Annotated in this window: 51 protein-coding genes and 1 pseudogene; 25 read left to right on the top strand and 27 right to left on the bottom strand. The window is 74.0% G+C overall.

Annotation, left to right across the window (positions count from 1 at the left end):
* Window positions 1-81: 81 nt before the first annotated feature.
* Window positions 82-504, bottom strand: coding sequence for a tautomerase family protein (locus tag ACWGKU_RS19925; RefSeq protein ID WP_359906373.1), 423 nt, complete (start codon window positions 502-504; stop codon window positions 82-84).
* 124 nt (window positions 505-628) lie between these two features.
* Window positions 629-1,336: an SDR family oxidoreductase gene (locus ACWGKU_RS19920; RefSeq protein ID WP_452178575.1), complete on the bottom strand. Its 708-nt coding sequence runs from the start codon at window positions 1,334-1,336 to the stop codon at window positions 629-631.
* Window positions 1,337-1,516: 180 nt separating this feature from the next.
* On the opposite strand from ACWGKU_RS19920, the gene ACWGKU_RS19915 reads away from it, so the two are divergent.
* Together ACWGKU_RS19915 and ACWGKU_RS19910 are read left to right on the top strand one after the other, a co-directional pair.
* Window positions 1,517-2,134, top strand: coding sequence for a helix-turn-helix domain-containing protein (locus ACWGKU_RS19915; RefSeq protein WP_452178576.1), 618 nt, complete (start codon window positions 1,517-1,519; stop codon window positions 2,132-2,134).
* A 51-nt stretch (window positions 2,135-2,185) separates the two neighbouring features.
* Window positions 2,186-2,905, top strand: a complete 720-nt coding sequence (locus ACWGKU_RS19910) for an HAD family hydrolase (RefSeq protein ID WP_452178577.1) — start codon at window positions 2,186-2,188, stop codon at window positions 2,903-2,905.
* A gap of 112 nt (window positions 2,906-3,017) precedes the next feature.
* On the opposite strand, the gene ACWGKU_RS19905 is transcribed toward ACWGKU_RS19910, so the two are convergent.
* Window positions 3,018-3,668 carry a GNAT family N-acetyltransferase gene (locus tag ACWGKU_RS19905; RefSeq protein WP_452178578.1) on the bottom strand — a complete coding sequence of 217 codons (651 nt, stop codon included), beginning with the start codon at window positions 3,666-3,668 and terminating at the stop codon, window positions 3,018-3,020.
* A gap of 141 nt (window positions 3,669-3,809) precedes the next feature.
* Between ACWGKU_RS19905 and ACWGKU_RS19900 the strand changes: the two genes are divergently transcribed.
* Both ACWGKU_RS19900 and ACWGKU_RS19895 read left to right on the top strand, forming a co-directional pair.
* The gene (locus ACWGKU_RS19900; protein WP_452178579.1) at window positions 3,810-5,051 is read left to right on the top strand and encodes an acyltransferase family protein; all 1,242 of its coding nucleotides are present in this window, start codon (window positions 3,810-3,812) and stop codon (window positions 5,049-5,051) included.
* Window positions 5,052-5,100: 49 nt separating this feature from the next.
* Window positions 5,101-5,475: a hypothetical protein gene (locus ACWGKU_RS19895; protein ID WP_452178580.1), complete on the top strand. Its 375-nt coding sequence runs from the start codon at window positions 5,101-5,103 to the stop codon at window positions 5,473-5,475.
* A gap of 83 nt (window positions 5,476-5,558) precedes the next feature.
* On the opposite strand, the gene ACWGKU_RS19890 is transcribed toward ACWGKU_RS19895, so the two are convergent.
* Window positions 5,559-6,386, bottom strand: a complete 828-nt coding sequence (locus ACWGKU_RS19890; RefSeq protein WP_452178581.1) for an alpha/beta fold hydrolase — start codon at window positions 6,384-6,386, stop codon at window positions 5,559-5,561.
* Between the two features lie 46 nt (window positions 6,387-6,432).
* Window positions 6,433-7,098: a DUF4097 family beta strand repeat-containing protein gene (locus ACWGKU_RS19885; RefSeq protein ID WP_452178582.1), complete on the bottom strand. Its 666-nt coding sequence runs from the start codon at window positions 7,096-7,098 to the stop codon at window positions 6,433-6,435.
* 333 nt (window positions 7,099-7,431) lie between these two features.
* Here ACWGKU_RS19885 and ACWGKU_RS19880 point away from each other — a divergent pair, with 333 nt between their 5' ends.
* The gene (locus ACWGKU_RS19880) at window positions 7,432-8,169 is read left to right on the top strand and encodes a helix-turn-helix domain-containing protein (protein ID WP_359906480.1); all 738 of its coding nucleotides are present in this window, start codon (window positions 7,432-7,434) and stop codon (window positions 8,167-8,169) included.
* 55 nt (window positions 8,170-8,224) lie between these two features.
* Here the strand turns inward: ACWGKU_RS19880 and ACWGKU_RS19875 are convergent, their stop codons facing one another.
* The 3 genes and pseudogenes from ACWGKU_RS19875 to ACWGKU_RS19865 all read right to left on the bottom strand — a co-directional run bounded on the left by ACWGKU_RS19875 (window position 8,225) and on the right by ACWGKU_RS19865 (window position 10,591).
* Complete coding sequence (locus tag ACWGKU_RS19875; RefSeq protein ID WP_452178583.1) at window positions 8,225-8,911, bottom strand: hypothetical protein; 687 nt, start codon at window positions 8,909-8,911, stop codon at window positions 8,225-8,227.
* Window positions 8,908-9,099, bottom strand: coding sequence for a hypothetical protein (locus ACWGKU_RS19870; protein WP_452178584.1), 192 nt, complete (start codon window positions 9,097-9,099; stop codon window positions 8,908-8,910). The genes ACWGKU_RS19875 and ACWGKU_RS19870 overlap by 4 nt, the downstream gene beginning before the upstream one ends.
* A gap of 553 nt (window positions 9,100-9,652) precedes the next feature.
* Window positions 9,653-10,591 (bottom strand): annotated as a pseudogene (locus tag ACWGKU_RS19865) (NADP-dependent oxidoreductase).
* A gap of 136 nt (window positions 10,592-10,727) precedes the next feature.
* Between ACWGKU_RS19865 and ACWGKU_RS19860 the strand changes: the two are divergent.
* Window positions 10,728-11,138 (top strand): winged helix-turn-helix transcriptional regulator, encoded by a 411-nt coding sequence (locus ACWGKU_RS19860; protein ID WP_452178585.1) that lies wholly within the window; start codon window positions 10,728-10,730, stop codon window positions 11,136-11,138.
* Window positions 11,139-11,335: 197 nt separating this feature from the next.
* The gene (locus ACWGKU_RS19855) at window positions 11,336-11,725 is read left to right on the top strand and encodes a hypothetical protein (protein WP_401055030.1); all 390 of its coding nucleotides are present in this window, start codon (window positions 11,336-11,338) and stop codon (window positions 11,723-11,725) included.
* Window positions 11,726-11,757: 32 nt separating this feature from the next.
* Here ACWGKU_RS19855 and ACWGKU_RS19850 read toward each other — a convergent pair whose 3' ends face one another.
* The 3 genes from ACWGKU_RS19850 to ACWGKU_RS19840 form a co-directional block, all read right to left on the bottom strand.
* A complete protein-coding gene (locus tag ACWGKU_RS19850; RefSeq protein WP_401055031.1) occupies window positions 11,758-12,360 on the bottom strand; it encodes an AAA family ATPase in 603 nt (200 codons plus the stop codon).
* Window positions 12,361-12,542: 182 nt separating this feature from the next.
* Entirely contained in the window at window positions 12,543-13,076 is a 534-nt protein-coding gene (locus tag ACWGKU_RS19845; protein WP_452178586.1) for a DUF6328 family protein, read from the bottom strand.
* Between the two features lie 11 nt (window positions 13,077-13,087).
* Window positions 13,088-13,744 (bottom strand): MarR family winged helix-turn-helix transcriptional regulator, encoded by a 657-nt coding sequence (locus ACWGKU_RS19840; RefSeq protein ID WP_452178587.1) that lies wholly within the window; start codon window positions 13,742-13,744, stop codon window positions 13,088-13,090.
* Between the two features lie 48 nt (window positions 13,745-13,792).
* On the opposite strand from ACWGKU_RS19840, the gene ACWGKU_RS19835 reads away from it, so the two are divergent.
* From ACWGKU_RS19835 to fusA, 3 genes are all read left to right on the top strand, one after another.
* Complete coding sequence (locus tag ACWGKU_RS19835; protein WP_452178588.1) at window positions 13,793-14,743, top strand: DMT family transporter; 951 nt, start codon at window positions 13,793-13,795, stop codon at window positions 14,741-14,743.
* Window positions 14,744-14,820: 77 nt separating this feature from the next.
* Window positions 14,821-15,339 (top strand): hemerythrin domain-containing protein, encoded by a 519-nt coding sequence (locus tag ACWGKU_RS19830; protein ID WP_401051150.1) that lies wholly within the window; start codon window positions 14,821-14,823, stop codon window positions 15,337-15,339.
* Window positions 15,340-15,723: 384 nt separating this feature from the next.
* On the top strand, window positions 15,724-17,820 hold the full coding sequence (gene fusA, locus ACWGKU_RS19825; RefSeq protein ID WP_452178589.1) for an elongation factor G: 2,097 nt from the start codon (window positions 15,724-15,726) through the stop codon (window positions 17,818-17,820).
* Window positions 17,821-17,904: 84 nt separating this feature from the next.
* On the opposite strand, the gene ACWGKU_RS19820 is transcribed toward fusA, so the two are convergent.
* A complete protein-coding gene (locus ACWGKU_RS19820) occupies window positions 17,905-18,765 on the bottom strand; it encodes an NAD-dependent epimerase/dehydratase family protein (RefSeq protein WP_452178590.1) in 861 nt (286 codons plus the stop codon).
* Window positions 18,766-19,000: 235 nt separating this feature from the next.
* Between ACWGKU_RS19820 and ACWGKU_RS19815 the strand changes: the two genes are divergently transcribed.
* The 3 genes from ACWGKU_RS19815 (at window position 19,001) to ypfJ (ending at window position 21,629) form a co-directional block, all read left to right on the top strand.
* Window positions 19,001-19,645: a class I SAM-dependent methyltransferase gene (locus ACWGKU_RS19815; RefSeq protein WP_401053939.1), complete on the top strand. Its 645-nt coding sequence runs from the start codon at window positions 19,001-19,003 to the stop codon at window positions 19,643-19,645.
* A 70-nt stretch (window positions 19,646-19,715) separates the two neighbouring features.
* The gene (locus ACWGKU_RS19810) at window positions 19,716-20,552 is read left to right on the top strand and encodes a helix-turn-helix transcriptional regulator (RefSeq protein WP_452178606.1); all 837 of its coding nucleotides are present in this window, start codon (window positions 19,716-19,718) and stop codon (window positions 20,550-20,552) included.
* Between the two features lie 171 nt (window positions 20,553-20,723).
* Window positions 20,724-21,629: a KPN_02809 family neutral zinc metallopeptidase gene (gene ypfJ, locus ACWGKU_RS19805; RefSeq protein WP_401053746.1), complete on the top strand. Its 906-nt coding sequence runs from the start codon at window positions 20,724-20,726 to the stop codon at window positions 21,627-21,629.
* 24 nt (window positions 21,630-21,653) lie between these two features.
* Here ypfJ and ACWGKU_RS19800 read toward each other — a convergent pair whose 3' ends face one another.
* A complete protein-coding gene (locus ACWGKU_RS19800; protein WP_401053747.1) occupies window positions 21,654-22,574 on the bottom strand; it encodes a LysR family transcriptional regulator in 921 nt (306 codons plus the stop codon).
* A gap of 140 nt (window positions 22,575-22,714) precedes the next feature.
* Here ACWGKU_RS19800 and ACWGKU_RS19795 point away from each other — a divergent pair, with 140 nt between their 5' ends.
* The 3 genes from ACWGKU_RS19795 (at window position 22,715) to ACWGKU_RS19785 (ending at window position 26,774) form a co-directional block, all read left to right on the top strand.
* The gene (locus ACWGKU_RS19795; RefSeq protein ID WP_452178591.1) at window positions 22,715-23,188 is read left to right on the top strand and encodes a hypothetical protein; all 474 of its coding nucleotides are present in this window, start codon (window positions 22,715-22,717) and stop codon (window positions 23,186-23,188) included.
* Complete coding sequence (locus ACWGKU_RS19790; protein WP_452178592.1) at window positions 23,181-24,818, top strand: multicopper oxidase family protein; 1,638 nt, start codon at window positions 23,181-23,183, stop codon at window positions 24,816-24,818. The genes ACWGKU_RS19795 and ACWGKU_RS19790 overlap by 8 nt, the downstream gene beginning before the upstream one ends.
* Window positions 24,819-25,136: 318 nt before the next feature.
* On the top strand, window positions 25,137-26,774 hold the full coding sequence (locus ACWGKU_RS19785) for an alkaline phosphatase D family protein (protein WP_401045395.1): 1,638 nt from the start codon (window positions 25,137-25,139) through the stop codon (window positions 26,772-26,774).
* A 62-nt stretch (window positions 26,775-26,836) separates the two neighbouring features.
* Here ACWGKU_RS19785 and ACWGKU_RS19780 read toward each other — a convergent pair whose 3' ends face one another.
* Together ACWGKU_RS19780 and ACWGKU_RS19775 are read right to left on the bottom strand one after the other, a co-directional pair.
* Complete coding sequence (locus ACWGKU_RS19780; RefSeq protein ID WP_452178593.1) at window positions 26,837-27,997, bottom strand: ATP-binding protein; 1,161 nt, start codon at window positions 27,995-27,997, stop codon at window positions 26,837-26,839.
* A 322-nt stretch (window positions 27,998-28,319) separates the two neighbouring features.
* Window positions 28,320-29,072 carry an Lsr2 family DNA-binding protein gene (locus tag ACWGKU_RS19775; RefSeq protein WP_452178594.1) on the bottom strand — a complete coding sequence of 251 codons (753 nt, stop codon included), beginning with the start codon at window positions 29,070-29,072 and terminating at the stop codon, window positions 28,320-28,322.
* Window positions 29,073-29,243: 171 nt separating this feature from the next.
* Between ACWGKU_RS19775 and ACWGKU_RS19770 the strand changes: the two genes are divergently transcribed.
* Window positions 29,244-30,056, top strand: a complete 813-nt coding sequence (locus ACWGKU_RS19770; protein WP_452178595.1) for an LppU/SCO3897 family protein — start codon at window positions 29,244-29,246, stop codon at window positions 30,054-30,056.
* A 170-nt stretch (window positions 30,057-30,226) separates the two neighbouring features.
* Here ACWGKU_RS19770 and ACWGKU_RS19765 read toward each other — a convergent pair whose 3' ends face one another.
* Together ACWGKU_RS19765 and ACWGKU_RS19760 are read right to left on the bottom strand one after the other, a co-directional pair.
* Window positions 30,227-30,478 carry a hypothetical protein gene (locus ACWGKU_RS19765; RefSeq protein ID WP_401045404.1) on the bottom strand — a complete coding sequence of 84 codons (252 nt, stop codon included), beginning with the start codon at window positions 30,476-30,478 and terminating at the stop codon, window positions 30,227-30,229.
* Window positions 30,479-30,683: 205 nt separating this feature from the next.
* Complete coding sequence (locus tag ACWGKU_RS19760; protein ID WP_452178596.1) at window positions 30,684-31,073, bottom strand: hypothetical protein; 390 nt, start codon at window positions 31,071-31,073, stop codon at window positions 30,684-30,686.
* A gap of 244 nt (window positions 31,074-31,317) precedes the next feature.
* Here ACWGKU_RS19760 and ACWGKU_RS19755 point away from each other — a divergent pair, with 244 nt between their 5' ends.
* Window positions 31,318-32,340 (top strand): ArsR/SmtB family transcription factor, encoded by a 1,023-nt coding sequence (locus ACWGKU_RS19755; RefSeq protein WP_452178597.1) that lies wholly within the window; start codon window positions 31,318-31,320, stop codon window positions 32,338-32,340.
* Between the two features lie 447 nt (window positions 32,341-32,787).
* Here ACWGKU_RS19755 and ACWGKU_RS19750 read toward each other — a convergent pair whose 3' ends face one another.
* Window positions 32,788-33,693 (bottom strand): hypothetical protein, encoded by a 906-nt coding sequence (locus ACWGKU_RS19750; protein ID WP_452178598.1) that lies wholly within the window; start codon window positions 33,691-33,693, stop codon window positions 32,788-32,790.
* 238 nt (window positions 33,694-33,931) lie between these two features.
* On the opposite strand from ACWGKU_RS19750, the gene ACWGKU_RS19745 reads away from it, so the two are divergent.
* The gene (locus tag ACWGKU_RS19745; protein ID WP_452178599.1) at window positions 33,932-34,978 is read left to right on the top strand and encodes a winged helix-turn-helix domain-containing protein; all 1,047 of its coding nucleotides are present in this window, start codon (window positions 33,932-33,934) and stop codon (window positions 34,976-34,978) included.
* 45 nt (window positions 34,979-35,023) lie between these two features.
* Here the strand turns inward: ACWGKU_RS19745 and ACWGKU_RS19740 are convergent, their stop codons facing one another.
* The 5 genes from ACWGKU_RS19740 to ACWGKU_RS19720 all read right to left on the bottom strand — a co-directional run bounded on the left by ACWGKU_RS19740 (window position 35,024) and on the right by ACWGKU_RS19720 (window position 39,815).
* Window positions 35,024-35,305, bottom strand: a complete 282-nt coding sequence (locus tag ACWGKU_RS19740; RefSeq protein WP_452178600.1) for a hypothetical protein — start codon at window positions 35,303-35,305, stop codon at window positions 35,024-35,026.
* 181 nt (window positions 35,306-35,486) lie between these two features.
* The gene (locus ACWGKU_RS19735) at window positions 35,487-35,834 is read right to left on the bottom strand and encodes a hypothetical protein (RefSeq protein WP_452178601.1); all 348 of its coding nucleotides are present in this window, start codon (window positions 35,832-35,834) and stop codon (window positions 35,487-35,489) included.
* A gap of 125 nt (window positions 35,835-35,959) precedes the next feature.
* Window positions 35,960-37,198 (bottom strand): cytochrome P450 family protein, encoded by a 1,239-nt coding sequence (locus ACWGKU_RS19730; protein ID WP_452178602.1) that lies wholly within the window; start codon window positions 37,196-37,198, stop codon window positions 35,960-35,962.
* A 247-nt stretch (window positions 37,199-37,445) separates the two neighbouring features.
* A complete protein-coding gene (locus ACWGKU_RS19725; protein ID WP_452178603.1) occupies window positions 37,446-38,318 on the bottom strand; it encodes an MFS transporter in 873 nt (290 codons plus the stop codon).
* 6 nt (window positions 38,319-38,324) lie between these two features.
* The gene (locus ACWGKU_RS19720) at window positions 38,325-39,815 is read right to left on the bottom strand and encodes an alpha/beta hydrolase family protein (RefSeq protein WP_452178604.1); all 1,491 of its coding nucleotides are present in this window, start codon (window positions 39,813-39,815) and stop codon (window positions 38,325-38,327) included.
* Between the two features lie 346 nt (window positions 39,816-40,161).
* Between ACWGKU_RS19720 and ACWGKU_RS19715 the strand changes: the two genes are divergently transcribed.
* The 3 genes from ACWGKU_RS19715 to ACWGKU_RS19705 all read left to right on the top strand — a co-directional run bounded on the left by ACWGKU_RS19715 (window position 40,162) and on the right by ACWGKU_RS19705 (window position 43,014).
* Window positions 40,162-41,469 carry a sensor histidine kinase gene (locus ACWGKU_RS19715; protein ID WP_452178605.1) on the top strand — a complete coding sequence of 436 codons (1,308 nt, stop codon included), beginning with the start codon at window positions 40,162-40,164 and terminating at the stop codon, window positions 41,467-41,469.
* Complete coding sequence (locus ACWGKU_RS19710) at window positions 41,466-42,128, top strand: response regulator (RefSeq protein ID WP_401053186.1); 663 nt, start codon at window positions 41,466-41,468, stop codon at window positions 42,126-42,128. The genes ACWGKU_RS19715 and ACWGKU_RS19710 overlap by 4 nt, the downstream gene beginning before the upstream one ends.
* 472 nt (window positions 42,129-42,600) lie before the next feature.
* Window positions 42,601-43,014, top strand: coding sequence for a hypothetical protein (locus ACWGKU_RS19705; protein ID WP_452180976.1), 414 nt, complete (start codon window positions 42,601-42,603; stop codon window positions 43,012-43,014).
* Between the two features lie 610 nt (window positions 43,015-43,624).
* Here ACWGKU_RS19705 and ACWGKU_RS19700 read toward each other — a convergent pair.
* From ACWGKU_RS19700 to ACWGKU_RS19690, 3 genes are all read right to left on the bottom strand, one after another.
* Window positions 43,625-43,858, bottom strand: a complete 234-nt coding sequence (locus tag ACWGKU_RS19700; protein ID WP_401055446.1) for a DUF397 domain-containing protein — start codon at window positions 43,856-43,858, stop codon at window positions 43,625-43,627.
* 359 nt (window positions 43,859-44,217) lie between these two features.
* Entirely contained in the window at window positions 44,218-44,427 is a 210-nt protein-coding gene (locus ACWGKU_RS19695; protein ID WP_401055449.1) for a DUF397 domain-containing protein, read from the bottom strand.
* Window positions 44,420-45,259, bottom strand: a complete 840-nt coding sequence (locus tag ACWGKU_RS19690; RefSeq protein ID WP_452180977.1) for a helix-turn-helix domain-containing protein — start codon at window positions 45,257-45,259, stop codon at window positions 44,420-44,422. Before ACWGKU_RS19690 ends, ACWGKU_RS19695 begins: the two co-directional genes overlap by 8 nt.
* A 332-nt stretch (window positions 45,260-45,591) precedes the next feature.
* Here ACWGKU_RS19690 and ACWGKU_RS19685 point away from each other — a divergent pair, with 332 nt between their 5' ends.
* The 3 genes from ACWGKU_RS19685 to ACWGKU_RS19675 all read left to right on the top strand — a co-directional run bounded on the left by ACWGKU_RS19685 (window position 45,592) and on the right by ACWGKU_RS19675 (window position 47,196).
* Window positions 45,592-46,080, top strand: a complete 489-nt coding sequence (locus ACWGKU_RS19685) for an NUDIX domain-containing protein (RefSeq protein ID WP_452180978.1) — start codon at window positions 45,592-45,594, stop codon at window positions 46,078-46,080.
* A gap of 100 nt (window positions 46,081-46,180) precedes the next feature.
* Window positions 46,181-46,621, top strand: a complete 441-nt coding sequence (locus ACWGKU_RS19680) for an ATP-binding protein (RefSeq protein WP_452180979.1) — start codon at window positions 46,181-46,183, stop codon at window positions 46,619-46,621.
* A gap of 14 nt (window positions 46,622-46,635) precedes the next feature.
* Entirely contained in the window at window positions 46,636-47,196 is a 561-nt protein-coding gene (locus tag ACWGKU_RS19675; RefSeq protein ID WP_452180980.1) for a hypothetical protein, read from the top strand.
* A gap of 881 nt (window positions 47,197-48,077) precedes the next feature.
* Here ACWGKU_RS19675 and ACWGKU_RS19670 read toward each other — a convergent pair.
* Window positions 48,078-48,446 (bottom strand): hypothetical protein, encoded by a 369-nt coding sequence (locus tag ACWGKU_RS19670; protein ID WP_401056106.1) that lies wholly within the window; start codon window positions 48,444-48,446, stop codon window positions 48,078-48,080.
* Between the last annotated feature and the right edge of the window lie 191 nt (window positions 48,447-48,637).

Below are 48,637 nucleotides of genomic sequence, written 5' to 3'. Positions count from 1 at the left end.
TCCGGGGGGGTGCGGGAGGCCCGTGCCGGTGGGCCTCCCGCTCCGCCGTACCGCCTCCGGCGGCGGTGAGGTGCAGTGGGGTCAGTAGGGCAGGGGCCGGTTCTCGCGGGCCCACGCGCGTTCGGCCTCGCTGCGGGGCGGGGGCGGGGCGATGCCGTCCGTCATCCACAGGTCCTGGGGCGTCTCGTCGATGTGGAACTCGCAGTACAGGCCGCGCTCGGCGGTGTGGGGTGCGAGGAGGGCGGCGAGGCTCTCACGGGTGTGCCGGCGCGCCTGCGGGTCCGCGTTGTGGCGGGCGATGTGCTCGACCACAATGCGCACCGCGCTGTCGGCCGGTTCGCCGCCGACGTGGAAGGAGTCGGCGGCGATCTCGTGGAAGAGGGTCATGACGTAGAACCTCGGCAGCCCGATACGGGTGTAGAACCCCGTGACGTCGCCGGCCAGTTGACGCTTCTGCTCGGGGGTGTAGGTGCCGGGAGGGTGGTAGACGTGCCACAGCGGCATGGGGTGTGCTCCTCGGTGTCGGTGTCGGTGTCGGTGTCGGCGTCGGTGCGTGCTGGTGTCGGTGTGCGTCGGTGCGTGTCGGCCCTGGCGTGTCGGCCCTGGTGCGCCGGTCCCGGCGCGGGGGTCAGCGGCCGATGCGCACGGTGAGGCCCTCCACCGGCCCGGACAGGGCGGCCTTGACGGCCCGGGTGGCGTCGTCGACGAGGACCTCGCTCTCGCCGCGCGCCAGGGCGTCCAGCACGATCCGGGCGACCTCGGCCGGCGGGACCTTCTCGACCGGGAGGGCCGCGACCATGTCGGTGTCCGCGAAGCCCAGGTGCACGCCGAGGACCTGGGTGTGCTGGGCGGCGAGCTCCAGGCGCAGGGAGTTGGTCAGCGACCACAGCGCCGCCTTGGACGCCCCGTAGGCCCCGGCGCCCGCGCCCCAGGACAGCAGCGAGTGGATGTCCACCAGCGCGCCGCCGCCGCGCGCGGCCAGCATCGGCGCGAACGCCCGGGCGACGCGCAGCGGGCCGAGGACGTTGGTCTCGAAGGTGGCCCGGACCTCCTCCAGGTCACCGGTCAGCAGCGGCCCCGGGTGCAGGACGCCGGCGTTGTTGAAGACGATGTCGACGTCGTCGGCGGTGGCGGCCGCGGCGGTCACCGAGGCGTCGTCGGTGACGTCCAGGGCGAGGACCTCCACCCGCGGGTCGCCGCCGGCGCCGGGGGCGGGGGTGCGGGCGGTGGCGTAGACCTTCCCCGCGCCGCGCGCCAGCAGCTCCGAGACGAACGCCCGGCCCAGGCCGCGCAGGCCCCCGGTCACCAGGACGGTGGAGCCTTCGATCACGGTCATGCGCATCTCCTCGCTCTTGGGGCGGCACCGGCCGTGACTGGCGGCGCCGCAGCGTTTAGATTATTACCATCATCTAAACGGGATGGGAAAGTGGACCCCGGGAACACCACCCGGGAGCACCGCCCGGGAGCACCGCCCGGGAACACCACCGCCGTCCGACACGAGGAAGGGAGCCGCGGCATGCCCCGCGTCTCACGCGCCGAGGCCGAACGCAGCCGCCGCCGCGTCATCGACCACACCGCCCGCCTGATCCGGGAGAAGGGCCCCGACCAGGTCAGCGTCCCCGAGGCGATGGCCGCCGCCGGACTCACCCACGGCGGCTTCTACCGGCACTTCGCCTCCAAGGACGACCTCCTCGCCCAGGCCCTCGCCGCCGCCTTCACCGAACGCCGCGAAGCCATGGAACGACTCGCCGACCGGCCCGGCGACCAGCCCGCCGACCGGCCCGGCGACGACCGCACCCCCCGCGCCGAGTTCCTCGACCGCTACCTGTCCGAACCCCACCGCGACCACCCCGGCCACGGCTGCACCGCCGCCGCACTGGCCGCCGACGCCGCCCGCACCGAACCCGGCTCCCCCCTGCGCACCGCCTACACCGCCGGACTGCACGAACTCGTCGACGCCCTGGCCGCACTGCCCGAAGGCGCCGGACGGCAGGAGACCCTCGCCGACCTGTCCACCATGGTCGGAGCGCTGCTGCTCGCCCGCGCCAGCGACGACACCGCACTGTCCGAGGAGTTCCTGACCGCCGCCCGCCGCCGCCTGGCCGGCGGGGACGGGGCGCCGCGGACCGCATAGGGTCCGTACGTGACCGGGCCGACCCGGACGGAACCAGCGGAAGGACGGACCGTGCCGATCAGAGGCGTGATCTTCGACGTCGACGACACCCTGTTCGACTACTCGGGCTCGGAACAGGCAGGCATCCTCGCCCACCTGCACCACCTCGACCTGCTGCACCGCGCCCCCGACCCGCAGAGCGCCGTGACGCTGTGGCGCGAGGTCATGCGGGAGCAGTACGCCCGCTTCCTGGCCGGCGAACTGACCTTCGCCGGGCAACAGCGCGAACGCGCCCGCCAGTTCCTCGCCCGCCTCGGCGAGGACACCACCACGATGCCCGACGAGACCGCCGCCGCCTGGTTCGCCGGCTACACCGCCCACCGCAACGCCGCCTGGACCGCCTTCCCCGACGCCGCCCCCACCCTCGCCGCCCTCGCCCCCACCCACCGCCTCGGGATCGTCTCCAACGCCCCGATCGACCAGCAGCGCCCCAAACTCCACGCCACCGGCCTGCTGCACCACTTCGACGACACCGCCCTCGTCGGCTCCGACCGGCCCGGCGAGGCCAAACCCGACCCCGCCATCTTCCGGACCGGCTGCGCCCGCCTCGGCCTGCCCCCGCACGAAGTCGCCTACGTCGGCGACAACTACGACCTCGACGCCCTCGGCGCCCGCAACGCCGGTCTGCACCCCTTCTGGCTCGACCGCACCGCCACCCGCACCGCCCCGGTCGACGACGGCATCCACGTCCTGCACACCCTCACCGCGCTGCCCGCCGCCCTCCACACCTGACCCGGGCCGCCCCCGCGCACGGGAAGTCGGCCGGGCCGACTTCCCACTCCCTGGGGCGTGTTGGCCGCCGGCCGTCCGCTGGTGGGGTGGGGAGGGCGCGCGGGGGCCGGGGTCAGTCGGTGAGGCCGAACATGGTGCGGCAGTCGGCGCTCAGGCCGGTGACGGAGACCGGGGTGCGGGCGTGTTCGGCCCAGGCCTCGGGGCTCAGGCGCAGGCGCTCGGAGACCACCACCCGCCCGTCCAGGACGTCCCGGTCGATGCCGTCGCCGCGGTAGCCGAGCCTGCGCGAGACGGCCAGGGAGGAGTGGTTGTCGGCGAAGGAGAGCGAGGTCGCCGAGCGCGCGCCCAGCTCCGCGAAGGCCAGGTGGAGCATCGCGGCCCGCATCTCGGTGCCCAGGCCCTTGCCCTGGTGCTCCAGGCCGAGCCAGGAACCGGAGACGATCTCGCGCCGCACGCCGAACTCCTCGGCGCGCATGTCCTGGATCCCCACCGGGCGCCCCTCGTGGAAGGCGACCAGGTCCAGCGCCCAGTGCTGCGCGCTCCAGCGGCCCAGCCGTGCCCAGTGCGACTGCATCACGTGCCGGGCGCGTTCGGCCAGCGGCAGCTCGCCCCACGGCGTCAGGAACGGACGGTCCTGGGGCAGGTGGACGCCGCGCGCGGCGACGTCCGCCACCTCGGCGAGTTCGTCCTCGGTGGGCAGGCGCAGCTCCAGGCGGGGCGAGGTCACGCGCAGCCCCCGCAGGGGCCAGTGGTCGGTGATCATCGAACCAGTGTGCCCAGCGGGCGCACGACCCGCACCACCATTTCCACCCGGCTCGCCACCCCCGCGCTCCGCCCCGCTTTACGCCTTCCGGGCGATACCGACAGTGACCCAGCTTGACGCACAGTCACCTAAGGTCATGTTATGAGTGCACGAAGTGATGCTCTGCTCGTCGGAGAACCGCCACCCCCGCACCGCCTGCCCACCCTCACCGCCCTGCGCTTCGCCGCCGCCCTCGCCGTCTTCCTCTTCCACGCCTTCCTCGTCACCGACCCGCTGCGCCCCCGGGCCCCGCTCGGCTTCTTCGCCGACCCCCGCCTCGCCGCCGCCCTCGCCCACGCCACCTCCAAGGCCGGCTACGCCGGGGTCTCGTTCTTCTTCGTCCTCAGCGGCTTCGTCCTGACCTGGTCCGCGCGGGAGGGTGAGCGCCCCGCCGCGTTCTGGCGCCGGCGCCTGGCCCGGATCTACCCCAGCCACCTGGCGATGTGGGCCGCCGCCGCCCTCCTGTTCGCCTGGGCGTGCCCGGTGCGGGTCTGGCTGCCCAACCTCCTGCTCGTGCACGCCTACTCGCCCGACCCGAACATCAACTCGGGTATGAACATGCCCAGTTGGTCGCTGTGCTGCGAGGTCCTGTTCTACCTGCTGTTCCCGCTCCTGCGCCGCGCCGTACGGTATCTGCCCGAACGCGCCCTGCGCCCGGCCCTGGCCGCCGTCCTGCTGGTGGCCGCGGCCGTCGCGGGGGCCGACGCCGCCCTGCTGCCGGCCCACCCCCGTATCCCCCAACTGCCGGTGTCGCTCGACCAGTTGTGGTTCGGCTACCTCTTCCCGCCGGCCCGGCTGCCGGAGTTCGTCCTGGGCATGCTGCTGGCCCGGGCCGTCGCCGCCGGTCTCGCCCCGCGCGTCCCCCTCGCCCCCGCCGCCCTCCTCGTCGCGCCCGCCTACGCGCTCACCCTCACCGTCCCCTCGCCCTACGACTTCGTCCTGCCGATGGCCCTGCCGATCGCCCTGGTCATCTGCGCCGCCGCCCACCACGACCTGTACCGCGGCGGCCCGCGACCCGGGCCGCGCCGCCTGGCCCAGTGGCTGGGCGGCGTCTCCTTCGGCTTCTACCTCTGCCAGGGCGTCGTCCTCTTCCACGGCCGCCCCCTCGTCCTCGGCGACCGCACCTACCCGACCCCGATCGCGGTCCTGCTGACGCTCGCCGCGTTCGCCGCGACCCTGGCCGCCGGAGCCCTCGTCCACACCCTGGTCGAACGCCCGGCGGTACGGCGCCTCGCCCGCCGCCGTGGCGCGGCGGGGGGAGACCTGGACAGGCTCCGCCCATGTCGAGCCGGCACCGATCGAGGGGATTCACCGCCGCCCAGCTCTCGATCATCGACGAACTGAGCATCCTCCCGTTTCCCGGGCGGGAGGTCCGGCCGGGGAAGGACCGTCGATGGGGTGGTCCCGGACACCATGTGGCAGTGCTCGGGAGAGCCGGGACTTCTGGGACGACCGCGGCGAAGAGATCGTCGAGGCGGCCGAACAGGAGCTGGAAGCCGATCTCCACGCACTGACGGCCGTTCTGGCCGACCGTTGGGGAGATCCGGCGACGGTCGAACTGTGGCCGGATCTCGGGTTCGACGACCCGGATCCCGAATCGGCGGCTCCGGAGCCGCTGGGCTTCCTGGGCAACGTCGCCGGCACCATGCGCGTGTGGTGGCTGCCGTCCGGCGGCCGTTGGTTCGCGCTGGCCATCGGCCAGGCCGATCCGGAGTTCCCGTTCGAGCTGCTGGCCGCCGTCGGTGAGGAGTCCTCGCTTCCGCGCTGAGCCGCGGCGCGCAGGGCCGCCGTTCCGGCGGGCCGCCAGGTGGCGGCAGGTGGCGGCCGGTGCCGGTGCGGGTGCGGGGGCCGTCAGTGGCCGGGGGCGGGGCGGTCGAGGGCGGCGACCTCGCGGACGGCGTCGGCGATGGCGCGGAAGTCCTTCTTCAGGATCGCGCCGTGGTTGCTGGGGACCTTCGCGCTGATCTCGATGTGCGGGTTGCGCTCGGTCACCGCGGGCAGGGCCGCGCGGATGATCTCCTGCTCCTCGCCCTTGCTGCCCAGGGACACCCCCGAGGCGACCACGTACCGGGTCGGGACGGTGACGGCGTCCAGCACCGGGCCCAGTGCGCCGGCGCTGCCGATCCTGCCGAGCTCGATGTTGCAGTCGGACATCTGCCGGTGGGTCATCCGCGGGGTCAGGCCGGTGGGGCGCATCAGCGCCATGAGCGGCGCCCACTGCCGGAACTGCCTGCGGATGCGCTGCTCCATCTCCTCGGTGAGCCAGTCGTAGGGCTGCGCGCCGTCGACCAGGACGGCGCCGATGGTGCGCCGCGGGTTGCGCGAGGCCTGGTGCGCGCCGAGGAACGCCCCGTAGGACCAGCCCACCAGCAGGGCCCGCTCGACGCCGCGGGCGGTGAGGACGGCGTCGATGTCCCGGACGGCGGCCTCGAAGGAGTAGTCCGCGGAGCGCTTCGACCGGCGGCCGCGGGCCCGCTCGTCGTAGGTGATGTGCCGGAACCGCGGGCCGAGTTCGGTGATGACGCGGCGCCAGTAGCTCTGGGTGGCGAACTGGCCGTTGAGGTAGAGCACGGGCAGGCCCGGGCCGCCGGTGTCGGTGACGGCGAGGGCGGTGTCGTCGACCGGCAGCATGCCGGTCCACGCGCTCGGACGGGTGGTGGGTGTCGCGTTGCCGGTCATGGTGTCCCCCTGGAACTGGATGGTGTCGGCCCGGGCGGGGCCGGGGTCAGAGGCTGCGGGCGGTGATGTCGCCGTGGGAGGTGGTGGCGCGGATGTCGAGCACGGTGGTGCCGTCGTTGCGCAGGGCGTTGGCGATGCGGCCGTGGCCGGTGCCGGCGTCCAGGGCGGCCGAGGCGCCGGCGGCGGCGCCGACGGTGATGCTCCCGGCCTGGGTGGTCAGCTCGACGGTGCCGCGCCGGGCCTCGGTGATCCGGATGTCGCCGCGGGTGGTGGCGATCCGGGCGGGCCCGGTGAGCCGGCCGACCTCGATGTCGCCGTCGACGGCGGTCAGGTCCAGGCTCGCGGCCTCGTCGACCTTGGTGGTGCGGTACGCGCCGTCGAAGGCGACGTCGCCGAGGCGGCCGACGACGCGCAGTTCGGCGGTGGCGGCCCTGCCCCGGACGGCGGAGCCGGCCGGCAGCTGGACGGTGACCTCCAGGGAGCCGGTGGGGCCCAGGAGCTGGTGGCCGGTCGCGGCGGTGGTGATCCGCAGGACGCCGTCGGCGAAGGCGACGTCGGTGCGCTCGGCGGCCTGGACGTCGCGGTTCTTGCCGGCCTCGGCGGGCCGGACCTCGACGGTGGTGTCGCCGCGCTCGGCGGCGATGAACCGGACGCGCCCGCCGGGGATGTCCAGGACGACGGTGATCGGGGCGGAGGTGTCGAACTTCTGCATGGTGCGCTCCTGGGTGGATGCGGGGGTGGGTGCGGGCTCGGGCCCGGTTCCGGGCCTGCCCCGTCGGTGTTTCCGACGTTGGAAACGCTACGTTGCTTTCAAGGTCTCGGCAACTAGTTCGTTGCGTCAAAACGGCGTTGCAGCAGGTGAATGAAGGGAAACTGTTGCAACAGATGTGTCGATGAATGCAACGGCGACCATTGCGACCATTGCAATGGGTGGAAGGTGAACGCTATGGTGGGGGCGACCGGTGACCCCACCGGTAAGCACGCCGCGAACCGTGCGGCGAACCGTGCCGCGAACCGTGCGGCGACGACCACCGAGGAGAACGCGATGCCCGGAGGCAGGCTCACCCAGCAGGAACGCCGACAGATCGCGCTGGGGCTGGCCGACAGCCTCCCCTACGCCGAGATCGCCCGGCGCCTGGAACGCCCCACCTCCACCGTCACCCGCGAGGTGATGCGCAACGGCGGCCCCCTCGCCTACCGCGCCGACCTCGCCCACCGCGCCACCGAACACCGCGCCCAGCGGCGCCGGCCCGCCACCCCCGGCGCACAGCAGTCCGGCCCGCAGCCCCACGGGCGCGACAGCGAGGCCGTGGCCGCCTACGAGGAACAGCTCACCACCGTCCTGATGGGCTCGGGCCTCAACCGGATGGGCGCCCGGGTGATCACCTGCCTGTCCACCACCGACGCGGGCAGCCTCACCGCCGCCGAACTCGCCCAGCGCCTGCAGGTCAGCCCGGCGTCCGTCTCCAAGGCGATCGCCTTCCTGGAGAGCCAGAGCCTGGTACGCCGCGAACGCGACGAACGCCGCCGCGACCGCTACATCGTCGACGACGAGCTCTACTACCAGGCCGTCATCGCCAGCGCCCGTGCCAACGACCGGGTCATCGAAGCCGCCCGCCAGGGCGTCACCGTCCTCGGCCCCGGGACCCCCGCCGCCGTCCGCCTGGAGAACATCGCCCGCTTCCTCGACTTCATCAGCGAGAGCATCGTGCGCGCCGCCGACCAGGCCCGCGAAGTCCTCCACACCAAGCCGGCCTCCACCGCGGGCAAGGAACCGGAGTAGGAAGCCGGAGTGGGAAGCCGGACCCGCCGACTTCCCGCTCCGGGGCCGTGAGGGGTCAGGCCGCCCGGCGCAGGGCGGCCTTCTCGATCGTCCGGATCCGCCGCCACGTGTACACCCACGCGTCGATGTCCCGCACCCCGCAGATCTGCAGGTAGTGCCGCACCTTCTCCATCTGCGGAAGCACCGAGGCGTTGAGCATGTCGGAGATCGTGCTGCGCCGCAGGACCTTGCCGTACGCCGTGTGCCGCTGCCGGTGCAGCCTCTCGCTGCGCTCCTCCAGCCGGCGCAGCGACGGCTCGCCGGCCCAGATCCTCACGTCCCCCAGGCCCGCGACGAACTCCTCCACGGTGGAGAACATCACCGGGTCGGGTTCCCCCGCGGCCGGGACCGGCACGCGCCAGTCGGGGGCGGGAAGCTCGTCGGGGACGTGCTGGGCGGCGGGGCGCTCGGCAGCGGTGCGCCGAGCGGCGGCACGGGCTTCCTCGGCCGCCGCTTCGCGGAGGAGCAGCAGGCGCTGCCGGGCGCGACTGCTCAGGTCCATGGCCTCCAGTAGCGCCTCCAGCATCTGTTCCGAGGGAAGAATCGCCCCTCGGAACAGGCTGCCCGTGGTGCTGACCGGCAGTCCGCTCTTCCGTGAGATCGAGCTCAGGGGCGGCTGACCCACCAGCAGGCGCTGTTCCGCCAGCTCGGCGAAGAGCCGCCTGCGGGCGGAAGGGCCCTCCGCGTGAGCCGGCGTGCTCATCGCCGCCCCCGGGCAGCCGTGCCGGAGGCCTCCACCGCCGCGGTGACGACGACGGTCACCAGCGCCTCGACGGCGTACCCAAGGACGATCAGGGCGATGACGCCGGCCAGGGCGACCGCGAGGAACGCCGCGGACAGCGCGGCGCGCCGGAGGTCGTGGCTCTCGGCGTACTGCGCGGGCGGCGGCATGCGCCGCACCGCGCATCGGAACTCGAACAGCACTGTGATCCCTCTCTGAACCCTCAACCCGGACGTGGGGATTGCCGTCCCCTGGGCCGCCCGGCGGGCGGCCGGGTCAGATCATGCGCGGGCCGTGAAGGCCCGCGCAAGTTCCTGCCGGTGGGCGCGACCGGCGTCAAAAGGAGACCTGGCGAGGGGATCTGACGGCTTCTCGGGACGGCTTCGGACACCGCCGCGCCGGCACCGGAGCCCGTGCGTCCGGGGCCGTCCGAAGCCGTCCGCGTACCTGCGGGCGCAGTCGCGGGATCGCGCCTGCTCAGGGCGATCGGGCGTCCGAAGCCGTCCGGGAGTGTCCGAAGTCGTCCGGCCCGCTTGGTCGGAGCCCCGCCGGCTGCCACAGTGCAACCCGAGAGCCCTTCCCCTCAACCCGGACGGTCTCCCCGGGCGGAGCGCTGTTGCCGCAGTCCCGCCGTGACGCGGATCACATCGAAGAAGGCCTGCCCCGTCAAGGGAGCAGGCCTTCTTTCCGTTCCCCGGGGGCAGCGGCTCAGGGGGCAGCGGGTCAGGGGGTGAGGACCAGGCGGCCGCGCAGGTGGCCCGCCTCCAGGCGGCGGTGGGCGTGGGCGGCGCGGGTCAGGGGGAGGGTGTCGGCGACCCGCAGGGTGAGGCGGCCGTCGGCGGCGAGGGCGCAGAGGCGGGCGAGGGCGGGGCCGTCGGCGGTGATCCACACGTTGGCGACCCGGATGCCGCGCAGGGCCGCCGGGGCGCTGCCGGCCGCGACCGCGACGAAGGCGCCGCGACCGCGCACCGCGCCCAGCGCCCGCACGCCCAGCAGGGCGGCGTCGATCGCGCCGTCGACCCCGCCGGGCACCGACTACCGTACGGCGGCGGCCGCATCGGGCGCCGTGCGCGGCACGAACCACTCGGCGCCCAGCCCGCGCACCAGCCGCTCGTCGCCCTCCCCGGCCAGTGCGACCACCCGCAGGCCGCGCAGGACGGCCAGTTCGACGGCGAAGCCGCCGACCGCGCCCGCGGCGCCGGTGACCAGGACGGTGGAGCCGGCCGGAAGGTCGAGCAGGTCCAGGGCCTGCAGCGCGGTCAGGCCGTTCAGCGGCAGCGTCGCGGCCTGCGCGAGGGTGGCGCCCGCCGGGGCGGGCGCCAGGGTGTCCGCGTCCAGGACGACCTGGTCGGCGTAGGTGCCGAGGTCGGTGTCCAGGCGGTCGCGCAGGCCCACCACCGGCTGCCCGAGGGCGAATCGCGTCACGCCGGGGCCGACGGCGTCCACCGTCCCGGCCACGTCCCAGCCGATGCCGGTCACCGCCCGGGGCGCCATCAGCCCGGCCCCGGCGAGCACCCCGGAACGGGTGACCGCGTCCACCGGGTTGACCCCGGCCGCCGCCACCCGCACCCGCACCTGCCCGCGGCCCGGCTGCGGCAGCGCCACCTCCACCAGCTCCAGCACCTCGGGACCACCGAACTCCCGCACCACCACGGCACGCATCGCACCCACACCCCTCACGCCTCGGCTCGCGCCATCGGCTCACGCATCGGCAACTCCACCCAACCTAAGGAGAGTTACTCTCCATGGGGAAGGACGCACCCGAAGGTGCGTACCGTACGGAAAGGAGAGTGGGCCGGTGCCCACCACGACCGCCGCCCAGCGCCGCGCCGCCGAGGCCGCCGACTACGACGCCTACCTCGCCGCGTGCCCGGCCCGCCAACTCCTCGACCGGATCGGCGACAAGTGGGCCAGCCTCGTCGTCAACGCCCTCGCCGACGGACCGCTGCGCTACAGCGGTTTGCGCCGGCGCCTGGCCGGGGTGAGCGAGAAGATGCTCACCCAGACCCTGCGCGCCCTGGAACGCGACGGCCTGGTCGTGCGCACCGTCACCGCCGGGGTGCCGGTCCGCGTCGACTACGCGCTCACCGCGCTCGGGCGCGACCTGCTGCCGCTCATGCGGCAGATCAAGGCCTGGGCCGAGTCCCACATGCCGCAGGTGCTCGCGGCGCGCGCCGCGTACGACGACGGGCGCCGGGCGCCGGGATGACCCGAACGCCGCCCCCGGCCGGGCGGGCCGACGGGCCGGGTGGGCCGGGTGGGCCAACCGGCCGGTGGGGGAGGCGGACCGGGGCGCAACCTCCGGTGGGCCGGCTCGTTGGGCCGTACAGGTCGGACCGACCGACCGACCGACCGACCGGCCGGGGCGGGAGCGCGCCGCCCCCGGCCCTGACGGATGGGGATGTCATGACCGACACCGACACCGCCGCGGGCTCCGCGGTCCGCAGCGGCAGCCCGGACTCCGCGGTGGACCGGGTGGCCGACTTCTACGGCGCCTACGTCGACGCCGTCTCCGACGGCACCGACGACCTGGGCGACCAACTGCGCTCCCACTACCTCACCGAGGACTTCCGTCAGCGGCTGGCGGCCTGGGAGGAGGCCAACCATGCCGACGGCGTGCTGCGCGCCCAGGACGTGCCCACCCGCTGGGAGGTGCGCCACCACGACTCGGGCGCCGGGCACCTGTTCACCACCGTCACCCTGACCTGGGGCACCGGCCCCGACGCCGGGCACACCCGGCTGGCGGTGCAGAGCGACCTGAGTACCAGGCTGATCTCGGACATCGAGGAGGGCTGACCGGGCCCGCCGGACGCCCGCCCCGGCCGCTGTCACGCCAGGGCGGCGGCCAGGCGCTCGGGCAGGGTGGCGTACGGGCGGCAGTCGACCACGGGCAGCGCGTGGGCGCGGGCCTGGTCGGCGAGCCAGGTGCTGTAGCGGGCGCTGACGGCGGCGCGCTCGGGCTGCGGGCCCGAACCGGGCTCGCGGTCGGCGTAGTTGGCGCCGATGCGCCGCGGGTCGTCCTCGTGCAGGAAGACCGCGCGCACGCGCCGGCCCTGCCCGGCGGCCTCGGCGGCGGCGCGGGCGGCGGCGGCCGGGGTGAGGTAGTCGCCCTCCACGATCGCGGGCACGTCCACGGTGAGCCGGTTGCGCACGACGCCCAGCAGCGCGTCGTCCAGGGCGCGGGCGGTGGCGATCTGGAGCTCCAGGACGCGGTCGGCGGGCAGTGCGTCGGGGTCGGGCACGGTGGCGAAGTGGTGCAGGCCGGGGTGGCCGGCGGGGGTCGTGGCGGCCTGGAGGGCGGCAACGACGTCGTCGAACTCGACCACGAACGCGCCGTGCCGGGCGGACAGGCGGGCGGCGGCGCGGCTCTTGCCGATGCCGGACGCGCCGCCGATCAGCAGGACGTCCCACGGGCTTTCGTCGGTATGCATACCGGCACGGTAAGCGGTCCGGGGTGCGGGTGGGCTCCGTGGGGTGGGGGAGGCGGCCCGGCGGGCGCCTCCCGGCCCGGCCCCCGGCGCCCGGCAGCCGGCCCCGGCCCGGTCCGTGGTCCGCCGCCCGTGCAACCCCGCTGCGGGCGGCGGCAGCGGCGAAGGCGGCGGCAGCGGTCGGGTCAGGCCTGGTCGCGGGCGGCGGAGCGGCGCACCGCCCAGGGCAGGACGAACCACAGCACAGCGAAGACCAGCGCGATGGTGCAGGTGATCGGCACCGCCGGCGCGGTGCCGAGGACGACGTCGAGGACCAGCAGCACGGCGCCGGTCAGCGCCGAGGCGAGCAGCAGCAGGCCCACCTGGGCGATGCGGACGGAGACGGTGACGATCCGCTGCTTGCCGGGGTGGTGGTACAGGCCGCGGTGCAGGGCGACGGGAGTGGCCAGGACGGCCGCGGCGATGACCGACAGCAGCAGGGTGATGACGTAGATGTCCTGCTGGGCGTCGGTGAGCTGGGTGAAGCGCGGGGTGAAGGCGACGCCGAGCAGGAAGGCGAAGACGATCTGCACCCCGGTCTGGAGCACCCGCAGTTCCTGGAGCATCTCCACCAGGCGCCGGTCGGCCCGCACCTCGGGGTTCTCCCAGCCGGGCGGGGGAGCGGGGGAGGGCCGGTGGTCGGGCGTCGGGGCATCCGGTGGGGGAGGGGCGCTGGCCATGGGTCAGCTTCTCACGGCCCGTCGTCAACGCCCCGCTCCGTACGGCCCGCGTCCCCGGTGCCCCCGGCGCGGCTTCCGCCGGTGCGGCTTCCACCCGGGCCTCCGGTGCCGTCCAGGCGGTGCTGCCAGGCGGTGAGCAGGCCCTGCAGGGCGGCGGCCTCCTCGGTGCTCAGGTGCGCCAGCAGGCGGTGCTCGTTGCGCAGGTGGGCGGTGAACGCCTCGTCGAACAGGCGCCGGCCGGCGTCGGTGAGGGCGACCACGCGCCCGCGCCGGTCGTCCACGGCGGGGCGGCGGGTGACCAGCCCGGCGCGCTCCAGCCGGTCGATCCGCTTGGTCATCGCGCCGGTGGTCACCATCGTGTGCGCGGCCAGCTCGCCCGGGGCCCGCTCGTACGGGGCGCCGGCGCGGCGCAGCGCGGCGAGCACGTCGAACTCGCCCTCGCCCAGGCCGTAGCGCTGGTAGACGAGGGTCAGCTCGGCGGTCAGGCGGGCGGCGAGGCGGTGCAGGCGCCCGATGACGGCCAGCGGGGAGACGTCGAGGTCGGGGCGCTCGCGCCGCCATGCGGCCTGGATCTGGGCGACGTGGTCCGGGGACCGCTCCTCGTACCGGTCCTCGTGCCGGTCCTCGTGCCGCTCTTCGTGCCGGTCCTCGTGCTGGTCGGGCTCCATGGACACCACCCTACGCCAGTAGCTTCCCAGGAAGCTATATTGCCTTCCATGGAAGCCACCAAACGCTGGGTGCTGCTCACCGCCCTCGCCCCCGTCGCCTGGGGCGCCAACTACTGGGTCACCCACGCCCACCTGCCCGCCGACCGCCCCCTGTGGGGCGCCGCCCTGCGCGCCCTGCCCGCCGGACTGCTGCTGCTCGCCCTCGCCCGCCGCCGCCCGCACGGCGCCTGGTGGTGGCGCAGCGCCCTGCTCGGCCTGCTCAACACCGCCGCGTTCTTCGTCCTGCTCTACCTCGCCTCCCAACTGCTGCCCACCAGCGCCGCCGCCACCCTCATGGCCGCCTCCCCGCTGGCCCTGCTGCTCACCGCCTGGGCGCTGGCCGGGCAGCGGCCGCGCCGCGCGCACCTGGCGGGATCGGCGGTGGGCCTGGCCGGGGTCGCCCTCGCACTGGCCGGAACGGGGGAGGGGATCGGCTGGGCCGGGCTGGCGGCCTCCGCGGCCGCGATGCTCGTCTCCTCCGTCGGCTACGTGCTGGCCGCCCGCTGGCGCGAGGGCGCCGACCCGCTCACCGCCACCGCCTGGCAGCTGACCGCCGGCGGCCTGGTGCTGCTGCCGCTCGCCGCCGCCGCCGAGGGCCCGCCCCCGCCGGCGGACGGGCCCACCCTGCTCGCCTTCGGCTACACGACCGTGGTCGCCACCGCGCTCGCCTTCACCTGCTGGTTCGCCGGGCTGCGCCACCTGCCGGCCGGCACGGTGGGCCTGCTCGGACTGCTCAACCCGCTCACCGGCGTGCTGCTGGGCACCGCGCTGGACGGCGACCCCTTCGGGGTGCGCCAGGGCGCGGGACTGGCGCTGGTGGTCGCCGGCATCCTGCTCGGACGCCCGCGCGCCGGCGCCGCCGAGCCCGCACCGGCCGCCGAGCCTCCCGCCGAGCCCGAGCCCGAGCCCGAGCCCGAGCCCGGCCCCGCCGCCCGCTTGCCTTCCGGTCGGGGCGCGTGATCCGATGGCGCGAGCATCGCGTGCCGGTGACGGACTGCGTCAGGCATGGAGGTGCGGAACCGAAGGGACCGCCACCCGTGGCCTCCCCCTCCACCGGCCGTACGGCCGCCCTCAGCCTGCAACTCTCCCGCGCGCACCAGGACTTGCGCCGCCGCCTCGCCGACCTGCGCACCAATCTCGGCCGGCCCCGCCGCCCGGACGGCGACGGCAGCGAACTCCTCACCCACTGCCTGGCCTTCTGCACCGCCCTGACCAACCACCACCAGGGCGAGGACACCGGCCTGTTCGCCCAACTCCTGCGCGAGCGCCCCGACCTGGCACCGACCATCGGCAAACTCGTCGAGGACCACGGCTTCATCACCCACATCCTCGCCCGGGTGCGCCACCTCGCCGACCGGGCCGCCGGGCAGTCCGACGCCGTCGTCCAGGGCGCCACCGGCGCCGACCTGGAGGCGATCGGACGCGAACTCGACGGACTCGCCGCCATCATGGACTCCCACTTCGGCTACGAGGAACGGGCCATCGGCGCCGCCCTGGACGCCGGGGTGCGCGACGACGGCTGGTCGGAGCCGGTGCTGCGCTTCCGGGCGCCGTAGGACCCGGCACCGTAAAACCCGTCGCACCGGCCGGCCCGCCTTCCCTACACTCGCCACGCGGCCGCGCCCCGACGCGCGGCCCGCCGCGACAACGTGACAACCGCGGCGACCGCGACGACGAACGGGACGAGAGAGGGGGCGGGCGGCCATGCCGAAGCAGAGCGCCGCCGCCCCCTCTCCCGCGTCGCGGTACGAGGTGATCCTGGTGTCCCTGGCCTCCCGGTGCCCGCTGCGCGGCCGGCACCGGAGCAGTGCTGCCACCGTCTGACACCGGCCTGTCCGGCCGTCGTCCCATTCCGTGGTCATGAATCCGACGATCCGTCGGCACTGCTGGAATCGCGCGCCCACCCCACGAGCGGAACCGCCTCGAAAGGCACCCGGGCCATGCGCACCCACACCACCACCCGCAGCACCACCACCCGCAGCACCACCGGCACCACCGCCGCCGCGACCGCCGGTATCGCCGCCGTCCGCAACCTCGGCATCCTCGCCCACGTCGACGCCGGCAAGACCACCGTCACCGAGCGGATCCTCTACCTCACCGGCACCACCCACAAGCGCGGCGAGGTCCACGACGGCACCACCGTCACCGACTTCGACCCCCAGGAGCGCGACCGCGGCATCACCATCTTCGCCGCCGCCGTCAGCTGCGCCTGGGCCGGGCACCGGATCAACCTCATCGACACCCCCGGCCACGTCGACTTCGCCGACGAGGTCGAGCGCTCCCTGCGGGTGCTCGACGGCGCGGTGGCGGTGTTCGACGCGGTCGCCGGCGTCGAGCCGCAGAGCGAGTCGGTGTGGCGCCAGGCCGAACGCCACGGCGTGCCGCGCATCGCCTTCGTCAACAAGCTCGACCGCGCCGGCGCCGACCTGGACGCCGCCGTCGCCGCCATCCGCGAACGCCTGCATCCGCGCCCGCTGGCCGTCCACGTGCCCATCGGCGCCGAGGAGTCGTTCACCGGCGTCGTCGACCTGATCGGCCTGCGCGCCCTCACCTGGGACGACGACGGCACCCTGCACGAAGGCCCGGTCCCGGCCGGCCTCGAAGCCGTGGCGGCCGAGCGCCGCCGCGCCCTGGAGGAGGCGGTGGCCGAACTGCACCCCGAAGCCCTGGAGGAGTTCTGTGCCCGCGCCACCCTGGGCGCCGACACCCTCACCGCGGCCCTGCGCGACCTCACCCGCACCGGCGAGGTGGTCGTGGTGCTGTGCGGCTCCGCCTACCGCAACCGCGGCATCGAACCGCTCCTGGACGCCGCCGTCGCCTACCTGCCCTCCCCGCTCGACGTCCCGCCCACCCGCTCCGCCGACCGCGCCCAGCAGCGCGACCCCGACCCCGAACAGCCCCTGACCGCCCTGGCGTTCAAGGTCACCTCCGCCCCGACCGGGCGCCTGACCCACCTGCGCCTGTACGCCGGAACCCTCCACAAGGGAGCCACCGTGCTCGACACCGCCACCGGCCGCCGCGAGCGCGTCGCCCGCATCCTCACCGTCCTGGCCGACCGCCACACCGAGACCGACAGCGCCCGCGCCGGCGACATCGTCGCCGTCGTCGGCCCCAAGCACACCCGCGTCGGCGCCACCCTGTGCGACGCCGACCACCCCATCGTCCTGGAGGCCCCCGTGAGCGCCGAACCGGTCGTCACCGTCGCCGTCGAGGCCCGCCGCGCCGCCGACACCGACAGACTCGCCGCCGCCCTCGCCCGCCTGGCCGAGGAGGACCCCTCGCTGCGCGTGGCCACCGACCCGGAGACCGGCCAGCGCACCCTGTCCGGCCTGGGCGAACTGCACCTGGAGGTCGCGGTGGAGAAGGTCCGGCGCGAGGCCGGCGTCGAAGCGGTCGTCGGGCGCCCGCGCGTCGCGCTGCGCGAGGCCCTCACCGAGGGCGTCACCGGCTTCACCTACCGGCACGCCAAACAGGACGGCGGCGCCGGGCAGTTCGCCCACCTCGTCCTCGACGTCCACCCCCTGCCGGCGGGCACCGAGGGGGAGTTCGCGTTCACCTCCACCGTCACCGGCGGCCGGGTGCCGCGCGAGTACGTGCAGGCCGTCGAGGCCGGCTGCCGAGACGCCCTGGCCGAGGGCCCGCTCGGCGGGCACCCGGTCACCGGCGTCGCCGTCACCCTCACCGACGGGGCCACCCACCCCAAGGACTCCTCCGAGCTCGCCTTCCGCACCGCCGCCCGCCTCGGCCTGCGCGAGGCCCTGCGCGCCTCGCGGATGCACCTGCTGGAACCGCTCGCCGAAGTGAGCGTCACCGTGCCCGAGGACGCCCTCGGGACCGTCCTGGGCGACCTCGCCGCCCGCCGCGGCCACGTCCGCTCCACCGAACCCGGCCACGGCGCCACCGCCCGGGTCGGCGCGCTGGTGCCGCTGGCCGAACTGTTCGGCTACGCGGGCCGCCTGCGCGGCCGCACCCAGGGCCGCGGCACCTTCACCACCCGCCCGGCCGGCTACGCCCCCGCGCCCACGCCGGCCGGCTGAGCGGCACGGACCGGCTGAGCGGCGCCGGCCGGCTGTGCGGCGTCGCCCGGCCCTCCCCGTACCGGGAGGGCCGGGCGGCGTCCGCTACAGCGCCCCGGCGTCGGCCGCCGCCCACGCCGACGGGTACAGCGGACGCCAGCCCAGCTCCCGGCGCGCCGCCGCCGTGGACACCTGTCCCTCCCACGGGTCGAACGGGTCGAACGGCTCGTCCGGTGAACTGCCGGGGTGCGTCCGACCGTTGAGCGCGTACAGGTCCCAGGCCGTCAGCGGCGCGTCGTCGCCGACGTTGTACGTGCGCCCCTCGACGCCGGGCGTCACCACCGCGCGCCACAGCGCCCGCGCCACGTCCGCGTGGTGCACCACCGCCAGGCGCTGGTGCGCGGGCCAGTTCGCCGCCCAGTGCAGCGACTGCGCCAGGTGCGGATCGCCCTGCCCGTACACGAACGCCAACCGGGCCACCACCAGCGGCAGTTCGGCCCCCAGCGCGCGCAGCCCCGCCTCGGCCTGCGCCTTTGAGGCCGCGTACACCCCCCATGCCGGATCCGGTGCGAGCCGGTCGCCCTCCACGGCGGGGCGCCCCAGCCCCCGCCCGTACACCAGGTTCGTACTGGTGTGGACGAACCGCCGCACCCCGGCCTTCGCCGCCTCCCGCCCCAGGGCGACGGCCGCGTCCCGGTTGACCGCCCACGCCGCCTCGTCCGGCACCCCGCGCAGCGCCGCCGCCACGTTCAGCACCACCTCGGCGCCCTCCAGCGCCCGCGCCCGGTCCGCCTCCTCGCAGAGGTCGCCGACCACCACCTCCACCCCGTCCAGGGCCCGCGCCTTCGCGGCGTCCCGCACCAGCACCCGCACCGAGGACCCGTCCGCCTCCGCCCACCGCACCAGCCGCGGCACCAGCCTGCTGCCCACCGAACCCGTCGCGCCCGTCACCAGGATCGTCGCCATCGTCCGCCTCCTCCAGGAGAGTTGATCACCTTCGACACCCACCACCCTGCCCGCGCCCCGAGCGGTGCGGCAGAGACCTCCCGATCCAGGGACCGCCGATCCCTGGCTGGGGGCCCTGGCGCTCGCACGGCCCCGGGCGCCCCCGGCCCGCGCGCCACCGGCCCCGGGCGCAGGGCCGGCCGGGGCCGGGGGAAAAGCGGTCGCGCTCCCGGCGGGCGCGCCGTAGCGTGCGCGCGTGGACGACGAGAATCCGAAGGAAGTGGTCCGGCGCGGGTACGACGTGCTGTCGGAGCACTACGAGCGGGCATTCGGCAGCGGGACGAAGTACGGACCGTGGATCGAGGAGTTGCTCGGCCGGCTCCCCGGGGCCGCAACCGTCCTGGACCTCGGGTGCGGCACCGGGGTTCCCGTGGCCCGGTCCCTGGTCGCGGCGGGTCACCGGGTGACGGGGGTCGACATCAGCGAGGTCCAGATCCGCAGGGCCCGGCAGCTCGTGCCGGGCGCCGACTTCATCCGCGCCGATGCCACGACCGTGGAGCTTCCCCGGGGCCGCTTCGACGCCGTCGTCTGCCTGTACGCCCTGATCCATGTGCCGGTGGAGGAACAGCCGGCCCTGCTGGAGCGGATCGCCCACTGGTTGCGGCCGGGAGGCTGGTTCCTGAGCACCACCGGGCACCGGGCCTGGACCGGGACCGACGAGAACTGGCTCGGCGGCGGGGCCGCGATGTGGTGGAGCCACGCCGACGCCGCCACCAACCGCGGGTGGCTCGTGAGCGCCGGCTTCGACGTGGTCCACGAGGAGTTCGTGCCCGAGGGCGACAGCGGCCACGTCCTGTTCCGGGCCCGGCGCCGCGGACACCCACCGCACGCCGACGGGTGACGGCGTCCGTGAGCGGGGGACCGCCGGTCCCTGGTGGCGGCGGGCTCCGGCGGGCCATGCTGGGGGCATGATCGACCGCGCGGCACTGGCCGACTTCCTCACCCGTACCCGGGCCCGGCTCGCCCCCGCCGACCTGGGGCTGCCGCCCGGGGTCCGGCGGCGCACACCGGGGCTGCGCCGGGAGGAGGTGGCGCAGGTGGCGGGGCTGTCGGTGGACTACTACGCGCGCCTGGAGCAGCGGCGCGGCCCGCAGCCCTCGCCGCAGCTGCTCGCGGCGCTGGCGCGGGCGCTGCGGCTGAGCGAGGACGAGCGCGACCACCTGTTCCGCCTCGCCGGGCACGAGCCGCCGCGTCGGCACGGGCCGCTCGGGCACGTGCGGCCGGGGCTGCTGCTGATCCTGGACCGGCTGCACGACACGCCCGCCCAGGTCGTCTCCGACCTCGGCGACGTCCTCGCGCAGAACCCGATGGCCACCGCCGTCTTCGGCGACGTCACCGTCCTGGCGCCCGAGCGGCGCAACCTGCTGCTGCGCTGGTTCACCGAACCGGGCGTCCGGGCGCTGTTCCCGCCCGAGGACCACGAGGACCTCGCCCGCGCCCACGTCGCCTCCCTGCGCGCCGCCCGCACCGCCCGCCCCGGGGACCGGCGCGCCGCCGAACTGCTGGAGCAACTCCTCGCCAGTGGTGAGGAGTTCACCTCCTGCTGGGAGCGCCACGAGGTCGCCCGGAGGCGCAGCGGCCGCAAGCGGGTGCTGCACCCGGTGGTGGGGCCGCTGGAGCTGGAGTGCGAGGTGCTGGCCGCCGGCGGCGAAGACCAGCTGCTGCTGGTGCACACCGCCGCGCCGGGCGGCGAGTCGGCCTCCCGTCTGGAGCTGCTGCGCGTCGTCGGCGCTCCGGCGCCCGCCTGACCGCGCCCGCCTGACCGCGCCCGGGCCGCCGGGGCGGGGCCGCCGGGGTGGGGCCGCCGGGACCCGCTGCGGCGCGATCCGGGGCGGGGCCCGTAGGCTGGGCCGGGCCGTCGACGGTACAGACCGTCACCAGTAGGGCGGAACACGACAGAAACGGGCAGGCAGGGGCACATGCAGTTCGACGACCAGGGCGACCTCGACACCTCGCAGGTGGACGACCGGCGCGGCATCCCGGGCGGGAAGATCGCCATCGGGGGCGGGGCCGTGGGCCTGATCGCGGTGCTGTTCGCCGTCGTCCTCGGGGTCGACCCGCAGCTGCTGGGCCTGTCCTCCGGCTCCGGCTCCTCCTCCAACTCCTCCGGCGTGCGCACCGCCGGCGAGGCGCAGCAGGCCTGCAAGACCGGGGCGGACGCCAACAAGCGCCAGGACTGCCGGATCGTGGCGGTCACCAACAGCCTCCAGGAGTTCTGGCGCACCGAGCTGCCGCGCGCCGCCAAGGTCCCGTACAAGAACGCCGAGACGGTGCTGTTCACCGGCCAGGTCTCCACCGCCTGCGGGGCGGCGACCTCGGCGGTGGGCCCGTTCTACTGCCCCGGCGACAAGAAGGCCTACGTCGACCTGGGCTTCTTCAACGAGCTGTCCGCCCGCTTCGGCGCCAAGGGCGGCCCGTTCGCCGAGTCCTACGTCGTCGCCCACGAGTACGGCCACCACATCCAGAACCTCACCGGCGCCATGCAGAAGGTCGGCAACGACCGCCAGGGTGCCACCAGCGGCTCGGTGCGCCTGGAGCTGCAGGCCGACTGCTACGCCGGGGTGTGGGCGCACCACGCGACGACCACCCCGCAGCCCTCCACCGGCCGTCCGCTGATCGCCTCGCTCACCGACCAGGACATCGCCCAGGGCCTGGACGCGGCGGCGGCGGTCGGCGACGACCGGATCCAGCAGCAGGCCACTGGGCGGATCAACCCGGAGGCCTGGACGCACGGTTCCGCCGAGCAGCGCAAGGCCTGGTTCACCACCGGCTACCGCAGCGGCGACCCCGCCCAGTGCGACACCTTCTCGGCCGCGAAGCTGTAGCGGCGCCGAACCGGGGGCCGGCTGTCAGAAGCCGCCGTCCGCCTGCCGCCCGCCGCCCGCTGTCCGACCGCCGCCCGCCCAGTCCCAGCCCGCGATCGCCTCGCGCAGCAGCCGGGCGCCGGCGGGCAGGCGGGCCCGCGCGTCCCAGAACAGGGTCAGGGAGCGCCGGCAGTCGGGGCTGTCGACGCCGACCCACACCAGCGGCAGGCGGGTGGCGGTGCGCCGGGCGACGGCGGGCACCAGGCCGATGCCCAGGCCCGCGCTGATCAGTTCGGCGATGGCGCCGGCCTCGTCGCTCTCGCAGACGATCCGCGGCACCAGCCCGCGGGCGGCGAACAGCCGGTCCAGCAGGCGGCGTTGCCAGTGGCCGGGGCGGGCGGCGATGAACGGGCGTTCGGCGAGCTCCTCGACGCCCACCGAGGTGCGGCCGGCCAGCGGGTCGCCCACCGGGACGGCCAGCCCCACCTCCTCGTCCAGCAGCGGCACCGACTCCAGGCCCTCGGCGGCGACGGGCTGGGAGAAGACGGCGAGGTCGACGTCCTGGGCCCGCAGCCGCCGCGCCGCCTCCTGCGCGGACAGCTGGTGCAGCTCGATCTCCACCCCCGGGTGGCCGCGCTTGAACGCCGCCAGCGGTCCGCTGAAGGCCAGGAACGTCTCCGAGGCCAGGCGCACCGTGCCCAGCCCCTGTCCGGCGGCCTCCGCCACCGCCCGTCGGCCCGCCTCCAGTTCACCGAGCGAACGCTCCGCGTAGCCGCGGAACAGGTGCCCGGCCGCGTTCAGCCGCAGCCGCCCGCCCCGCTCGAACAGCGGGGTGCCCAGCTCGGCCTCCAGCCGGGCGATGGAGCGGCTCAACGACGGCTGGGCGACGCGCAGTTCCTCGGCGGCCCGGCTCAGGTGCTCCAGCCGCGCCACCGCCAGGAACTGCGCGAGCGTGTTCAGGTCCACCGACGCCCCCCATGCCCGAGGCGTCATAACGCCATAGCAATATTGATCTTAGACAGGATAACCGGACGGTCATAGCGTCATGGGCGGGGCCGCGCACCGGCACACAGCGCGGCCCGGCAACGGTTCGAGGAAGGACGCCCATGGCCATCGCCGCCGACAGGACCCCACCGGAGCCGAAGGCCCGGTCCGCCGCGGGGGAGCGGACCGGGCCCGCCGGACGGACCCTGCGCGCCCTGGCCGCCGCCCACACCGCCGCCGTCTTCGGCCAGCCCGTCTTCGCCGGCGTCTACCTCAGCGGCGACTACGACGCCCTCAGCTGGCACGCCGCCGGCGCCAACGTCGTCACCTCCCTCGGCTACCTCCAGCTGATCGCCGCCCTCGTGGTGTGGATCCGGCTGCGCCGCGGCTGGCCGGCGGCCGCCACCCTCGCCGTCGTCGCGGCCGAGACCGTCCAGTACTTCGCCGGACTCGACGGCGCCCTGTGGCTGCACCTGCCCCTGGGTGTGGCCACCATCGCCGCCACCGTCGTCCTCACCATCGCCCTGTGGCGCACCCCGCTGCCCGCGCGCCGCCCCGCCCGCCGTCCCGCCCGCCGGGAGGACGACCGTGACTGAACCCCGCCCCGGCCGCCCGCTCGACATGACCCGCCGTCAGATCCTCGGCATCGGCGGCGCGTTCGGCCTCCTCGCCACCGCCGGCCTCGCCACCGCCGCCACCCTCGCCCGCCGCCCCGCCACCACCGGCGCCCAGCTGCGCAGCGCCGCCGCCCTGCCACCCCCCTACCAGGTGCCGCTGCCGCTGCCCGCCGCCGCCAAGCCCCTGTCCACCGACGGCGGAGCCGACCGCTACGAGATCGTCCAGCGCGAGACCGACGCCGAGATCCTGCCCGGCCTCACCACCCGGCTGTGGACGTACGGCGGCACCTTCCCCGGCCCCACCATCGAGGCCCGCCGCGGCCGGCCCGTCACCGTCACCCACCGCAACGAACTGCCGGTGCCCACCGTCGTCCACCTCCACGGCGGGCACACCCCCGCCGACTCCGACGGCTACCCCACCGACCTCGTCCTGCCCGCCGGCTGGCCCGAGACCCCCCACGTCATGCCCGGCATGCAGGGCGCGGACGGCATGCCGGGCATGGGCGGCGCCATGACCGACCCCCGCGCCGTCACCAGCCGCCGCACACGCGACTACACCTTCCCCAACGACCAGCGCCCCACCCTGCTCTGGTACCACGACCACCGCATGGACTTCACCGCCCCCGCCCTCTGGCGCGGCCTCGCGGGCCTGCACATCGTGCGCGACGACGCCGAGGACGCCCTCGGCCTGCCCGCCGGCCCCCGCGAGATCCCCCTCATGATCACCGACCGCGCCTTCGCCGCCGACGGCGCCCTGACCTACCCCTCCCTCGACCCCACCCTGCGCGAGCGCCCCGGCGTCACCGAACCCCACCTCGCCGGCGTCCTCGGCGACGTCGTCCTCGTCAACGGCGCCCCCTGGCCCGTCCACGAGACCGACGCCGCCCGCCACCGCCTGCGCCTGCTCAACGCCTCCAACGCCCGCCACTACGAGATCGAGGCCCGCACCGAGGACGGCCGCCGCCTCGACCTCGTCCAGATCGGCGCCGACCAGGGCCTGCTCGCCACCCCCGTCACCCACCACTCCCTGCCCCTGGCCCCCGCCGAACGCCACGACCTCGTCGTCGACTTCGCCGCCGCCCCCGTCGGCTCCCTGGTCCGCCTCGTCAACCGCCTCGGCACCGGCCGTACCCGCGACATCATGGCCTTCCGCATCACCCGCCGCCCCGCCGCCGACGACAGCCGCATCCCACCCGTCCTGTCGACCGACCTGCCCGACTGGCACCGCCAGGACGCCGTGCGCACCCGCGACTTCGCCTTCCGCGCCGGCCGCATGAACGGCGGCCACGGCTGGCTGATCGGCGGCCGCCCCTTCGACCCCGCCCGCACCGACGTCACCGTCCCCCTCGGCGACACCGAGATCTGGCGCCTGATCGCCGACGTCCACCACCCCGTCCACCTCCACCTGGTGGGCTTCCGCATCCTCACCCGCGGCGGCAGGCCCCCGCTGCCCCACGACGCCGGCCTCAAGGACACCGTCTCGCTGCGCCCGGGGGAGTCCGCGGAGATCATCACCCGCTTCGACGGCTACCGCGGCCGCTACCTCTTCCACTGCCACAACGCCGAGCACGAGGACATGGGGATGATGGCCAACCTGGAAGTCGTCTGACGGGCCGTCCCGGGCCCGCTCGCCCGAAGGCGTCCGGCCCGCGCGCCTTGACCTGCCCATTGCGCGGGCCGCACCCACCGGGCGCACGGGCGGGTGCCGGGGCGCGCGGGGCGCGCGGCGGGGCCGGTCGGGGCCGGTCGGGACACGGCGGGCGCAACCAGAATGCGGCCTTCCGTCCGGTTCGGGGTGAAGTGCCGGACCTTCACCGCTCTCCCACCGGATGATCACTCTGCTGCCGTGATCCCGACCCCCGCCGTACGGGGCGGTCCACTCCAATTCCCTTCGCACACCCCCGAGCTGCGAAAGGCCACCACGCCGATGACCCGCCCCGCCGACCACCCCACGCCCGACCGGATGCTGCGCGAGGCCGCCGCCCGCCTGGACCGGCGCCGCTTCCTGACCGTCACCTCGGCCGCCGCCGCGCTCGCCTTCGGCGTCAACCTGCCCTCCGCGCACGCCGCCGACAACGAGATCGCCCCGCGCGCCATCGGCGACAACCCCTTCACCCTCGGCGTGGCCTCCGGCGACGCCACCCCCGAGGCCGTCGTGCTGTGGACCCGCCTGGCCCCGCGCCCCCTGGAGCCCGGCGCCGGCCTGCCGCCCACCGGCTCGGTCAAGGTCGCCTGGGAGATCGCCCGCGACGAGAAGTTCCGCCGCGTCGAGCGCCGCGGCACCGCCCGTGCCCACGCCGAGTTCAACTACGCCCTCCACGTCGACGTCGACGACCTCGACGCCGGACGCGAGTACTGGTACCGCTTCACCGTCGGCTCCTGGTCCAGCCCCGTCGGCCGCACCCGCACCGCCCCGCCGCGCGGCAGGAAGCTCGACAGCGCCCGCATCGCCCTCGTCTCCTGCCAGGCCTACGAGGACGGCTACTTCACCGCCTACCGCCACCTCGCGAACGAGGACCTGGACGCCGTCTTCCACGTCGGCGACTACATCTACGAATACGGCATCGACGCCGCCGGCGGCGACCGCAAGTACACCGACCGCACCCTCGCGGCCCACTTCAACCACGAGACCACCACCCTGGAGGACTACCGGCTGCGCTACTCCCTCTACAAGAACGACCCCGACCTCCAGGCCGCGCACGCCGCCCACCCCTGGTACGTCACCTGGGACGACCACGAGGTGGAGAACAACTACGCCGCCGGCATCCCGGAGAAGAACCAGGACCCGGCCCCCTTCGTCGCCCGCCGCGCCGCCGCCTACCGCGCCTACTGGGAGAACCAGCCGCTGCGCATGCCCCAGCCGCACGGCACCGAGCTGACCCTCTACCGGCGCGTCCACTTCGGCCAGCTCGCCCAGTTCGACATCCTCGACACCCGCCAGTATCGCGACGACCAGGCCAACGGCGACGGCTGGCAGTACCCCACCCCGGAGTCCGACGCCGCCGGGCGCACCCTGATGGGCGCCACCCAGGAACGCTGGTTCGCCGAGGGCCTGCGCCGCTCCAGGGCCACCTGGAACGTCGTGCCCCAGCAGGTCGTCTTCTCCCGCCGCAAGAACACCACCGCCGAGCGCTCCAAGCTCTCCATGGACGCCTGGGACGGCTACCCGGCCGCCCGCGAGCGCTTCCTGCAGGCCGTCGACCGCTCCGGCGTCAAGAACCTCGTGCTGCTCACCGGCGACGTCCACGTGGCCTACGCCCTGGACGTCAAGCGCAACGTCGACGACCCCGGCTCCCGCACCGTGGGCGTGGAGTTCGTCGGCACCTCGATCAGCAGCGACGGCGACGGCGAGGAGAAGCCCTCCAACTGGAACAACCTCATGTCGGCCAACCCGCACATGAAGTTCTACGACGGGCGCCGCGGCTACACCGTCCTCACCCTGGACCGCCACCGCGCCCGCGCCGACTACCGGGTGGTCTCCCACATCACCCGCCCCGGCGGCACCCTGTCCACCGCCGCCTCCTTCACCACCGAGGCCGGCAACCCGGGCATCCGCCCCGCCTGACACCCGCACCGCGCCGAACGCCCCGGCCCCGCCGCCGCGAGGGAGGCGGCGGGGCCGGGCGCTCAGGCGCCGTGGACGAGACGGCCGACGACGGCCGCGGCCTGCTCCGGGTGCTGCTCCAGCCAGGCGCCCAGGTGGTCCCGGACGGCCCGCGCGACGCAGACGCGCACGGTGTCGTCGCCGAGCACGTCCCAGGTGGAGCCGTGGAACTCGGGCCGGTCGAGCTTCACCGACACGACCGCCGTCAGGCCCGCGCAGACCTGCTCGGCGGTCGGGACGGGGTCCGGCGCGGCCGGCAGGAGCCGTTTGCGCGCGTACGCGCCGAGCGCGGCCGCCACCCCGTCACGCAAGCCCGCCTCGTGCGTGCCGCCGCGCGGCGTGGGCCGGCCGTTGGCGAAGCTCCGGATCCTCTCCTCGCCGCGGCCGCGCCACCGCCAGGCCGCTTCCACCGTCCCCGCCATCCGCGGGTCCTCGTCCTCGAAGCCGATGGTGTCCGTGAGAGCGGGAGCCGCGTCCCGGCCGTCGAGGAAGGCGACGAAGTCCCGCGCCCCGCCGGGGAAGCGGAACCGGAGCGACCGTGGCTCGCCCGGGTCGCGCCGGTCGGTCAGCGAGATGTCCAGGACCCGGTTCAGCAGCGCCAGTTCCCGGAAGCGGTCGGCCAGTTCGTCGAACGAGCACTGCGCCGCACCGAAGATCCCGGTGTCCGGCCAGAAGGTGATGACGGTCCCGCTGCCGGTCGCCGGGCCCGCCTCGGTGGGCGGGGCGACCGCGACACCGCGCTCGTACTCCTGCTCCCAGCGGACCCCCTCGCGCCGCACCTCGGCCGTCAGCCGGCTCGACAGGGCGTTGGTGACGGTGGGCCCGACGCCGCAGTGGCCGAGCATCACGTCGTGGCGGCCGCCGCCGAGCCCCGCTCCGGCGTGCATGCGGGTCAGCAGGGCCTCGAGGCCGGGCTCGCCGGCATCCCCCTCGTCGTGGACGGGAACGCCCGGGCCGTCGTCGGCGACGCACACGCCACCGTCGGACCCGAGCGTGATCTCGACGCGGCCGGCGCGGCCTGCCAGGACCTCCTTCACCGCCCGGTCGGCGACCTCGAACACCATCTGGTGCAGGCCGCGTTCACCGGTCGAGCCGATGTACATCCCGGGCCGCCTGCGAACGGCTTCCCGCGCCTCCAGCACCTGGATGCGGGCGGCGTCGTAACTGCTGGATTCCTGGCACACGGTGTCCCCTCCGAAGATGGTCCGGCAGAACTCCACAGCCTAGGTGAATTTCGGAAAAACACCAGGTCAGAGCCGGTCTGTTGACGGCGTGGGCGGGCGCGTGAGCGCCTGCCCGCAGGTGCCTGCCCCAGGGGTCCCGGATGGCCGCCGCAGTGCGGCCACGGCACCGCCGAGGCCGCGCACGAGGCCGTTTCGGGCACCACCGAGGGGCGCTGATTCACTCTCTTTTTTCGTGCGTCGCACGCCACCGGGCGCCACCGCACGCCGCAGCCGACGGCTGCACTGCCGCGCCCCGCGACACCGGGGGAGGCGGCGGGGCCGCTCACCTCCGGGACGCCTCGTAGGCCTCGCGGACGGTCGCGGGGACGCGTCCGCGATCGTTGACGAGGATGCCGTGGGCGCGGGCCCAGCGGCGGATCGGCTCTTCCTGGGGCCGGGGGTCGGGGTCACGGGTGGCGGCGGGCCTGCCGGGGCCGCCGCGGTTTCCCGCGGGGACCTTCTCCAGGAAGTCCGCGGCGCGGTGGAAGAACGCCGACAGCGAGGCGTATACGCCCCCCTCGGGACAGTACGCCTCCGCCCACGTTCCGACGGTTCCGGTGACCGTGTCCACGAACGTCCCGTACAGGCCGTCGCGCTCCGCGGCGACCGGTACCCAGGCGCGGTGCCAGAACGGGCAGTCGGGGTCCTCGGACGGTTCCGCCTCCTCCAGGCCCATCCGGCTGAGGTACACCCGCTGGATGTCCGTCAGGCCCAGCAGCATGTGGCCGCCGGGCAGGGGCACGGCGCAGTCCCGCGTCACCAGGCACGAGGGCATGTCGGGCGGCCCGCCGCCGTCGATGCCGTTCATCAGCAGCCACTGCCGCAGCTCCTGCGGCAGCGTCAGGCCCATGCGCCGTTCGGCCCGGTCGACGCCCTCCCGGCTCCCCGGGCCGCCGAGGGCGGCGAAGACCGCCGGGTCGTGCCGCTCCAGCCACCCCGTCACCCGGCCCCACGCCTGCCGTACGTCCTCGCCCGGCCCGTGCGCCGCCCCGTGCGCCGGAGTTCCGGCCGCGTGCGATTCCTGCTGGTCATCCATGGGGCGACCGTACGCGGGGCCACCGACAGGGGCCGGTCGGACGCCCGACCGGGGAGGTTTCGGCATCGATCGGCCGGTTTGTGATCACGGTTCGGCGACCTTCCGTCGGCCGGTGAATAAATCGGTCCTCCCGGCTCCCCGGCAGCGGTAGGTTTCCCGACGCACATATTCGTGATCGTCACGGGGGATTTCACCATTTCCACTCAGTCTGCCGAGCTGCCCGAGAGCGCTGCGCCCACCGAGCCCGCCTCCGACGCCCCGGCACCCGGTCCGGGCCTGCCCGGCTACGGCGAGGGGCAGCTCGGCTGCCAGCACTGCGGATCCGTCCCGGCCGTGGACGCGACCTTCCGCGGGCACCTGGGCCTCATCATCATCCTGAAGTACCTGAAGACCCGGGGGCCGTTCTGCCGCAGCTGCGGCATCGCCACCCACCGCGAGATGACCTCCGACAGCCTCTGGCAGGGCTGGTGGGGCATCCCCTCGGTGATCGTCAACCCGATCATCATGCTGATCAACATCCCGCAGCGCCTGAAGGTCGACAAGCTGGCGGAGCCGCTGCCCGGCGCGCCCCGCCCGCCGATGGACCCCGGCAAGCCGGTGTACCTGCGGCCCACGATCCTCGGCGTGCTCATCCCGGCGCTCCTGATCACGGTGATCTACCTCGTCGCGAAGCGCGACCCCGACTTCGCCAAGGCCGGCGACTGCATCCACAACAACAACCCGATCGCCGCCGCCCTGCCCGGCCTCGTCGACAAGAACCCCGACGTCGAAGTGGTGCCCTGCTCCGACCCCAAGGCCGAGGCCCGCGTCGTGGGCCGCGAGGAGGACACCAACGACGGCGAGGCCGCGTGCAGGAAGTTCCCCACCGCCGACGGCTACTTCACCTACAAGCGGAGCAGCACCAAGTACACCCTCTGCCTGCAGAGCCTGGAGACCCCGCAGCAGAAGAAGCCGACCACGATCTTCGGCCCCGTCAACCCGTGACCCCGTAGAGCGAGGCCGGGGCACTCGACCCCGCCCGGCGCGACTCCGGCCCTTCGGACGAACCGAAGGGCCGGAACCGTTTCCTGACGCGCCGCCGATGCCCCCCCGGGCCCCCATGGTGCCGCGCACTCACGACGGGGCCGCTGCGGGAGCAGCCCGCGAGGAGAGGGTCAGAGGACCCAGAAGTGCAGGTAGTACTTGTTGGTGCCGGAGTAGGAGCAGTAGGCGTCGCCGGCGTAGGAGTCCCTCATGGCGATGCACATCGACTCGGTGTAGGGGCCCTTCACCACCCAGTGCCCCGGAACCGCGGCCGAGACCGTGTCGGCCCGGGAGGGCGCGGGGGCCGCCTGGGCGGTGGCGGCACCGCCCACCAGCACGGTCGCCGCCAGGGCCAGGCCGGTGAGAAGCAGACGTGCGCGCATGGGCGTTCTCTTCTGTCGCTTCGTGGATGTGTGGGTGTGCCTCGGGCACGGATGAAAGAGTGGGCGCTGCGGGTCGGCGGTGCGGGAGAGGACGTGGCCCTCGATCACTACGCCCGGCCGGGTAGGGCATGCCGTGCGCCTGCCCGCCGTCCGGTGGGACAGCGGGCCCCTTGCGCGTGCGACGGATCGGTGGGGCCGAGCGCGCTCAGCAGCGCACGGTGGCGCCCCCGTTGTCGAGGTAGGCGTTGTACACCCAGCCGAAGCTTCCGCCGCCGACCATACGGACCCAGGTCCACCTGTTGCCGTACCCGTTGACGGAGTAGCACTCGTACTCCACCTTGATCCCATCGCCGATGGTACCGACGGTGGTGCACGCACCGTACGGGCCGGTGTGGACCGCCGCGCCGTCGGACTTGTTGATGGTTCCGGACCCGTTGTCCTTGTCCGTGTGAGGCCAGTAGGCGTTGCCGCAGGTGACCGTGACGCCGGCAGAGGGCGCGGCGGCGGTGGCGGCGGCGCCGGCCGGTGCGGCCGCGGCGCCCACAGCGAGCGTGACACCGACAGCGGTGACCGCGAGAGCACGACGAATACGCATGAACGCCTCCATGGGTGGTTTCTCGATTCGGACGGCCATCAGGCCCGGGGGGACCACCGGTGTTTTTGGGGCCCCGGTCCGCCGCCCTCGGAACCCATCCTGACGGTGCCGGCGGGCGCGGCCCCAGTCCTTTCGGCTGTCGCCGAAACCCCTGTGGTGAGGCCCACTTGAAGCAGTCGTGCGCGACCGGAGACGATGGGCGCCGGGAAGGTGGGCGTCCGAACAGAACCCGGGAGACCCTCACATGCTGCGCATCACGTTCACCCCGCAGGACCTCGCCAAGACCCGGATAGCGGCGACCTGGGGCCCGCTCGGCGAGACGCTACACGCGCTGACGACCCTGCAACAACCGCACAGCCGGGCGTTGTTCGGCGCATGGAGACACGAGGTCCATGCTCGTTCCCCCGCCCGCGTCCATCCGGCCTCCTCCCTCTTCCAGGAGACCGTCCTGGACCTGTTCACCGTCACCGGCGCCTCGTCGTCCGTCGAGGAGGGGATCGAGGCACTGCGCGCGGCACCGGCCGAGCGCCTGCGCACCGAACTCGAGGGGGCCGTCGAGGCGCGGGCCCGCTACTTACGCCGCACGGACCCCTGGGCGGGTGTGGCGTGGGGCGACATCGCGCACGTCCGGGCGGACCGTGAGGAACTGCTGGTGTTCCTCCGTAACGTCCACCGCGTCGCCGTGGCTCCCCACTGGCCGCGGATCCTGCCCCGGCTGCGGGCGGAGCAGACCGCGCACGCGCTCAGGCTCGCCCAGGACGGGCCCGAGGCGATGCTCACGGGACTGCCGCCCGAGTTCCGCTGGAAGCCGCCGACGCTGGAGGTCGGCAGAGGCGCTCTCACGAGCACTGTCGACCTGGAGGGCAGGGGCCTGTTGCTGGTCCCGTCCGCCTTCTGTCAGACCAGGCCGATTCCCTACACCGACCCGATGGACGACCAGGCACCCGTCCTGCTCTTCCTCCCCGTCATACGCGGCGTTTCCGACGTCACCGCACTGCTGACGTCGTCCTGTCGCGGGGTCGACGGCGCCTTGTCCGCGCTCCTGGGCCGCACCCGGGCCCGGACCCTCCACGCCATCGGCGACGGCCCTTGCACCACCGGGCAGCTGGCCGAACGCCTCAGCGCGTCGCTGCCCACCGCGAGTGAGCAGGCCTCCGTACTCCGCCAGGCCGGCCTCATCATCACCACCAGACGCGGCAGTGCCGTCCTGCACACGCTCACCCCCCTCGGCGGCGCGTTGCTCAACGGCCGTCACTTCCACGTCTAGGAGCCGGAGGAACTCGGCACCGGCCGGCTCCACGGGCGTGGTCGGCGAGGAGGGCGGTCAGGTCGGCGAGGGCCGAGCCGGCATCGACGGCGTCGGTGGGGGCGCCCGGGGTACGGGAGCCGGTCAGGCGCAGCGTCGGCGGAATCCGGCGCGGCTGTATCGTCCCGGTGAAACGATCAGTTGCGTTGCGTGCGTGACGGCGGTCTGTCCGGCGGCCGCACCGAAACCGTCCCGGCCGGGCGCGGGACGGCTTTCCGGCTCGAAGAACGAGCACAGAGCCAGGTGCCACCACGTCGGAAAGACGGTCGAACGCGCCGAGTCGATCAAGGAACACCAAACCCGCCGACCTTAGAAACCAAGCTTGGACAAGCCTTATCGCTGCAGCTCAGAAAGCCCTTTCGCGTTTCCGATCACCATCCGGACGCGACCCCGGATGAGACGCGCAGGCTAGTCAAGTCGTACGGGCGTGAGGGCCTCCCGGGCGGCCTGTTCAGTGGCGGCCAGGCTGACCGCGTCCACTTGGTCCGTGTTCTGACCGAGGCTGGGCGTTGGTGAGTACGACACGCTGAGTGCCACGTTGGCGCGCCGGACGAGGACGTGCACGGTGCCACCGGGCTGGTACACGCTGCGGGCTTCGTCGCCGAGGTCGGTGATCGTGCCGGAGTGCGACCTGGGACCGTTGGCAGCGCGTATGTTCAGCGCCTGCTGTTTGCGCGCGCTCGTGGTGGCGTCGGAGCCGAAGGTGCCGTCCCACTTGCCCAGCACGTAGTCGATCACGAGAGTGGTGCCGATCTCCCGGTCGCGCCAGACGCACCGTGAGCCGGAACCGTAGCCGGCGCTGAGGCGTTCGCTCCCGTCGGCAGCCGCATTCGGCGTCAGATGCGCCGCTGCCGTGGCCCCGGCCGTGCACGCCTGCGGCAGCTGCGAAGCCTCGTGTCGCCCCGGCCACCACGGTGCATTCCACGGGCGGTCGGCGACCAGCACGATCGTTGCCACCACCGTCAGCACCACAAGGCTGTTGAGCCCGGGACGGAATGTCCCACGCCACCCCTGAAACGGCCGGGTGGGGCTCGGACCGGTGGTTCCCTGCGCCCGGACCGGCGCCTGAATGGCGGGCGCGGCAGCACCATGAGCCTTGCTGGTCCCCTCGCGCCCCGCCAGGTGGAGGACGGCCGATGCGCCGACCCACACGGCGACAGCCAAGAACAGCATCGCGCTGCCGATCATGTTCTGGCCCTCGAACCAGCTACGGGCCATCAGCAGGAGCAGCACCAGAACCGCCGACGTCAGCAGCTTGAGGCGGGACACGAGTCGCTCGTGCGTCTTGCCGTCCTTGGGTGATAGGTCATCCATCCGGGCTCCTCGTCATCGAGTTGATCAGTGTCGCTGCTTGCCTACCGAGTGCGGACGATTCAGGGGGTCTGTCCAGCCAACTCTTTGTCTCGGTGATCGTTGTCGGGATCGTTCGCGTCTTTGCCGGATGAAAGAGTCCATCCGAGCCGTGCGGGATTCGACTCGTTTCGGTCTGCCCCGAAACGAGTGCGTCGGCAAGGCTCAGCCGCAGGGTGTGGGCGCGGATGAGGAGGACGGCGTGCTACGGGTTCATTTCACCGCCGAGGACCTGGCGCGGGTACGGGTCACGGTGCTGGGGCCGCTCGCCGAGACGCAGCTGAGTCTGCGGACCGTGCAGTGGCGCGACCGCGCGGTGCTGTTCGGCGGGTGGCGCGCGCGGACCGGCCCGCGGATCGGCGCCGACGGGAGGGAGGCCGCGCGGTTCCTCAGCCCGGCCGCCTGCGGAGCACTGGTGGACCTGTTCACCCTGGTGGGCGCGGTGGACTGCGTGGAGGAGGGGATAGAGCGGCTGATCAGTACGCCGACCTCGCGGCTGCGCGCGGAGTTCTCCGTCAAGCCGCGCACGGACGGGTCTGCGGCACCATGGCTGACCGAGGCGATGGACGCCGCCCCGCGGGCGCTGCGGCGGCTGGGCGCCGCCCTGCAGCACTGCCACCACGTCGCGGTCGCCCCCTACTGGCCGCGCATCGACCAGCACCTCCAGGGCGAAGTGGCGCGACGGGGCAGGCTCATGGCACGGGGCGGGGTGGGAGCGCTCCTGGACGGCCTGCGCCCGATGGCCGTGTGGAACCCGCCGGTGCTGGAGATCCCCGGCTACCGGCCGCTGAACCACCCGGAAGCCGACCTCCACCTGTCGGGCCGCTCGTTCGTCCTGGCTCCGTCGGTGTTCTGCGGGCCGGTTCCCCAGCTGTTCGCCGGCTCCGAGGACGACACGGTGGTCATGGCCTACCAGGCACTGCACGACCCGGTCGACGCGGCGGCCCTGTGGGCACCGCCTGCCGGTACCCGCCGAGGCGGTGCCCAGGTGCCGCCGGCCCTGGCCGCGCTGTTGGGCCGCAGCAGGGCGATCGTGCTGTGCGTCATAGCCGACCATCCCGCCTGCACGACGACGCAGTTGGCGCAGCGGGCCGGTATCTCGCCGGCCAGTGCCAGCGAGCACGCCACCACCCTGCGCAAGGCCGGGCTGACCGCCCTGACCCGGGAGCGGAAGGCGGTCCTTCACACGCTGACCCATCTCGGACTCACCCTGCTGAGCACCAACATCCCATCCCCCGAAGCCTCCTGAACGCCGGACGGCACACCGAGGCCGGCAGCGGTGGTCGGGCGGTGGTCAGGTGGCGCCGAGGCGGGTGGCCGCCGCGCCGCAGCCGACGCCGGGCGGACGGGGGGTGATGCCCGCGCAGGGGCCGCAGGTGCCGGGGCGGGGCACCGGGTCGTGGCAGCGGGCGCACTCCGCGTACCGAACTGGCGTGGGCGGCGCGGCAGTCGGGGCGGGCGGCAGCTTGTGCCGCAGGCGGTAGCGGAGCACCGCGACCGCCGAGTGCAACGGGCTGGGCAGGCCCGACAGCAGGCCTGGGCGAGGTCGGCGGCGCTGCTTCCGCGCTCCAGCCACCGCGCGACCAGGGGAGCGGGTTCACGCGCCTCGGCCTCGCCCAGGCGCAGGCGCGGCTCGGGCCGGATCACCCGGAACAGGGTGGCGATCGCCTCACGGAGCTGCTCCCTCGCCCTCCTGATGATTCGTCATTTCCACGTCGGGGAGGGAGGGTTCTTGGTTCCTGTCCTTTGGAGGGGCGTCAGCGAACGGCGGCCGCTTCGCCGGGAACCGGACGGGTGGCACCCGGCGGGGCGAGCTGCGGGGTGTCGTAGACGTGGGTCTCGGTGACGATCGTGCCGTCGGGCATGCGGATCCTCTCGACCCGGTAGTACCCGGCGGCGGTCAGCTCCTTCAGGGCCTTGCGGATCGCGCCACGGCCCTGGGGGCTGGTGTCGGCCATGTGCCGGCCGTCCTCGCGCCGGCCGTCGGGGCGGGAGAGGAGGTCCGCGAGCAGGCCGCGGGCGGTGTAGGAGAGCCGCCGGCACTGCAGCATGCCGTTGGGCAACACGGTGAAGTCGCGCACGTGGGCGCTACGATGAACGCGCATCGGGAGTGGTTGCTCCTGTTGCCGGACCCCGGGGTGTTCCAGCACTGCCGGGGTCGCCTGTCTTCGGTCGATGTCGCGGAACGTGCCACAACGATTACGCGCACAACGGTCGTTCGCGACGAAGGTCAGGCGGCCGGGGCGGGCGTGGGGACGATCCAGAGTTCGGAGGGGCCGTTGATGATGACGGACTCCATCCGGGCCGGCGCCGCCCTGGACGGGTCCAGGACGGCACCGGGGTAGGCGCCGAAGAGCCCGTCCAGGGCCACTTCGGCCTCCAGTCGGGCCAGTGGCGCGCCCAGGCAGAAGTGCGGGCCGTGGCCGAAGGCCAGGTGCTCCTTGTCGGGGCGCGTCGGGTCGAAGTCGTCCGGCCGCTGCGGGTGGACCTCCGGGTCCCGGCCGGCCGCGCCGAAGCCGAGCAGGATCGGTTCGCCCCGCCGGACGACCACGCCCTCGCCGAGGTCGATGTCCTCCAGCGGGTAGCGCAGCGGGATGTGCATCGCCGGGCTCTCGTGGCGCAGGGTCTCCTCGATGACGTCCCCCCAGCCGAGGCCGCCCTCGTGGACCCGGGCCAGGTGGCCGGGGTGGGTGAGGAGAGCCTGGACGGCGCTGGTGATGAGGTTGACCGCGGTCTCGTACCCGGCGCCCAGCATCAGGAAGAGGATGTCGCGGGACTCCTCCTCGCTGCGGCCCGTCCCGCCGCCGGTGCCGACGGCGGCCACGTCGGTGGCGAGGTCGGGCCCGGGGGCGCGCCGTTTGAGCTCCAGCAGGTCGGTCAGCACCACGTTGATCGCCGCCCGGGAGGCGGTCATCTGCTCGGCGGTGGCCGTCGTCGTCAGCAGGGCGTCCATCGACGTGCCGATCCGGGGCCGCATGTCGGCGGGCACGCCGAAGAGGTCGCAGATCACCGTCATGGTCAGCGGGAGCGACAGCGCCCGGCGGACGTCCACGGCCTCGCCGGGGCCCAGGCCGCGGAACGCGCCGACGAGGGCGGCGGTCGTCGCCTCGATCCCGGGCCGCAGCCCGGACACCCGGCGGGGCGAGAAGGAGGGCGCCATCTGCCGCCGCGCCGAGCGGTGTTCGCGGCCGTAGAGGTTGAAGAAGTTCTGCTGGAACGCGATCGGCCCCATCGGCCACCCCTCGGGCACCGAGGCCAGGCCGGGCCAGTGCCTGCGCGGGTCGCGGGAGATCCGGGGATCGCCGGTCAGGGCGCGGATCACCGAGCTGCGGGTCACGGACCAGGCGATGATGCCGCCGGGGAGTTCGACCCGTACGGCGGGCCCGGCGGCGCGAAGCTCCGCGTTCTGCTGGTGGATGCGCCGGGCGGTCATGTCCAGCACCGGGCAGCGGCTGACGTCTGGAGCCATGGCATCGCTCCTCAGGAGCTCTCGGGGGCTCAGGAACTCTCGGGACCTGTCGGGAACTCAGCAACTCTCAGGGACTCTCGGGACCTGTCGGGGGCGCCCCGGTGGACGGTGCCCCGCGGCGGGGCCGGCCTGTCCGGGGCCGGTGCTCCGTTGCGGACCGGGGCCCGTGCTCCGTTGTAGAGGGGCGCGGCGCGGCCGTCAACGGGGCATTGGCCCGTCCGGCGCACCGCCCCGGCGCACCCCCGGCTCACCCCCGGCGCACCTTCGAATCCCGCCCGCCCCGCTCCCGCAGAGCCCGGTGGGTGAGCACCGCCCCCGCCGCGGACAGCACGGCCAGGACGATCCCCAGGACGTGCAGGGCCCCGGTGAACCCGGCCGCCAGCGCCTCCCGCCGGGCCGGGTCCACCTGCCCCTGGACGGCCCGCGCGCCGAGCCGGGCCGCCTCGCCGCCCGGCAGGCCGGGCAGGTGAGCGGCGGTCAGCGTGGTGAGCAGCGCGGCCGCGCCCGAGACCGCGACCGACTCGCCGGTGATCCGCATCGTGTTGAAGACGCCGGCCGCGGCCCCGGCGCGCTCGACCGGCACCGTGCCCACCGCCGCGTCGTCCATCACCCCGAACGCCAGCCCCACCCCGGCCCCGAACGGCAGCAGCGGTACCGTCAGCGCCGCCCACCCCGCGCCGCCGCGCACCGTGACCAGCAGCAGGGCGCCCAGCGCGATCAGCGCCGAGGCGCCGGTCAGCACCGTACGGACGGAGAACGCCGCGGCCAGGCGCCCGGCCGGCAGCGGCAGCAGCAGGACGGGCACCGTCAGCGGCAGCAGGAGCAGACCACTGGTCAGCACGGAACGCCCGCCCACCCCCTGGAGGTAGGCGGGCAGGTAGACCAGCAGCACCACGAAGCCGAGGGTCACGGTGAACGGCTGGCACACGACCGCGAGGAACTCGGGCCGCCGGAACAGCCGGACGTCGAACATCGCCCGCTGCGCCCGGCGCAGCTCCACCACCGCGAAGGCCGCCACCAGCAGGGCCGCGCCGGCCAGCGGCAGCAGGGTGCCCGGCGCCGTCCAGCCGGTCGGCGCTGAACCACCCCGGCACCGGGCCGGCGCCGGGCCTCCCGTCACCCGGCTTCACCCACGGTCGCCCGGGCGGTGGACGCTGAGGTCGCCGTAGGCCCGCAGGGCGCCGGCCGGGTCGCCGGGCTGGTCCCGCAGAACGGCGTCCAGGAAGGCGAGGGTGGCCGCGGCGACGACGCGCGGGCTCTCGGTGCGGCCCAGGGAGCCGACGAGCGAGGGCACGGGCGGCAGGTACAGGGGGCCGTCCATGAAGGTGAGATGCGCGGTGCCGGGGACGGTGAGCCGGTAGCTCGTCGCGGTGCTGGACCCGAGCGCCTCGGTGAGGCGGGGCAGGTAGCGCGGGTCGGTTCCCGGGGTGAGGGCCTGGGTGAGTGCGAGCGTCGGCCGGTCGAGGGCGGGTGCGGTGGGGCCGTGGGGGTAGCCGTCCAGGTCGACGACGGCGCCGAACCGGCGGTCCTGCCGGGCCGCCTGCAGGGCGGCGGCGCCGCCCATGGAGTGGCCGCTCACCGCGACCCGCCCGGTGTCCAGGCGTCCGGTCAGCGGGTCGGCGATCCCGCCCCGGTCCAGGGTGTCCAGCCGGGTGAGGACGAAGCCGAGGTCGGCGGCCCGCACCGCCGTCCAGCCGGCCGCCAGCTCGTCGTCCTTGTCCCGGTCGCCGCTGGAGGCGGTCTCGGTGGTGATCGTCCGGCCGTCGGCGAGGACGACGGCGGCGGAGTCGTACGGGTGGTCGAGGGCGGCGACCACGTAGCCGTGGCTGGCCAGTTCCTCCGCCCAGGCGGTGTTCTGGGTGCGCACCCCGCCCGACCCGGGGGAGAACAGCACGACCGGGAACCGTTCGCCACCGCCGGCCACCGGGGCGTCGAAGACCGAACGGCTGCGGGCCCGCGGAACACCGTCGACCAGGAAGCCCGGCAGGCCGACGCCGCGGGCGAGGGCCTCGGAGACGGTGCGCGCCTCGCGCTCGGTGCGTCCGAGGTACTGGGCCCGCCGCGTGCCCGCGGGGCTCTTCCGCGCGGGGTACCAGAGCTGGACCACGACGGTGCGCAGGTCGTTCGGATCGGCGGTGAAGGTCTCGGGGCGGCGCGGGTCGGTCCACTGCACCACGCGGGTGCCGACCGCGAAGGCGCCCGACGGTTCGGGGAACACGGGTACGGGAAAGGCCCAGGCGGCCACCGGGCCGGTGGCGATCAGGCCGGCGCAGGCCACCGATCCCGGCAGCGCCAGCCACCAGCGGGCCCGCCACGCCGGCCGGCCGGTACGGCGCCGCAGCAGGGCGGAGAGGGCGAACGGCGCCGCGAGGGCGGCGCCGGCCAGGACCGGCAGCAGCTGCCAGCGGATCCCCGTCACGGCCAGCGCGAGCGCGGACGGCACGAGGAGCGCCCCCGCCGCGATCGTCACGCGCGGGCGGGCGGCGGGGGGAAGCCAGCGCGCCACCACCAGCGCGACGGCACCCAGCAGGGCGAGGATTTCCAGGGGGGACATGGGCAGTCCCGCGATGTTCTCGGTCACCCGGCCATGCTCGGCGCCGGGCGTGCGCCGCCGCATCGATCACGGGTCGCCGCCGTGGCCGACCGGGGTCGCAAACCGCTGAACCTCCCCGTACGACCGCAGCAGTAGTCGAGCACACCGGACCGGCGGCCGCACTGCGACCACGGGAGGTATCGGGACTCCTCCTGCGGGCGTATCCCGGCCCGGCGCGATCAGACGGTGGACTCATGTGCCGCGCGGGCCGGCGGCCTACCGTGAGCAGGGCCGCGGTACGTGCCGGGGCGGCGGTGGTGCGTGCCGGGGCGGCGCGAGGCGTACGGCCCCGTGCCCGACCCGGAACCGGCTGTCCGCGGCGGTGGCCCCGGCCGGGGCCACCATGACGCCGAATCGACAGGGACGTGCGATGACCGAGGCGGCCGCGGAACCCGGCCAGGCCCACCGGAACCAGGTGCCTGTACGGGTGCGGGTGCGGGCGCGGTGGGCGAGGACCGCCCTACGACTGACGCAGTACGCCGACCTTGCCCGCGCACGAGCGGCGCGACCGGTGAAAGCCGCCGGGCGCTGGGGCTCCCGGCTGCCGCCCGCGGTACGGGACGCGCTGCTGCCGGCGCTCCTGCTCCTCAACGTCACGACCACGCGCCCGCCGCACGAGCTGCCGGTGGCCGTGGCCCTCACCGCCGCCCTCGCGCTGCCCCTGCTGTGGCGGCGCCGGGCCCCGCGCACGGTGTTCGGCGCGGTGGCGGCCGCGGCCCTCGTCCAGTGGCTGACGGGCGTCCAACTGCCCGCCGATGTAGCCCTGTTGGTGGCCCTTTACACGGTGGCCGCCACCTCGGGCCGGCGCGGCGCGCTCGTCGCCGGCGCCCTCGTGGAGGCGGGTGCCCTGCTGGCCTGCCTGCGCTGGGCGACGGAAGGCGCGTTCCTGACCCCGTTCGTCGCGGTCACCGCGATGGTCGTCGCCGCCGCCGTCCTCGGCGTGAACGTGCGCACCACGCGCGCCTACCTCGCGGCCCTGGAGGAACGGGCCGCCCGCCTGGAGCACGAACAGGAACAGCAGGCGCGACTGGCCGTCGCCGAGGAAAGGACCCGCATCACCCGGGAGATGCACGACATCGTCACCCACAACCTGTCCGTCATGGTCGCGCTCACCGACGCCGCCGTCTACGCCCAGCACCGGTCGCCCGACAAGGCCACCACCGCGATGCTCCAGATCTCCGAGACGGGCCGCCAGGCCCTGACCGACATGCGGCGCTCACTGGGCGTCCTGCGCACCGACGAACCGGACGCGCAGCGCCACCCGCTGCCCGGCATCGCCCAACTGGAGGCCCTCGCCGACCAGATGTGCGCCGCCGGACTGCCCACCCGCCTCGACGTCCACGGCGGCCACGCCCACATCCCCGCCACCGCCCAACTCACCGTCTACCGACTGGTACAGGAAGCCTTGACCAACACCCTCAAGCACACACCCGCCGGCACCCGCGCCACCGTCCGCATCCACTGCTCGACCGCGGCCGTCACCGTGGACGTCACCGACAGCGGCCCCCGCCCGCCGCATCCGCGTCCCGCCGCCGCACCGTCCGGCCACGGCATCCCCGGCATGCGCGAGCGCTCGGCCGCCTACGGGGGGACATTGCGGGCCGGACCGCTCCCGGGCGGCGGCTGGGGAGTCCACACCCGCCTGCTGCTCGACAGCGGCGAAGCGGCGCGCGCATGACGATCCGCATCCTGATCGCCGACGACGAAGCGCTGCTCCGGATGGCCTTCAGCACCGTCCTGGAGGCCCAGCCCGACATGGCACCGGTCGGCGAGGCCGCCGACGGCGCCCAGGCCGTACGCCTCGCCCGGGAGCTGCGCCCCGACGTCGTCCTCATGGACGTCCGGATGCCCGGGACCGACGGGATCGAGGCGACCCGACAGGTCGTCGCGGCCTGCCCGCGGAGCAGGGTGCTCATCCTCACCACCTTCGACCTGGACGAGTACGCCTTCGCCGGACTCAACGCCGGGGCCTCGGGCTTCCTGCTGAAGAACGCCCGGCCCGAGGAACTGCTCACCGCGATCCGCAACGTCGCCGCGGGCGACGCGGTGATCTCCCCGCGGATCACCCGCCGCCTGCTGGAGAACCTCCGCCCGCACATCCCCGACGGCCGCGGCCCCGAGCACGACGAGCGGCTGGGCCGGCTCAGCGCCCGCGAACGCGAGGTGCTCGTCCAGGTGGGCCGCGGCCTGTCCAACGCGGAGATCGCGGCCACCCTGTACCTCGCGGAGGCGACCGTGAAGTCCCACCTGGGACGGATCCTGCAGAAGCTCGAACTCCGCGACCGGATCCAAGCCGTGGTCCTCGCCTACGAAAGCCGCCTCGTCCACCCGGCCTGACCCCGCAGCCCCGCCGCCGCGTGGGGCCGCCCGCCCTCCACGCCCCTTCGCCCTGGTCCGCCCAACCCGCCGGGCCGCGCGCAGGAAGTCGGCCCCGCCGACTTCCTGCGCTCTGGCTCGGTGGGGTGGGGTGGGGTGGGGCCGGGCTGTTGCGGCGGGGCCGCCCCGTCGATCCAGGCTTGAACCCGCGCCGCGCAGGAAGTCGGCCCCGCCGACTTCCTGCGCGGCCGGGGCCGGGGGCGGCATCCGGGCGGCTCCGGGGACGGGGAGGTTCGACGCAGGGGCCGCGGCAGTGCCGGTGTGCGGGCCGTCGGATCGGACGTAGGAGGCGGGGCGGGGTCCACGGGCGTCCTTCCCGCCTCCCCGAAGCCGTCTCGGCGGTGCGACGAACGATTCCAACTCCGCTGAACTGACGCCGACTTGACGGGGTCGTGCCTACCATCGAGCTGCGCTGGCGCGATGGGGGAGCCAGGTGCGCCGGAATCCGGTGCCGGGGGCGGTCGGGGCCGCGGTCGTCCGGCAGGCGACGATCGTGGTGGTGGCGAAGGCACTGCCGCCGTTGGATCCTGGGTGGTTCCCGCAGTTGGGGCCGACCGTGGCCAACCTGGCCGGCGCGATGGTGGTGCTGGTGCTGCTCCGGGCCTGGGGTCTGCTGGCGGTCGGCGGGGTGACCAGCCTTGGGGTGACGGCGCGTTGGGTGGTGCTGCTGCCGGTGGTGGTGCTGGTGCACGCGCTGTCCGACTACCTGGAGATCTACTCGCCGGGGAAGACGGCCGACTGGCTGCAGGCGTTGGGCGTGGTCGTCGACCTGGGGTTGGGGCTGCTGCTGCTCCGGGCCCTTGCTGTTCCGGCGGCCGGCACCGTCGGTCCGCCGAAAGCCACCTGAAGGCACCGGCGGTGCGGCCGGTGCCGCTCTGCCCCCGGCGCCGGAGCGGTGCCGGGGGCGGCCGTGCTACCGGCGGCCGGTGGTGCGGGTGCGACGGGGGAGGGGACGACGGCCGGTAGGAACGCGCCGGTGTTGCCGTAGGCGTACCCGACCGGCAGTTCGCCGTTGTAGGCGAGGGCGAGTGCGAAGCCCGGTTCGGCGGCGTGCCGGTCGGGGCGCTCGGGGAACGGTGTCTCGGTGGTTCGACAGGTGCAGTAGGTCATCGGGGAGTTCCGGGTCGGCCGTGCCGCCATCGCAGGCACCTCTGGCAGGACGGCGCCGACCCGGCCCGAACCTTTCTGGCAGGAGGGCCTGCGGTTCGGACGCCGCCGGGCCGCAGCGCGGTGGCACCTTCGGGCAGGGTCAGCCACCAAGTGAGGTAGGACGCCGGCGATTGGCCAGCCCCCTGAGACAGGGCTGCGCTGCTATGCGTCAGTTGACGGTTTTAGGTGAGCTTGCCGAATTGTTGTGAGGGCCACTTGCGTTCATTGTCGTGGCTAGGTGGTATGCAAGATGATGGGTGGGCCCCGGCGGCTGATTCGCCAGGGCCCACCCATCCGTCATTCACCCGTTACAGCTGAACCGGGAACTCATGTGCTTTGACGGCGTCAAGGAACGCCTGGAACGCCGCGGGGGTGAACTCCAGGACAGGGCCGCGCCGGTGCTGCTTGGTGTCGCGAACCGGGATGATGCCGGCCGGGGTCCGGCCGACCTCGACGCAGTTGCCGTTCTCACCGGCCGAGTAGCTGGACTTGGCCCAGCTGTAGCCGCCCTGGTCGAGGGTGGTGCCGTCGTGCATGGTCATCCTCTCAGTTATCCCCAACTCGCACTGTTCGTCAGGGTTGCCTGCAAGTATGACCGCGACGCCTGCGGGTCGAGCGCCTGGGACATAAGGACCTCAAACTGGCGGTTTCGACGGGTGAGATTCGCGAAGCGGTCCGCGAACGTCAGGTTCTGTTCGTTGTCGGCGGCGAGGTCTGTCAGCGGGGGCGGCCGTTGCGGAGCGTGGTGACGTCCGGTTCGCAGCCGTTCAGCACCACCCGGTGGGCGGACGGTGCTGGTTTCCGCTCCGGGCGGGGGCGGCGGGCCGGCGTGACGTCCGAGCCGGCACGGCGCAGGCCCGGACCGGGGAGCGGTCCGGGCCTGCGGGGGCCGGGCGGAGGCTCAGACCTCGCCGAACTCGCCGCTAAGAACAGCGGCAACGAACGACACCCAGGCCTCGGCCGGGAAGACGAGAGCCGGGCCCTGAGGATCCTTGGAGTCACGGACCGGCATCAATGCACGAGAGCCACGCGCAACCTCAAGGCAGTCGCCGCCTTGCTGGCTGTACGTCGACTTCACCCACGAAGCGGTAGTCAAGTCGAAATCAGCCATGAGAGTCCTTCCGAGCGTGGAGTATCAATTCGAGGGTCGCCGACTCGGCCAGCGCCCCTACCTGGAGGCGATCGTATCTCCTACGCCAGTCGCGGAGCCTGTCGTCATCACGTTCAACGTGCCCTCGCCCCTCAGACTCAGAGTAGCCAAACAGGGAGCCATCGGGGAGCGTCAGCAGCCGCATGGGCAGGGCGAACGGCCTGTGCTCTCCCATGCTGAACGGCGCTACCTGAAGTACCACACGCCCCTGTTCGTAGAGCTGTTCAAGTTGCTCAAGCTGTTCCCGCATGACCTCGGGGCCACCGATGATCCGCCGGAGGCAGCTCTCGTCCATGACGGCATGGATGAGCGGCGGATCACGTCGCGCCAGGGCCTCCTGTCGTGCGAACAGAAAGGTCAGCCTCTCTTCTGCTTGCTTGGGAGTGATGTCCCTTCGACGAACATCTGCCCTTGCAAGAGCCGCTGCATAGGACTTCGTTTGGAGCAAGCCGGGGATGATGCCGAGTTCGAAGATCCGGATCTCACTGGCCCGCGTCTCATTGGCCGCGTACTCGGGAAAGCCCTCCAGCAAGGCCGAGTGCTTGGCCTGGAGCCACATCAGCAGCAGGGTTCCGCCCGTCTCAAGCACCCGATCGGCATCACGTGCGAACTTCTCGCTTGGCGGGGTCCGGCCAGGAGGAGCAAGTTCAGCGTAGGAGACGTAGGAGGGATCGACCCCCAAGCGCCTGGCCAGCTGGGCTTGCGTGAGGCCAGCAGCCTTACGTGACCTGCGAAGTTGCACCCCGAAGGGTGCCCATGGACCTGATGTTGGATCAAGCTCTTTGATGTTCACTGATCTTCGCCTACTTGCCGAGCATCAACTTCAAGATTCAGATCGAGTTCCGATCGTAGCGGGAGAGGGGCCACTATGGCTACGCCCGGTGATGCACCGGGAGCACAGAGCAACCGGCGGAGGTCTCGTGTGTCACACGCGGAATCCCGAGAATCGGTTTCAACTCCACCAATTTGTAGCGGACTTCACCGGCTCTGAGGGCAGCGATCCGCCGAGCGCATCTTCGTGGAGGTCGCACCCGGGAACGCCTACCGCCCGACCGTCGACGGGTGGCCACTGCCGCCCGCCATCAATTCCTCTTACCTGGAGCAGAGTTGAGCAGGACCCGCATCATGAGCAAGCCCCCGGCCCGCCGGTCGGGTCAGCAGATCTTCGCCCTGCGCGAGGACCCCGACGGATCGGGCGAACTCTCCGCCCTCCTCGTCGATCCCGTCTACATGGACGGCCTCATCCTCCCCGGCGGCAGCGCCGAGCAGGACGAGCTCCCCCACCTCGCGGCCCGCCGGCACCTCGAAACCGAGACCGGCCTCGTCCTGCCCCTCCGCACCATCCTCGCCATCGACTACATGCCCGCCGCCGAGTTCCCCGAGGGCCTCAACCTCGTCTACGCGGGCGGGAAGCTCACACCCCAACAGGCCACCACCGCCACCCACCACCGGCCCCCGGAGGAACTGCGCGCCCTCCACTGGGTCCCCCGTCACCAACTCCGCGACCTCATGGCCGACGAGCAGTGCCGCCGCGTCGAGGACGCCTGGGACGCCTGGGAGCACGGCGACGGCCTCCCCCTCCTCGTGCGGGGCGTCCCGGTCCCGGTCGCCTGATCAAGCGCCCGGCCCGACGGCGACACCACGGGGCCGGACCTCCGTGAGTGCGGTCCGGCCCCTTCTCCAGCAGCACGCGTTCAACCCCTTGAGGTCCCCCATGCTCAAAACCCACCGCCGGCCCCGCATGTTCGTCGCGCGCCTCGACTCCCGGGCCGAATCCACGCCCCTGGCGCGCTACCTGCTCCGTGCCTACCTCTCCGGCCTCCCCTCCGGCGAGCGCTACGCCGACACCGCCGAGCTGCTGCTCGGCGAGCTGTTCGCCAACGCCGTGCAGCACTCCGATGCCCCCGACGACTGCCACATCGAGATCCGCTTCGCCCTCGTCAACTCCCGTCTGCGGCTGGAGGTCCACGACGCCGGAAGCGGCCGCCCGTCCCTCCGTGTCGCCTCGCCGGACGACGAGCGCGGGCGCGGGATGTTCCTCGTCGACGAGCTCGCCGAACGCTGGGGCAGCGCCAACCGCCCCGGCGGCACCGGCAAGTACGTCTGGGCCCTCGTCGCCCCCATCCCCTACGCCCCGGCCCTCGTCATCGCCTGAAAGTCCGAACCCCCATGCACCTCGCCACCCTCGCCACCCTCGCCGGCCACGCCCTCTCCCGTGGCCGGACCCCCGCCGAGACGTACGCGCTCCTCGCCCGCCGCACCCGCGAGCCGGTGCCCTCGGCCCGCGCCGTCTGCCTGGCCCTGACCATCCCGCTCGCCGAGACCGTCCGCCGCCTCGACGAGTGCCACGACGCCCTCCTCGCCAACCCCCGCCCCGGCTCCGAGACCGACACCGGCGAACTCCTCGAAGCCCTCGGCGTCTTCGACGTCCCCGCCTCCCTCACCGACACCGAACTCGCCGTCGTCGACCACTTCCTCACCGCCATCGACGCCATGGGCGGCATCCGACCCGGCCACCAGCACGGCCTCACCCGCTGGTTCACCACCGGCAACCTCACCGCCGCCTACCTCTCCCTCGCCGCCGCCCGCCCCCTCGCCCGCACCGGCAACCCCGTCACCTACTGGACCGCCCTCGTCACCGCCGGCGAACTCCTCACCACCACCCCCAACCCCGACACCCGCCTCACCTACGCCCTCACCCACTGCCGCACCCAAGCAGCCAGTACCTGAATTCCGCGCCGTGCACAGGAAGTCGGACCCGCCGACTTCCTGTGCAGCGTGGCAGGAGCCGAGCGCGTTCACCGTCGCGCATCCGCGAGCAGCGCCCGAGCTTGACTCTGTCGGTGATCTTGGATGACCGGGCTCAGGTGCCAAGGGTTCGGCAGGACTTCGGCCGGGGATGTCGTGCTCGTCCGGGTAGGTCGGGAAGGCGGTCGGCGGTCTCGATGACGGGGTTTCGTCTCGGTGACACGTGCGGCGAACCCCCTTCCAGCTGATGATGTGCCCGCGGGGGACGTAGCGAGCCGTCGTGTCGTGGGGGAAGACGATCGCCGAGGCGGAGGGTGGCAGGCTGCCGTCGCCGGCGGTGCGCCGGCGCAGGCGGCCTGCCCTGCCGCGGTAGTAGTTCTGCACGAGGATCTCTGCCGCGGAGCCTCGGCCTGTGGGCCGGGGCGGTACTCCGACTCGTGCCGCTGGAGGTGCTCCGTCAGGCGGCAGGCGTCGTTGCCGGCAGCGAGGATCCTGGTCCTGGGCCGGGTGGGGTTCTTGCCCGGACGGGCCGGGCGTCCGTCGCGCGGGTACCAGCCCGCGAAGCCCCGTTGCACCACAGCCCGTCCAGCCGGCCTCCGACCCGCATTGCGGTCGTGCCGACGGGGTTGCTCGACCGCGCGATCCGAGCGGTCGGAGAAGGGACTTGATCACCGGAGCCGGGGTGGAGCGACAACTGACACCTCAACAACTGCACGGTCTTCGATCAGCCCCGAGCATGCCCGCTGATCACGTCGGCACCGGCGCGTCCGGTCCCGGCGCCCTCGGTCAGGTCCTCGGGTCAGGCACCCGACCGAGGGTCCGGGCGGAGCCGGCGGATCAGCGGAGCCGCCGGGGGCGCCGGATCAGGAGACGCGCTTCAGCTGCCAGGCGTTGTTGTTGAAGCTCGGGTTCGACCAGGCGACGCAGCTGCTGGTGTAGTAGGAGCCGGTCTGGACCCATCCCGCGGGCGGGTAGGTGGTGGAGCAGGCCTGGACCACGGTGCCGACGGGCAGTCCGGTGAGCTGCTTGATCTGCTTGATGTTCGGGCTGAAGCTCTGCGTGCCGCAACTGCTGCTGTAGCCCCAGTTCACGTCGACGAAGCCGGCCGGGGTGACCACGCTTGCGCACGAGGTCGTGACGTCACCCGGGGCGGCCTGGGCGGGCGCGGCGGCCAGGGCGAGCATCGCGGCGGTAGCGGCGACGGCCATACAGGTGGTACGAAGGCGAATCATGGGTGAGGCTCCTTCTGGTCGGGGGTGGCCGGTCAGGCCGTGGAGCCATTCCTATGGTTTGATCGCCGGTTTCGGATAGCGACTTTCAGGCCTAAAGATCCAGCGCGCAGAGCGGCGGCCAGGACGCGCGGGAAGGCGGGAGCGGGAGAACGGGACACGCGGGGAAGGCGGGGGTGGGCCCGGACCGGGTC

The sequence above is a fragment of the Kitasatospora sp. NPDC054768 genome (genome assembly GCF_053612025.1).
The sequence above is the reverse complement of the archived record's forward strand: the minus strand, read 5'-3'. Positions and strand labels throughout refer to the sequence as shown.

Excerpts from the sequence above, each read along its gene's own strand:
- ACWGKU_RS19870 (WP_452178584.1), bottom strand. The coding sequence starts at position 9,099 with ATGCCGCCGCCCGCGCAGTACGCCGAGAGCCACGACCTCCGGCGCGCC.
- ACWGKU_RS19820 (WP_452178590.1), bottom strand. The coding sequence starts at position 18,765 with ATGGCGACGATCCTGGTGACGGGCGCGACGGGTTCGGTGGGCAGCAGG.
- ACWGKU_RS19845 (WP_452178586.1), bottom strand. The coding sequence starts at position 13,076 with ATGGCCAGCGCCCCTCCCCCACCGGATGCCCCGACGCCCGACCACCGG.
- ACWGKU_RS19760 (WP_452178596.1), bottom strand. The coding sequence starts at position 31,073 with ATGCGTATTCGTCGTGCTCTCGCGGTCACCGCTGTCGGTGTCACGCTC.
- ACWGKU_RS19670 (WP_401056106.1), bottom strand. The coding sequence starts at position 48,446 with ATGATTCGCCTTCGTACCACCTGTATGGCCGTCGCCGCTACCGCCGCG.
- ACWGKU_RS19895 (WP_452178580.1), top strand. The coding sequence starts at position 5,101 with ATGGGGTGGTCCCGGACACCATGTGGCAGTGCTCGGGAGAGCCGGGAC.
- ACWGKU_RS19905 (WP_452178578.1), bottom strand. The coding sequence starts at position 3,668 with ATGATCACCGACCACTGGCCCCTGCGGGGGCTGCGCGTGACCTCGCCC.
- ACWGKU_RS19730 (WP_452178602.1), bottom strand. The coding sequence starts at position 37,198 with ATGGCTCCAGACGTCAGCCGCTGCCCGGTGCTGGACATGACCGCCCGG.
- ACWGKU_RS19720 (WP_452178604.1), bottom strand. The coding sequence starts at position 39,815 with ATGCGGCGGCGCACGCCCGGCGCCGAGCATGGCCGGGTGACCGAGAAC.
- ACWGKU_RS19785 (WP_401045395.1), top strand. The coding sequence starts at position 25,137 with ATGACCCGCCCCGCCGACCACCCCACGCCCGACCGGATGCTGCGCGAG.
- ACWGKU_RS19920 (WP_452178575.1), bottom strand. The coding sequence starts at position 1,336 with ATGACCGTGATCGAAGGCTCCACCGTCCTGGTGACCGGGGGCCTGCGC.
- ACWGKU_RS19890 (WP_452178581.1), bottom strand. The coding sequence starts at position 6,386 with ATGACCGGCAACGCGACACCCACCACCCGTCCGAGCGCGTGGACCGGC.
- ACWGKU_RS19675 (WP_452180980.1), top strand. The coding sequence starts at position 46,636 with ATGCACCTCGCCACCCTCGCCACCCTCGCCGGCCACGCCCTCTCCCGT.
- ACWGKU_RS19915 (WP_452178576.1), top strand. The coding sequence starts at position 1,517 with ATGCCCCGCGTCTCACGCGCCGAGGCCGAACGCAGCCGCCGCCGCGTC.
- ACWGKU_RS19700 (WP_401055446.1), bottom strand. The coding sequence starts at position 43,858 with ATGACCATGCACGACGGCACCACCCTCGACCAGGGCGGCTACAGCTGG.
- ypfJ (WP_401053746.1), top strand. The coding sequence starts at position 20,724 with ATGCAGTTCGACGACCAGGGCGACCTCGACACCTCGCAGGTGGACGAC.
- ACWGKU_RS19680 (WP_452180979.1), top strand. The coding sequence starts at position 46,181 with ATGCTCAAAACCCACCGCCGGCCCCGCATGTTCGTCGCGCGCCTCGAC.
- ACWGKU_RS19755 (WP_452178597.1), top strand. The coding sequence starts at position 31,318 with ATGCTGCGCATCACGTTCACCCCGCAGGACCTCGCCAAGACCCGGATA.
- ACWGKU_RS19925 (WP_359906373.1), bottom strand. The coding sequence starts at position 504 with ATGCCGCTGTGGCACGTCTACCACCCTCCCGGCACCTACACCCCCGAG.
- ACWGKU_RS19795 (WP_452178591.1), top strand. The coding sequence starts at position 22,715 with ATGGCCATCGCCGCCGACAGGACCCCACCGGAGCCGAAGGCCCGGTCC.
- ACWGKU_RS19685 (WP_452180978.1), top strand. The coding sequence starts at position 45,592 with ATGAGCAAGCCCCCGGCCCGCCGGTCGGGTCAGCAGATCTTCGCCCTG.
- ACWGKU_RS19875 (WP_452178583.1), bottom strand. The coding sequence starts at position 8,911 with ATGAGCACGCCGGCTCACGCGGAGGGCCCTTCCGCCCGCAGGCGGCTC.
- ACWGKU_RS19835 (WP_452178588.1), top strand. The coding sequence starts at position 13,793 with ATGGAAGCCACCAAACGCTGGGTGCTGCTCACCGCCCTCGCCCCCGTC.
- ACWGKU_RS19735 (WP_452178601.1), bottom strand. The coding sequence starts at position 35,834 with ATGCGCGTTCATCGTAGCGCCCACGTGCGCGACTTCACCGTGTTGCCC.
- ACWGKU_RS19885 (WP_452178582.1), bottom strand. The coding sequence starts at position 7,098 with ATGCAGAAGTTCGACACCTCCGCCCCGATCACCGTCGTCCTGGACATC.
- ACWGKU_RS19765 (WP_401045404.1), bottom strand. The coding sequence starts at position 30,478 with ATGCGCGCACGTCTGCTTCTCACCGGCCTGGCCCTGGCGGCGACCGTG.
- ACWGKU_RS19855 (WP_401055030.1), top strand. The coding sequence starts at position 11,336 with ATGACCGACACCGACACCGCCGCGGGCTCCGCGGTCCGCAGCGGCAGC.
- ACWGKU_RS19880 (WP_359906480.1), top strand. The coding sequence starts at position 7,432 with ATGCCCGGAGGCAGGCTCACCCAGCAGGAACGCCGACAGATCGCGCTG.
- ACWGKU_RS19710 (WP_401053186.1), top strand. The coding sequence starts at position 41,466 with ATGACGATCCGCATCCTGATCGCCGACGACGAAGCGCTGCTCCGGATG.
- fusA (WP_452178589.1), top strand. The coding sequence starts at position 15,724 with ATGCGCACCCACACCACCACCCGCAGCACCACCACCCGCAGCACCACC.
- ACWGKU_RS19695 (WP_401055449.1), bottom strand. The coding sequence starts at position 44,427 with ATGGCTGATTTCGACTTGACTACCGCTTCGTGGGTGAAGTCGACGTAC.
- ACWGKU_RS19900 (WP_452178579.1), top strand. The coding sequence starts at position 3,810 with ATGAGTGCACGAAGTGATGCTCTGCTCGTCGGAGAACCGCCACCCCCG.
- ACWGKU_RS19840 (WP_452178587.1), bottom strand. The coding sequence starts at position 13,744 with ATGGAGCCCGACCAGCACGAGGACCGGCACGAAGAGCGGCACGAGGAC.
- ACWGKU_RS19715 (WP_452178605.1), top strand. The coding sequence starts at position 40,162 with ATGACCGAGGCGGCCGCGGAACCCGGCCAGGCCCACCGGAACCAGGTG.
- ACWGKU_RS19850 (WP_401055031.1), bottom strand. The coding sequence starts at position 12,360 with ATGCATACCGACGAAAGCCCGTGGGACGTCCTGCTGATCGGCGGCGCG.
- ACWGKU_RS19750 (WP_452178598.1), bottom strand. The coding sequence starts at position 33,693 with ATGGATGACCTATCACCCAAGGACGGCAAGACGCACGAGCGACTCGTG.
- ACWGKU_RS19775 (WP_452178594.1), bottom strand. The coding sequence starts at position 29,072 with ATGGATGACCAGCAGGAATCGCACGCGGCCGGAACTCCGGCGCACGGG.